Origin of the sequence: Mesorhizobium alhagi CCNWXJ12-2 (assembly GCF_000236565.1) — a bacterium.
GTDB classification, from domain to species: Bacteria; Pseudomonadota; Alphaproteobacteria; order Rhizobiales; family Rhizobiaceae; genus Allomesorhizobium; species Allomesorhizobium alhagi.
Genome location: NZ_AHAM01000181.1, coordinates 1 through 47,084 on the forward strand (window position 1 = coordinate 1; position 47,084 = coordinate 47,084).

At 63.1% G+C, this 47,084-nt stretch carries 54 protein-coding genes and 1 pseudogene; 43 read left to right on the forward strand and 12 right to left on the reverse strand.

What is annotated here, in order from left to right; translation table 11 throughout:
• A partial coding sequence (locus MAXJ12_RS20550) for a helicase-related protein (RefSeq protein WP_008837900.1) occupies nucleotides 1-633 on the forward strand: 633 nt, incomplete at its 5' end.
• Nucleotides 634-743: 110 nt separating this feature from the next.
• Nucleotides 744-1,940, forward strand: coding sequence for an MFS transporter (locus MAXJ12_RS20555; protein ID WP_008837901.1), 1,197 nt, complete (start codon nucleotides 744-746; stop codon nucleotides 1,938-1,940).
• A 13-nt stretch (nucleotides 1,941-1,953) separates the two neighbouring features.
• Here MAXJ12_RS20555 and MAXJ12_RS20560 read toward each other — a convergent pair whose 3' ends face one another.
• Entirely contained in the window at nucleotides 1,954-2,931 is a 978-nt protein-coding gene (locus MAXJ12_RS20560) for an alpha/beta hydrolase (RefSeq protein ID WP_008837902.1), read from the reverse strand.
• 208 nt (nucleotides 2,932-3,139) lie between these two features.
• On the opposite strand from MAXJ12_RS20560, the gene MAXJ12_RS20565 reads away from it, so the two are divergent.
• The 6 genes from MAXJ12_RS20565 to MAXJ12_RS20590 all read left to right on the forward strand — a co-directional run bounded on the left by MAXJ12_RS20565 (nucleotide 3,140) and on the right by MAXJ12_RS20590 (nucleotide 7,559).
• Nucleotides 3,140-3,490, forward strand: coding sequence for an ArsR/SmtB family transcription factor (locus MAXJ12_RS20565; protein WP_040587136.1), 351 nt, complete (start codon nucleotides 3,140-3,142; stop codon nucleotides 3,488-3,490).
• A complete protein-coding gene (locus MAXJ12_RS20570; RefSeq protein WP_008837904.1) occupies nucleotides 3,474-3,935 on the forward strand; it encodes an SRPBCC domain-containing protein in 462 nt (153 codons plus the stop codon). The genes MAXJ12_RS20565 and MAXJ12_RS20570 overlap by 17 nt, the downstream gene beginning before the upstream one ends.
• A 23-nt stretch (nucleotides 3,936-3,958) precedes the next feature.
• Nucleotides 3,959-4,885 carry a transglutaminase-like domain-containing protein gene (locus tag MAXJ12_RS20575; RefSeq protein WP_008837905.1) on the forward strand — a complete coding sequence of 309 codons (927 nt, stop codon included), beginning with the start codon at nucleotides 3,959-3,961 and terminating at the stop codon, nucleotides 4,883-4,885.
• Between the two features lie 28 nt (nucleotides 4,886-4,913).
• Nucleotides 4,914-5,363: a GFA family protein gene (locus MAXJ12_RS20580; protein WP_008837906.1), complete on the forward strand. Its 450-nt coding sequence runs from the start codon at nucleotides 4,914-4,916 to the stop codon at nucleotides 5,361-5,363.
• 29 nt (nucleotides 5,364-5,392) lie between these two features.
• Complete coding sequence (locus MAXJ12_RS20585) at nucleotides 5,393-5,803, forward strand: DoxX family protein (RefSeq protein WP_008837907.1); 411 nt, start codon at nucleotides 5,393-5,395, stop codon at nucleotides 5,801-5,803.
• 130 nt (nucleotides 5,804-5,933) lie between these two features.
• Nucleotides 5,934-7,559 (forward strand): acyl-CoA dehydrogenase family protein, encoded by a 1,626-nt coding sequence (locus MAXJ12_RS20590; protein WP_008837908.1) that lies wholly within the window; start codon nucleotides 5,934-5,936, stop codon nucleotides 7,557-7,559.
• On the opposite strand, the gene MAXJ12_RS20595 is transcribed toward MAXJ12_RS20590, so the two are convergent.
• The gene (locus MAXJ12_RS20595; RefSeq protein ID WP_008837909.1) at nucleotides 7,544-8,479 is read right to left on the reverse strand and encodes an AEC family transporter; all 936 of its coding nucleotides are present in this window, start codon (nucleotides 8,477-8,479) and stop codon (nucleotides 7,544-7,546) included. The genes MAXJ12_RS20590 and MAXJ12_RS20595 overlap by 16 nt on opposite strands.
• A 167-nt stretch (nucleotides 8,480-8,646) precedes the next feature.
• On the opposite strand from MAXJ12_RS20595, the gene MAXJ12_RS20600 reads away from it, so the two are divergent.
• Both MAXJ12_RS20600 and MAXJ12_RS20605 read left to right on the forward strand, forming a co-directional pair.
• On the forward strand, nucleotides 8,647-9,201 hold the full coding sequence (locus tag MAXJ12_RS20600) for a hypothetical protein (protein ID WP_008837910.1): 555 nt from the start codon (nucleotides 8,647-8,649) through the stop codon (nucleotides 9,199-9,201).
• The gene (locus tag MAXJ12_RS20605) at nucleotides 9,201-9,512 is read left to right on the forward strand and encodes a DUF6105 family protein (protein ID WP_008837911.1); all 312 of its coding nucleotides are present in this window, start codon (nucleotides 9,201-9,203) and stop codon (nucleotides 9,510-9,512) included. The genes MAXJ12_RS20600 and MAXJ12_RS20605 overlap by 1 nt, the downstream gene beginning before the upstream one ends.
• Here the strand turns inward: MAXJ12_RS20605 and ruvX are convergent.
• On the reverse strand, nucleotides 9,479-9,964 hold the full coding sequence (ruvX, locus tag MAXJ12_RS20610; protein WP_008837912.1) for a Holliday junction resolvase RuvX: 486 nt from the start codon (nucleotides 9,962-9,964) through the stop codon (nucleotides 9,479-9,481). The genes MAXJ12_RS20605 and ruvX overlap by 34 nt on opposite strands.
• A gap of 78 nt (nucleotides 9,965-10,042) precedes the next feature.
• On the opposite strand from ruvX, the gene MAXJ12_RS20615 reads away from it, so the two are divergent.
• The 5 genes from MAXJ12_RS20615 to MAXJ12_RS20635 all read left to right on the forward strand — a co-directional run bounded on the left by MAXJ12_RS20615 (nucleotide 10,043) and on the right by MAXJ12_RS20635 (nucleotide 13,997).
• Nucleotides 10,043-10,750, forward strand: coding sequence for a metal-dependent hydrolase (locus MAXJ12_RS20615; RefSeq protein ID WP_008837913.1), 708 nt, complete (start codon nucleotides 10,043-10,045; stop codon nucleotides 10,748-10,750).
• A gap of 92 nt (nucleotides 10,751-10,842) precedes the next feature.
• Nucleotides 10,843-11,130 carry an Asp-tRNA(Asn)/Glu-tRNA(Gln) amidotransferase subunit GatC gene (gene gatC / locus MAXJ12_RS20620; protein WP_008837914.1) on the forward strand — a complete coding sequence of 96 codons (288 nt, stop codon included), beginning with the start codon at nucleotides 10,843-10,845 and terminating at the stop codon, nucleotides 11,128-11,130.
• A gap of 4 nt (nucleotides 11,131-11,134) precedes the next feature.
• Nucleotides 11,135-11,602, forward strand: a complete 468-nt coding sequence (locus tag MAXJ12_RS20625) for a GNAT family N-acetyltransferase (protein ID WP_008837915.1) — start codon at nucleotides 11,135-11,137, stop codon at nucleotides 11,600-11,602.
• Nucleotides 11,602-13,167: an amidase gene (locus tag MAXJ12_RS20630; RefSeq protein WP_008837916.1), complete on the forward strand. Its 1,566-nt coding sequence runs from the start codon at nucleotides 11,602-11,604 to the stop codon at nucleotides 13,165-13,167. The genes MAXJ12_RS20625 and MAXJ12_RS20630 overlap by 1 nt, the downstream gene beginning before the upstream one ends.
• 32 nt (nucleotides 13,168-13,199) lie before the next feature.
• On the forward strand, nucleotides 13,200-13,997 hold the full coding sequence (locus MAXJ12_RS20635; RefSeq protein WP_008837917.1) for a YdcF family protein: 798 nt from the start codon (nucleotides 13,200-13,202) through the stop codon (nucleotides 13,995-13,997).
• Here MAXJ12_RS20635 and MAXJ12_RS20640 read toward each other — a convergent pair.
• A complete protein-coding gene (locus tag MAXJ12_RS20640; RefSeq protein ID WP_040587148.1) occupies nucleotides 13,949-14,698 on the reverse strand; it encodes a DUF599 domain-containing protein in 750 nt (249 codons plus the stop codon). The two genes, MAXJ12_RS20635 and MAXJ12_RS20640, sit on opposite strands and share 49 nt — an antisense overlap.
• A gap of 290 nt (nucleotides 14,699-14,988) precedes the next feature.
• Here MAXJ12_RS20640 and MAXJ12_RS39680 point away from each other — a divergent pair, with 290 nt between their 5' ends.
• Entirely contained in the window at nucleotides 14,989-15,117 is a 129-nt protein-coding gene (locus tag MAXJ12_RS39680) for a hypothetical protein (protein WP_008837919.1), read from the forward strand.
• A gap of 187 nt (nucleotides 15,118-15,304) precedes the next feature.
• Nucleotides 15,305-16,705: an L-serine ammonia-lyase gene (locus MAXJ12_RS20645; protein ID WP_008837920.1), complete on the forward strand. Its 1,401-nt coding sequence runs from the start codon at nucleotides 15,305-15,307 to the stop codon at nucleotides 16,703-16,705.
• Nucleotides 16,706-16,709: 4 nt separating this feature from the next.
• Here MAXJ12_RS20645 and MAXJ12_RS38955 read toward each other — a convergent pair whose 3' ends face one another.
• The gene (locus MAXJ12_RS38955; protein WP_244421533.1) at nucleotides 16,710-17,135 is read right to left on the reverse strand and encodes a dodecin family protein; all 426 of its coding nucleotides are present in this window, start codon (nucleotides 17,133-17,135) and stop codon (nucleotides 16,710-16,712) included.
• Here MAXJ12_RS38955 and MAXJ12_RS20655 point away from each other — a divergent pair.
• The 3 genes from MAXJ12_RS20655 (at nucleotide 17,016) to MAXJ12_RS20665 (ending at nucleotide 18,946) form a co-directional block, all read left to right on the forward strand.
• Nucleotides 17,016-17,453 carry a DUF1489 family protein gene (locus MAXJ12_RS20655; RefSeq protein WP_008837922.1) on the forward strand — a complete coding sequence of 146 codons (438 nt, stop codon included), beginning with the start codon at nucleotides 17,016-17,018 and terminating at the stop codon, nucleotides 17,451-17,453. The two genes, MAXJ12_RS38955 and MAXJ12_RS20655, sit on opposite strands and share 120 nt — an antisense overlap.
• A 75-nt stretch (nucleotides 17,454-17,528) precedes the next feature.
• Nucleotides 17,529-18,254 (forward strand): vWA domain-containing protein, encoded by a 726-nt coding sequence (locus tag MAXJ12_RS20660; RefSeq protein WP_008837923.1) that lies wholly within the window; start codon nucleotides 17,529-17,531, stop codon nucleotides 18,252-18,254.
• Complete coding sequence (locus MAXJ12_RS20665; RefSeq protein ID WP_008837924.1) at nucleotides 18,251-18,946, forward strand: DnaJ domain-containing protein; 696 nt, start codon at nucleotides 18,251-18,253, stop codon at nucleotides 18,944-18,946. The genes MAXJ12_RS20660 and MAXJ12_RS20665 overlap by 4 nt, the downstream gene beginning before the upstream one ends.
• Nucleotides 18,947-18,993: 47 nt before the next feature.
• Here the strand turns inward: MAXJ12_RS20665 and MAXJ12_RS20670 are convergent, their stop codons facing one another.
• Nucleotides 18,994-20,412 carry a D-alanyl-D-alanine carboxypeptidase gene (locus tag MAXJ12_RS20670; protein ID WP_008837925.1) on the reverse strand — a complete coding sequence of 473 codons (1,419 nt, stop codon included), beginning with the start codon at nucleotides 20,410-20,412 and terminating at the stop codon, nucleotides 18,994-18,996.
• 255 nt (nucleotides 20,413-20,667) lie between these two features.
• Here MAXJ12_RS20670 and MAXJ12_RS20675 point away from each other — a divergent pair, with 255 nt between their 5' ends.
• The 3 genes from MAXJ12_RS20675 to clpA all read left to right on the forward strand — a co-directional run bounded on the left by MAXJ12_RS20675 (nucleotide 20,668) and on the right by clpA (nucleotide 24,067).
• The gene (locus tag MAXJ12_RS20675) at nucleotides 20,668-20,997 is read left to right on the forward strand and encodes a phasin family protein (protein WP_008837926.1); all 330 of its coding nucleotides are present in this window, start codon (nucleotides 20,668-20,670) and stop codon (nucleotides 20,995-20,997) included.
• A gap of 269 nt (nucleotides 20,998-21,266) precedes the next feature.
• A complete protein-coding gene (gene clpS / locus MAXJ12_RS20680; protein WP_008837927.1) occupies nucleotides 21,267-21,596 on the forward strand; it encodes an ATP-dependent Clp protease adapter ClpS in 330 nt (109 codons plus the stop codon).
• Between the two features lie 8 nt (nucleotides 21,597-21,604).
• Nucleotides 21,605-24,067 carry an ATP-dependent Clp protease ATP-binding subunit ClpA gene (gene clpA, locus MAXJ12_RS20685; RefSeq protein ID WP_008837928.1) on the forward strand — a complete coding sequence of 821 codons (2,463 nt, stop codon included), beginning with the start codon at nucleotides 21,605-21,607 and terminating at the stop codon, nucleotides 24,065-24,067.
• Nucleotides 24,068-24,131: 64 nt separating this feature from the next.
• On the opposite strand, the gene MAXJ12_RS20690 is transcribed toward clpA, so the two are convergent.
• Entirely contained in the window at nucleotides 24,132-24,608 is a 477-nt protein-coding gene (locus MAXJ12_RS20690) for an Lrp/AsnC family transcriptional regulator (protein WP_008837929.1), read from the reverse strand.
• Nucleotides 24,609-24,712: 104 nt separating this feature from the next.
• Here MAXJ12_RS20690 and MAXJ12_RS20695 point away from each other — a divergent pair, with 104 nt between their 5' ends.
• Genes MAXJ12_RS20695 through MAXJ12_RS20710 form a run of 4 tightly spaced genes read left to right on the forward strand, consistent with a single transcriptional unit; the run spans nucleotide 24,713 to nucleotide 27,225 of the window.
• Entirely contained in the window at nucleotides 24,713-25,648 is a 936-nt protein-coding gene (locus MAXJ12_RS20695) for an EamA family transporter (protein WP_050898866.1), read from the forward strand.
• Between the two features lie 45 nt (nucleotides 25,649-25,693).
• Nucleotides 25,694-26,440, forward strand: a complete 747-nt coding sequence (locus MAXJ12_RS20700) for an AzlC family ABC transporter permease (protein WP_040587155.1) — start codon at nucleotides 25,694-25,696, stop codon at nucleotides 26,438-26,440.
• Complete coding sequence (locus tag MAXJ12_RS20705; protein ID WP_008837932.1) at nucleotides 26,437-26,787, forward strand: AzlD domain-containing protein; 351 nt, start codon at nucleotides 26,437-26,439, stop codon at nucleotides 26,785-26,787. Before MAXJ12_RS20700 ends, MAXJ12_RS20705 begins: the two co-directional genes overlap by 4 nt.
• A 15-nt stretch (nucleotides 26,788-26,802) precedes the next feature.
• Nucleotides 26,803-27,225 (forward strand): ACT domain-containing protein, encoded by a 423-nt coding sequence (locus tag MAXJ12_RS20710; protein ID WP_008837933.1) that lies wholly within the window; start codon nucleotides 26,803-26,805, stop codon nucleotides 27,223-27,225.
• A gap of 9 nt (nucleotides 27,226-27,234) precedes the next feature.
• On the opposite strand, the gene MAXJ12_RS20715 is transcribed toward MAXJ12_RS20710, so the two are convergent.
• The 4 genes from MAXJ12_RS20715 to MAXJ12_RS20730 all read right to left on the reverse strand — a co-directional run bounded on the left by MAXJ12_RS20715 (nucleotide 27,235) and on the right by MAXJ12_RS20730 (nucleotide 30,186).
• A complete protein-coding gene (locus MAXJ12_RS20715) occupies nucleotides 27,235-27,663 on the reverse strand; it encodes an HIT family protein (protein ID WP_008837934.1) in 429 nt (142 codons plus the stop codon).
• A 61-nt stretch (nucleotides 27,664-27,724) separates the two neighbouring features.
• Nucleotides 27,725-28,948 carry a GNAT family N-acetyltransferase gene (locus MAXJ12_RS20720; RefSeq protein WP_008837935.1) on the reverse strand — a complete coding sequence of 408 codons (1,224 nt, stop codon included), beginning with the start codon at nucleotides 28,946-28,948 and terminating at the stop codon, nucleotides 27,725-27,727.
• 37 nt (nucleotides 28,949-28,985) lie between these two features.
• Complete coding sequence (locus MAXJ12_RS20725) at nucleotides 28,986-29,714, reverse strand: glycerophosphodiester phosphodiesterase (protein WP_008837936.1); 729 nt, start codon at nucleotides 29,712-29,714, stop codon at nucleotides 28,986-28,988.
• A 7-nt stretch (nucleotides 29,715-29,721) separates the two neighbouring features.
• Nucleotides 29,722-30,186 carry a RidA family protein gene (locus MAXJ12_RS20730; protein ID WP_008837937.1) on the reverse strand — a complete coding sequence of 155 codons (465 nt, stop codon included), beginning with the start codon at nucleotides 30,184-30,186 and terminating at the stop codon, nucleotides 29,722-29,724.
• Nucleotides 30,187-30,321: 135 nt separating this feature from the next.
• On the opposite strand from MAXJ12_RS20730, the gene MAXJ12_RS20735 reads away from it, so the two are divergent.
• The 16 genes and pseudogenes from MAXJ12_RS20735 to lpxB all read left to right on the forward strand — a co-directional run bounded on the left by MAXJ12_RS20735 (nucleotide 30,322) and on the right by lpxB (nucleotide 46,253).
• Nucleotides 30,322-31,149 (forward strand): cell envelope integrity EipB family protein, encoded by an 828-nt coding sequence (locus MAXJ12_RS20735; RefSeq protein ID WP_008837938.1) that lies wholly within the window; start codon nucleotides 30,322-30,324, stop codon nucleotides 31,147-31,149.
• Nucleotides 31,150-31,161: 12 nt separating this feature from the next.
• Nucleotides 31,162-31,428, forward strand: a pseudogene (locus tag MAXJ12_RS20740) (DUF4031 domain-containing protein); the annotation flags it as partial.
• A 147-nt stretch (nucleotides 31,429-31,575) separates the two neighbouring features.
• Nucleotides 31,576-32,877, forward strand: coding sequence for a hypothetical protein (locus MAXJ12_RS20745; RefSeq protein ID WP_008837940.1), 1,302 nt, complete (start codon nucleotides 31,576-31,578; stop codon nucleotides 32,875-32,877).
• A 222-nt stretch (nucleotides 32,878-33,099) separates the two neighbouring features.
• Nucleotides 33,100-33,906, forward strand: a complete 807-nt coding sequence (rpsB, locus tag MAXJ12_RS20750) for a 30S ribosomal protein S2 (RefSeq protein WP_008837941.1) — start codon at nucleotides 33,100-33,102, stop codon at nucleotides 33,904-33,906.
• Nucleotides 33,907-34,021: 115 nt separating this feature from the next.
• Nucleotides 34,022-34,945 (forward strand): translation elongation factor Ts, encoded by a 924-nt coding sequence (gene tsf / locus MAXJ12_RS20755; RefSeq protein ID WP_040587159.1) that lies wholly within the window; start codon nucleotides 34,022-34,024, stop codon nucleotides 34,943-34,945.
• 103 nt (nucleotides 34,946-35,048) lie between these two features.
• Nucleotides 35,049-35,771 carry a UMP kinase gene (gene pyrH, locus MAXJ12_RS20760; RefSeq protein ID WP_008837943.1) on the forward strand — a complete coding sequence of 241 codons (723 nt, stop codon included), beginning with the start codon at nucleotides 35,049-35,051 and terminating at the stop codon, nucleotides 35,769-35,771.
• A 40-nt stretch (nucleotides 35,772-35,811) separates the two neighbouring features.
• A complete protein-coding gene (frr, locus tag MAXJ12_RS20765) occupies nucleotides 35,812-36,372 on the forward strand; it encodes a ribosome recycling factor (RefSeq protein ID WP_008837944.1) in 561 nt (186 codons plus the stop codon).
• A 32-nt stretch (nucleotides 36,373-36,404) separates the two neighbouring features.
• Nucleotides 36,405-37,124: an isoprenyl transferase gene (locus MAXJ12_RS20770; RefSeq protein ID WP_244421534.1), complete on the forward strand. Its 720-nt coding sequence runs from the start codon at nucleotides 36,405-36,407 to the stop codon at nucleotides 37,122-37,124.
• An 11-nt stretch (nucleotides 37,125-37,135) separates the two neighbouring features.
• Nucleotides 37,136-37,951, forward strand: coding sequence for a phosphatidate cytidylyltransferase (locus MAXJ12_RS20775; protein ID WP_040587165.1), 816 nt, complete (start codon nucleotides 37,136-37,138; stop codon nucleotides 37,949-37,951).
• 109 nt (nucleotides 37,952-38,060) lie between these two features.
• On the forward strand, nucleotides 38,061-39,200 hold the full coding sequence (gene rseP, locus MAXJ12_RS20780; RefSeq protein ID WP_008837947.1) for an RIP metalloprotease RseP: 1,140 nt from the start codon (nucleotides 38,061-38,063) through the stop codon (nucleotides 39,198-39,200).
• Nucleotides 39,201-39,418: 218 nt separating this feature from the next.
• Entirely contained in the window at nucleotides 39,419-41,794 is a 2,376-nt protein-coding gene (gene bamA, locus MAXJ12_RS20785) for an outer membrane protein assembly factor BamA (protein WP_008837948.1), read from the forward strand.
• Between the two features lie 51 nt (nucleotides 41,795-41,845).
• Nucleotides 41,846-42,904, forward strand: a complete 1,059-nt coding sequence (gene lpxD, locus MAXJ12_RS20790; RefSeq protein WP_008837949.1) for a UDP-3-O-(3-hydroxymyristoyl)glucosamine N-acyltransferase — start codon at nucleotides 41,846-41,848, stop codon at nucleotides 42,902-42,904.
• Nucleotides 42,897-43,364: a 3-hydroxyacyl-ACP dehydratase FabZ gene (gene fabZ / locus MAXJ12_RS20795; RefSeq protein ID WP_008837950.1), complete on the forward strand. Its 468-nt coding sequence runs from the start codon at nucleotides 42,897-42,899 to the stop codon at nucleotides 43,362-43,364. Before lpxD ends, fabZ begins: the two co-directional genes overlap by 8 nt.
• Nucleotides 43,365-43,379: 15 nt before the next feature.
• Complete coding sequence (gene lpxA / locus MAXJ12_RS20800; protein ID WP_008837951.1) at nucleotides 43,380-44,210, forward strand: acyl-ACP--UDP-N-acetylglucosamine O-acyltransferase; 831 nt, start codon at nucleotides 43,380-43,382, stop codon at nucleotides 44,208-44,210.
• Nucleotides 44,197-45,087 (forward strand): LpxI family protein, encoded by an 891-nt coding sequence (locus tag MAXJ12_RS20805; protein WP_139043967.1) that lies wholly within the window; start codon nucleotides 44,197-44,199, stop codon nucleotides 45,085-45,087. Before lpxA ends, MAXJ12_RS20805 begins: the two co-directional genes overlap by 14 nt.
• The gene (gene lpxB / locus MAXJ12_RS20810; protein ID WP_008837953.1) at nucleotides 45,084-46,253 is read left to right on the forward strand and encodes a lipid-A-disaccharide synthase; all 1,170 of its coding nucleotides are present in this window, start codon (nucleotides 45,084-45,086) and stop codon (nucleotides 46,251-46,253) included. Before MAXJ12_RS20805 ends, lpxB begins: the two co-directional genes overlap by 4 nt.
• A 100-nt stretch (nucleotides 46,254-46,353) precedes the next feature.
• Here the strand turns inward: lpxB and MAXJ12_RS20815 are convergent, their stop codons facing one another.
• The gene (locus MAXJ12_RS20815; RefSeq protein WP_040587143.1) at nucleotides 46,354-47,064 is read right to left on the reverse strand and encodes a DNA alkylation repair protein; all 711 of its coding nucleotides are present in this window, start codon (nucleotides 47,062-47,064) and stop codon (nucleotides 46,354-46,356) included.
• Nucleotides 47,065-47,084: the final 20 nt, after the last annotated feature.

The window sequence follows — 47,084 nt, forward strand, 5'->3', positions numbered from 1 at the left end:
GCGATGCTCGCCGACGAGACGATGCGTTCGGTAATCGTGTTCACCCGCACCAAGCACGGCGCCGACCGCGTGACCCGCGATCTCGAGCGCGACGGCTTCGATGCGGCGGTCATTCACGGCAACAAATCGCAGAACGCCCGCCAGAAGGCGCTCAACGGCTTCCGCGACGGCTCGGTGCGCATTCTGGTAGCGACCGACATTGCGGCGCGCGGCATCGACGTGCCGGGCATTAGCCACGTCGTGAACTACGAACTGCCGGACGAGGCCGAGAGCTATGTCCACCGCATCGGCCGCACCGGCCGCAACGGCGCCGACGGCATCGCCGTCACGCTGTGCGATCCGGGTGAGAACGCCAAGCTCCGGCAGGTCGAAAGGATCATCCGGATGAAGCTCCCGGTGACGGCCGACCATCTCGGCCAGCCCGATCCGAAGGCCGAGCCGCGCAGCAACGACCGCGCGCCTCGGGAAGCAGCCAACGACCGCAACAGCAACAACCGGCCGCGCGGCGAGCAGAAGCCGCGCAACGGTTTTGGCAAGAAGCCGTTCCAGGGCAAGCCCGGCGACGAGCGCAAGCCGTTCCGCGGCAAGCGCCGTTCCTTCGGCTCCGGCAAGCCGGCGTCGCGCGCTGCGTAAAGGTCTGTCCCGCAATTGGCCGGTTTTGGTCCAATTGCGTGAACCCATGTGATGCGATAGGGCGGCCGAGGCGATTGCTTCGGCCGCCCTTTGTATTTGGATGGAACGTCATGGCCGGCATCGCAGCGCTCGCAATCGCCTATGTGCTCTCGCAATTCTACCGCTCCTTCATGGCGGTGCTGACGCCGGTTCTCACCGTCGAACTCGGCGCCACCAAGGCCGAGCTTTCGCTGGCCTCCGGCGCTTTCTTCATCAGTTTCGCGCTGTCGCAATTCGCCATCGGCGTATCGCTCGACCGGATCGGTCCGCGCCGCACGGCGGCGGCCCTGCTTGCGTTTGGCGGAGGGGGCGGGGCGTTCCTGTTCGCAGCGGCGACCCAGCCTTGGATGATCACCGCCGCCATGACGCTGATCGGCATCGGCTGCGCCCCGGTGCTGATGGCGTCGCTGTTCATCTTCGCGCGTATCTATTCGACGGCACGCTTCGCGGTGCTGACCTCATGGCTGGTGGCGTTCGGCACCGCCGGCAACGTCATTGGCGCTTCGCCGCTCGCCAATGCGGCGGAGGCTTTCGGCTGGCGGCCTGTCATGGCCGCGCTCGGAGTGGTCACGCTGCTGACTGCTGCGGCGATGATGGTCTTGGTGCGAGATCCCGAAAAGCCGAAAGGCATGCACATCTCAGGCACGGGCTTCGCCGGCTACGGCGAATTGATGCGCATGCGCGTTTTGTGGCCGATAATTCCCCTGACCGCGATCAATTATGCCGCGACCGCCGGCATACGCGGCCTCTGGGCCGGGCCTTATCTCGCGGACGTCTATGGCGCCGACACGCCGGTGATAGGCGAGGTCACCCTGTTCATGGCGCTGGCGATGGTCGCCGGCTCGTTTATTTACGGGCCGCTGGACACGATCTTCCGGACGCGGAAATGGGTGGCTGTCGGCGGCAATTTCATCAGCCTGCTGGCGATCGTCTACCTTGCGGTAAATACCGTCACCGGCATCCCTTCGACCACGCTTGTTCTTGTCGTGATCGGCGTCTGCGGCATGGGCTACGGCCTGCTGATGGCTCACGCGCGCGCTTTCCTGCCGCCCCATCTAGTCGGTCGCGGCGTGACGTTGATGAACTTCTTCTCGATCGGCGGCGTCGGCCTGATGCAATTCGCGACGGGCGGAGTGGTCACCGCTTCGATCGTGCCTGCCGAGCCGGCAGCCGCCTATACCGCGCTGTTCACCTTCTACGCAGTGGTGCTCGGCCTCGCGCTCGCAATCTATCTGCTGGCGCGCGACGCCAAGCCGGAAAAGCACTGACAAATTTTCGCGATCAGACGCCCGAAACGGCCCTTATCCAGACGACGATCCGGTCTGCGAGAAAACGTGTCGTCGCCGGCGACAGCGCGTCACCCGCGATTACGTGATGGTCGATATCGCCGCTGTCGTCGACCGGAACGATTTCGTGCTGGGCGCCCCATCGCGCGGCGATTTCGCGGGTGAGATCCTGCCTCACGATCCGATCCGAATCGGAAAATATGAACAGAGCCGGGATTTTTGCCTCTTCGACCGGCGCTTGACGAGCCAGCTTTGTGAGAGCCGCCATCGGCAGGATCGCGCTTGTCGGGTATTTTGTTGTCCAGAGTTTTCCGTGCATTTCATTGCGCGCTTGAAAACTCCGTTCCTTGCCGATCAGCAGTTCCGCGATCTGCTTGCCCCACGGCATGGTCAGCAGTTCCGCCCCCGACCCGCGCACGCCGAAATTCGGCGAGATCAGCGCCATGGCGGCGACGCCCTCCGAGGCGCCCGCTTCGGTCGCCGCATGGACCGCCAGTGCTGCTCCGGTCGAGGTGGCGATGACGACGACCTTCTCACCGATCTCCCGTCCGATCGCCAGCGCTTCGGCATAGTCGTTGAGCCAGTCGTGGACGGTCGCGGTTCCCATCGCCGCGCCGCCCTGGCCATGGCCTTTCAGGCGAGTGTAGAAAAGGTTGGCGCCGAGTTCTTCCGCCACCTGGTCGGGGAGGGGGCGGACCTCGCCCTTCGATGCCGAAAAGCCGTGAATATAGACGATGGAGACGGGCGTTTTCGCGTGGAGCATCGGGTCGGCCCAGACGATCTCCTTCTCCAGTCCATCGCGTATGCCGGGGACTAGGCTTTCGGAACGGTCGAGGTAGGCGGCCGGGTCATCGCCGATCAACGAAGCATCGAACGTGACGCGTGTGTCGACGGGAACGCGCGGCCCGACGGCGTAGAGCACTGCGAGCGAAACGGCCAATACGACAAGAGCGGTCAAGATCCGGCGCCTCACGTAATTCTCCAGCGGTGACGATATCGGCACTGCGGAATTCTTGCAGCACCAGTTCAATATGCCGAAGGACCTACAGGCTTCGGCATTTCCCGCCAAGCGTGCTGCGGATTTTTCTCCCGTTCTACGTGTGGCCAGTTCCAGGCTTGACGTGCAGTTCAAGGCGATGTATTTAACCGAAAGGATAATTAACCACTCGGTATATGGCACCATGCCTCCCGATCAGCTTGACACCACCTTTGCCGCTTTGGCCGACCCGACGAGGCGGGCGATCCTTGCGCGGCTCGCTTCAGGTGAGGCCTCCGTCAACGAACTCGCCCAGCCTTTCGCCATGAGCCTGCCGGCGGTTTCCAAGCATCTCAAGGTCTTGGAGCGCGCCGGTCTGATCTCGCGCGGCCGCGAAGCGCAGTGGCGGCCCTGCCGGCTCGAGGCCGGTCCGCTCAAGGAAGTTTCCGATTGGGTCGAGAATTACCGCCGCTTTTGGGACGACAGCTTCGATCGTCTCGGCGACTATCTGCATGAACTGCAAACCAGGGAGAAACCTGATGGCCCAAGCAACTGAAAAGGCCGGGCAAGCCGAATTCGAGCTTGCCATCACCCGCATCTTTGATGCTCCACGCAGCCTGGTATTCAGGGTCTGGAGCGCGCCGGAGCACCTGATGCGCTGGTGGGGTCCGAAGGATTTTACCTGCACCTTGGCAAAGACCGATTTCCGGGAAGGCGGCGCATGGCGCACCTCCATCCGTTCGCCCGAGGGAACCGATCACGGTGCGCGGGGCATCTATCGCGAAATCGTCGAGCCGGAACGCCTTGTCTTCACCTTCGCCTGGGACGACGGCGACGAGACGCTGGTCACGGTCACGTTCGAGGACCACGACGGCCGGACCAAGCTGACTTTCCGTCAGGCGCCGTTCGACACGATCGAAAGCCGCGATTCGCATCAGGAAGGCTGGAGCGAATGCCTCGACCGGCTGGAGGCGTACCTAGCATCCGCGCCCGCCACATGACCCAACCCGTGGGAGCAACCGTAATGTCGCAACCGCTTCGTTCAACTCCTGTCCCGGAACTGCCGCGCCGGATCTCTGTTTACTATTCGCGCTCGGAAGGCATCTCGGACGCCGGCAGGCATGCCGGGCTGCTCCAAAACCTGCCGAGCGATGTCGCTGCGGTCACCGAAATCGTCCAGGGATTGGCAATCCATCAATACGCCGCCTCCTACTATGGGGTGACCGTGCCCGAGGCTCGGAAGCGCGAATCCCACCTTCGCCCGGTCGAGGCGATCCTGGATGAAATCCTCGCTCTGGACGGCCGGCCGCTCGCCGAGGCACGGCCGCCTCAAAAGCGCATCGTCGGCGTTTGCCATCACTTCGCGCTGCTGCTCGTCGCCATGCTGCGCGCTCACGGAATTCCCGCGCGCTACCGTTCCGGCTTCGGCTCCTATTTCAATGCGCCTTATTTTGAGGACCACGTGGTTTGCGAATACTGGAGTGCCAAAAAGAGGCGCTGGGCATTGGCCGACCCGCAATTCGACGAGAAATGGCGTGCAGGCGCGAAGATCGATCACGACGTGCTTGACGTGCCGCGCGACCGCTACCTGATCGCCGCCGACGCCTGGTCGCAATGCCGATCCGGCAAGGCCGATCCGTCGAAATTCGGCATCTTCGCCGGCGAGCAGCGCGGCTTCTGGTTCATCGCCGGAGATCTAGTGCGTGACATTGCCGGGCTGAACAAGGCCGAGATGCTGCCCTGGGATTGCTGGGGCGCGATGCCTCAACCAAATGAGCAACTGTCCAAAGATCAGTTCGCCTTCTTCGACCGGATCGCCGAACTGACGCGGGATCCGGATGCGGCGTTCGATGATCTGCTTCGCGCCTACGAAGGTGACGAGCGCCTACGCGTGCCGAAAACCGTGTTCAACGCCGTGCTGCAACGACCGGAAGCCGTGGAAGCTGCATGAATGAGACGACAGGCAAGGACAAAGCGAGATGAAGAAGACTTATCACGGCAGTTGCCACTGTGGCGCTGTCCGTTTCGAATGCGAACTCGACCTGGCGCCGGCCGGCCGCCGTTCCGAACCCGAATTGCCTGGCGTGTGGTGGACATCGACCTTCCGCTGCAACTGCTCTTCCTGCATGAAGACCCGGCTGTGGAAGGGTTTTGTCCGGGCGGGCGACTTCCGCCTGATCGAGGGGCAGGATGCGCTTGCCGACTACCGGTATGCCAGCAAGGAAATCCACCACTTCTTCTGCCGGCACTGCGGGGTTCATCCGTTCGGCAACGCCAGCTTCGAGCAGATGGGCGGCGAGTTCTACGCGGTGAACATCTATTGCCTCGACGACGCTAGCGACACCGAGCTTGCCGAAGCGCCGATCATTTATGAGAATGGCCGCGACGACGACTGGGAGCATCCGCCCGCCGAAACGCGATATTTCTAGGCCGGCCGGCTCCAGAACGCGGAGGCGTAATGAACGACGAAGCGCTTGCCAGAAGCTTGCCCCGCGCGCTGCTGGTTCTCCGGATCACGCTCGGCCTCTTCCTGCTGCAATGGGGCATCGAAAAGTTCGTCGTGCCGGAAAACACGGTCGGCATCTGGGGCTTCTTCTACGGCATTAGCGTGCCGCAGATGTCGGCCTATGTCTTCGGCGTCATCGAGATCGCCATCGCGATCTGCCTGTTCTTCGGCCTCTTCCGCACCGTCGCCTATGGCGCGGCGATGGTGCTGCATGCGGTCAGCGTCGCCGTTTCCTGGCCGTTCCTGATCAATCCATGGGCGGATCCTGCCGGCCATTTGTTCATCGCCGGAGTGCCGGTGCTGGGCGGCTTCGTCGCGCTGTTCCTCTTGCGCCATTGGGATCGCGGCCTGTTCGACCGCTGAGCGCCGCCCGCAGTACCAAGCGTTCGTTCGGGGATTTTCATCGCGCGCCCTGCGCCGGTTCGGCTATAAGCCTTGCACGGCGCATCCGGATTCGGGCGTGAGCGCCCGGAAAACTGTTGAAGGACGTTGCGTGACGCACGAGGTGACGAACCAGCCCCCGCCGCTGACGGGAAGCAACGCTTGGCGTGGCGATCCGCTGCTGGTGCAACTGGCCGAGGATTTTTCCGAACCGGTGCGCAAGGAACTCGACCAGATCGGCCGCTTCGTTCTCACACACGAAGCGCAGGAATTGGCCCGGCTCGCCAACACCGAGACGCCCAAGCTCCGAACGCACGACCGGCAGGGCAGGCGCGCCGACATCGTTGAAGCCCATCCGGCCTATCATGCGCTGCTCCGCCGTTCCGTGGCCAACGGGCTGCATTCCTCGATCTGGGAGAACGGAAGCGCCGAGACCGGCAAGCGCCACCAGGTGCGCGCGGCGCGCTTCTATCTGACGGCCGAGCTGGAGACAGGCCATCTCTGCCCGATCACCATGACCAGCGCCTCGCTGGCCGCGCTGATGGCCAGCCCGAAACTGTTTCGCGAGTGGGCGCCGCGCGTCACCACCCGAAAATACGACCAGAGCCAGAAACCGCCGGTCGAAAAGACCGGGCTGACGCTCGGCATGGGCATGACCGAGAAACAGGGCGGCACAGATGTGCGCGCCAACACCACGCGCGCCGAACGCGCCGGCAGCGGCTTCTATCGCCTGACCGGGCATAAATGGTTCATGTCGGCGCCGATGTCGGACGCGTTTCTGGTGCTGGCGCAGGTCGGTGAGGGGCTTTCCTGCTTCCTGGTGCCGCGCCTGCTGGGCGACGGTTCCGGTAACGGCTTCCGTTTCCAGCGCCTGAAGGACAAGCTCGGCAACCGTTCGAATGCCTCATCGGAAGTGGAGTTTGTCAACGCCATCGGCGAAATGGTCGGCGAACCCGGGGCAGGGGTGAAGACGATCATGGACATGGTCACCCTGACCCGGCTCGATTGCGCCGTAGCCTCGTCGGCGATCATGCGCGCCGGCCTTGCCGAAGCGGTACACCACACGCGCCACCGCCAGGTTTTCGGCGCGGTCCTGATCGATCAGCCGCTGATGCAGCGCGTTTTGGCCGACATGGCGCTCGACGTCGCCGGCGCGACCGCGTTGTCGCTGCGCCTCGCCCGCTCTTTCGACGAAGCTGCCAACGATCGCGGCGAGGCGGCTTTCGCCCGCGCCATGACGCCCGTGGTCAAATACTGGGTGTGCAAGACCGCGCCGGCGCTGCTCTACGAGGCAATGGAGTGCCTCGGCGGCAATGGCTATGTCGAGGAAGCTCCGCTCGCCCGCTATTATCGCGAAGCCCCGGTCAACGCCATCTGGGAAGGCTCGGGCAATGTCATGGCGCTCGACGTGCTGCGCGTACTCGGCCGCGCGCCGGGTCTTTTCGACGATGTGCTTTCAGGCATAGAGCGTGACCTTGGAGCGAGCGGGCACGGTACGATCGGCGTGCTGCGCGCAGCCATGCAGGTCGCATCCTCCGATGAAGGCTCAGCCCGCATCCTGACGGAGCAGCTGGCGCTGTCGGCCGCTGCGGCCGAACTCAGGCGGCTGGGGGCAGGGCGCATCGCCGACGCCTTCATCGAAACGCGGCTGGCCGGCCAGTGGCGCGGCACGTACGGCATGATCGATGCGCGTCACGATGCGCGCATGATCATCGATACGCTCTATCCCGCCAACTGAGCCGTAACCGCCAAAACCATCGGTATCGTGAAGAAGGCGATGATGGTCTGCAGGGTGGTAGCTGCGGCGTAGAGTTCGGCATCGCCGCCGAGTTGGCGCGCCAGGAGATAGCCGTTCATCGCGGTCGGCACCGCCGCGCAGAGCGCTAGATACAAGAGCTCCTGGCCTTCCACGCCGAATGCGGTCGCAATCGCGATCAGCAGCGCCGGGAAAAATGCAAGTTTCAGCATTACCGGAACGATGATCGGCGAACGCGGCCGCACCAGGTCGTGAACCTTGAGCCCGGCGCCGATCGTCACCAGTCCCATGCCGAGTGCTGCGCGGCCGAGCAGGTCGAGCGTCTCGTTGAGCGGCCCATAGAGTCCGAGAGGCGATGCGCGCATCAATATCGCCGAGAGCGACGCGAGGATGAGTGGGTTCGTCGCCATGCTGCGGCCGATCTTCGCCCAGTTCGCCGAGCGGTCGGCGAAGCGCGTCACCACGAACACCGAGGCCAGATTGATCGGAATGATGATCACCGCCATCACCAGCGCGACGACCGCCATACCGGCCGGCGGAAATATCTTCTGGGCAATCGCCAGAGCGATGAAGCCGTTCCAGCGCACCGAGGTCTGGAAGATCGAGGAAAACTCGCTGGCCTTGGCCAGGCCGACGCGTTCGAGCAGCGGCCACAGGCAGAACGTGAAGGCGCACATGGCAAGCACGGCCACGAGCAGCGCCGCGATCATCGCGTCAAGGCCGAGGCCGGAAAAATCCGCGTTCAGGATCGTGATGAACAGCAGCGCGGGATAGAGCACCCAGTAGCCGAGTTGTTCGAGGCCGGTCCATGCAGCTGGATCGACCAGCGGCAACCGCCGCACGATGTTTCCCGCCAGGATGAGCAGGAAGACCGGCAGGATGCTCTCGAAGATCGCCAGCATTCGGGAATGTTCCGATGGGAGAGGGAAGGAGGGGTGACGGAACGCCTATAGGATGGATGTGTACGGCTTATCAACAGAGCGGCCCGCGTGCGTTAACCCTAATGAATGGTTTCCATTGCGGGCGACGGCGGCAAGTCCCACTGTCTTTTGGACCAAGCAGGATTCCCATGCCGCGTGTTTTGACATCCTTTCTGACCTTCCATTGGGCCGCGGCCTTCGCCCTCTTTGCGATGGCATTCGTGATGGGCGGTGACGGTGGCGCAGAACGGGCGCTGGCGATGCTGGGGCTGGAGCAGAGCGGTCTGTTCGATCCCGCCTATGGCTCCGCCTCGATGCTTCTCCCGCTGGCCTCGGCCATCTGCGCGGTGCTTTTCTTCTGGGCTTTCGCCACATGCATGTTCAGCGACCCGGACGCTGAAGGCGACGGCGATGTCCTGCGCATGGCCTTCGCGTCGGCAGCCTTGCTGATCTCGCTGCTGATGGTCTATGGCTCGGTGAATTTCGCTGCCGGGCTCTACCCGGCCGTCGCGGTTCATCTGGCGGCGCTGCTCGCTTCGTACCTGGCCATACAGGCGGAGCGCCTTGCGGCGATGATGTCGGCGTCTCCAAGCCAGGGCGACATCCGCGCTGCCGCCCGCCTCATGGCGCTCGGCGCCGCGCATATTTCCACGCTGTCGCGCTTCTCCGGGCGAGCCGACGCAAATTTCGGCGGAGGCCGCTGATGCGCTACGTGCTCGCGCTCTGGGCCCTGCCGCTGGTCATATTCTGGGGCTGGTACGGCCTTTCCTACAACAATATCCATTTCGGCTACGTGATGCTGACCCGCGAGGCGCATGATCTGATTTTTCAGCTCTACGGCGACACGCTGGGCATCGACCCCGAAATCATTCCGGGAATGGTGGCGAAAGCCTGTGTCGTCGACACGCTGTTCCTGCTCGCCATCTACGCGTTTCGCCGTCGCCGCCAACTCGCCGCCTGGGCAAAGGTCCGCCGTGCGCGTTATCTTGGCGTGATTTCCTCACCCAGCACGTGAAGCCGATCCAGCACGCCTTGCAGGATGAAGGCGGCCGCCGCCGAATCGATCTTCGTCTTCCGCTTGGCGCGCGACATGTCCATCTCGATCAGCGTACGTTCGGCCGCGACCGTCGACAGGCGCTCGTCCCAGAAGGCGAAGGGCAGGTCTGTCATTCTTGCGATGTTGCGGACGAAAGCGCGCGACGCCTGAGCGCGCGGTCCCTCGCTGCCGTCCATGTTGACCGGCAGGCCAATTACCACCGCGCCTGTATTCTCCCGCCTAAGCAGGTCGAGCAGGGCCGCCGCGTCGGCTGAAAACTTCTTTCGGACGATGACCGGACGCGGATGCGCGAAGGAGAGGCCGCGGTCCGACACCGCCACGCCGATGGTTTTGTCGCCGAGGTCGAGCCCGGCCAGCGTCTTGCCGCCGGCCAGGTGGGCGGGTAGTTCCTCGATTGTCGAGATGCTCAAGGCGCGGTGGCTTTCCTTTGACTTGGACCGCCCGCGTTCTATCCTTTCGGCGAGGAAAAATCGAGGAGACGCCCTGCCATGAAACTCACCTGGTTCGGACATTCGGCCTTTCGTGTGGAGGCCGGCGACGCCAAGATCCTGATCGATCCTTTCCTCACCGAGAATCCATCGTGGAAAAAGCCGTGGCAAGGTCCGGCAGAGGGCATCACCCACGTCCTGCTCACCCATGGCCACAGCGACCATATCGGCGACGCCGCGGAGATACTGAAGGCGACCGGCGCAATGCTCGTCGCCAATTTCGAGATCTGCATGTATCTCGTCGGCAAGGGTGTCAGCAGCGACAAAATCAATCCGGGCAACCATGGCGGCACCGTCGATTGCGGCGGCTTCACGACCACTTTCGTCCAGGCGCTGCATTCCTCGTCATTTCCGGGCGAAGGCGGCCAGAACACCTATCTCGGCAATCCCGGTGGCCTCGTCCTGCATTTCCCCGATGAGCGCACGCTATACCATATGGGCGATACCGACATTTTCTCCGACATGGCGCTAATCAACGAGTTGCACGAGCCGAAGATCGGCATCGTGCCGATCGGCGACCGCTTCACCATGGGCGGCGCGGTGGCGGCGCTCGCCTGCCGCCGCTTTTTCAAATTTGAGACCGTTATTCCGTGCCACTACGCCTCCTTCGGCATGATCGACCAGACCGCCGAAAAATTCACGGCCGGCATGGAAGGCTCGGGCGTGGAGATCGAGTTGCCGAAGGTGGGCGAAGCGAGGGACATTTAGCCCGAGTGGCCTGAAACCCGGACATCATTGTTGCGCTCCCTTTGCCGCGCCGGTATAGCGCGGCGACCGATCCCCTTGTTGCCGAGGCACGAATGTCCGTTGATCTTCAGACAGTGAAGCGCGTAGCGCATCTCGCCCGCATCGCCGTGACCGATGAAGACGCCGAGCGCATGACCGGCGAACTCAACGCGATATTGGGTTTCGTCGAACAACTGAACGAAGTCGACGTGACGGGCGTCGAGCCGATGACCTCCGTTACGCCAATGGAGATGAAGAAGCGCCCCGATGTAGTCACCGATGGCGGCAAGGCCGGTGACATCGTCGCCAACGCGCCTGCCACCGACGAGAACTTTTTCCTCGTGCCGAAGGTCGTGGAGTAGCGCCGTGGCGATCGAGATCGCTGTCGAGACCCCGCTGCAGGACGACGTGCGTATGCTCGTCGCCGAACTCAACGCTTATCTGATCCCGCTGACGCCGCGCGAGTTTCAGTTCCAACTGACCGTCGAGCAGATGGCCGATCCAACCGTGACGCTGTTCGTCGCGCGCGACGAGAACGGTCGCCCGGTCGGCATGGGCGCTCTCAAGGAGCATGGCGATGGGCTGGGCGAGGTCAAGCGCATGTTCACGTTGCCTTCGGTGCGCGGTCAGCGCGTGGGGTCGGAACTCTTGCAGCGCATCGAGCAGCTTGCGCGTGAAGAGGGAATAACCCGGCTTCTTCTCGAAACCGGCGAAGCCGAAGGTTTTGAGCCGGCCTACCGGGTCTATGAGCGCGGCGGATTTACAGTTTGCGGCGCGGTTTTGGACTATCCAGACTCCGGCTTTTCCCGCTTTTACGAAAAGAAGATTGCCTGATGACCGACCTGACCAGACTGACGATTGCCGAAGCGCGCGAGAAGCTGCGCGGCAAGGAGATCTCGGCTTCCGAGTTGACCGACGCCTATCTCGGCGCGATCGACGCGTCCAACCAAGCCTTCAACGCCTATGTCGCCGTCACCCACGACAAGGCGAGGGAGATGGCGAAGGCGTCCGACGCAAAGCTTGGCCGAGGCGAGGGCGGGGCGCTCGAAGGCATCCCGCTCGGGATCAAGGACCTGTTCGGCACCGAAGGCGTGCACACTCAGGCCTGCAGCCACGTGCTGGACGGCTTCAAACCGCACTATGAATCGACCGTCACCGCCAATCTATGGGCCGACGGCGCGGTCATGTTGGGCAAGCTCAACATGGATGAGTTCGCCATGGGCTCGTCCAACGAGACTTCCTACTACGGACCTGTCGTGAATCCCTGGCGCCGCTCGCGCGTCGACACCGCGGTCATACCGACGACCCATCAGGGAGACGGCGGCTTCGTCTCCCCGGGCGGTGCGTCGAAGACCCGTACGCTCGACAATGCCCAACTCGTGCCCGGCGGCTCGTCGGGCGGTTCGGCGACCGCCGTCTCGGCATGGCTCTGCGCAGGCGCCACCGCGACCGACACCGGCGGCTCGATCCGCCAGCCGGCGGCCTTTACCGGAACGGTCGGCATCAAGCCCACCTACGGCCGCGTCTCGCGCTGGGGCGTCGTCGCCTTCGCTTCTTCGCTCGACCAGGCGGGACCGATCGCGCGCGACGTGCGCGACTCCGCCATCATGCTCAAATCGATGGCGTCCGCCGACCCTAAGGATACGACTTCGGCCGACCTGCCAGTGCCCGACTACGAGGCCGCTATCGGCCGGCCGGTCAGGGGCATGAAGATCGGAATCCCGAAGGAATACCGCGTCGACGGCATGCCGGAAGAGATCGAGGCGCTCTGGCAGAAGGGCATTGCCTGGCTGAAGGATGCGGGCGCGGAGATCGTCGATATTTCATTGCCGCACACCAAATACGCATTGCCGGCATACTACATCGTCGCGCCCGCCGAAGCCTCGTCCAACCTCGCCCGCTATGACGGCGTCCGCTACGGCTTGCGCGTTCCCGGCAAGGACATCACGGACATGTACGAGCAGACCCGCGCCGCCGGCTTCGGCCGCGAGGTCAAGCGCCGCGTCATGATCGGAACCTATGTGCTGTCGGCCGGCTATTACGACGCCTACTATCTGCGGGCGCAGAAGGTACGCACGCTGATCAAGCGCGACTTCGAAAACGCCTTCGCCGCCGGCATCGACGTCATCCTGACGCCGGCCACCCCGTCAGCCGCCTTCGGCATCGCCGACCAGGACATGAATGCCGATCCGGTGAAGATGTACCTGAACGACATCTTCACCGTGACCGTCAATATGGCCGGGCTGCCGGGCATCGCCGTGCCGGCAGGCCTCGACGCGCGCGGCCTGCCGCTCGGTCTGCAACTGATCGGCCGGCCTTTCGACGAGGAAACGCTGTTCCAGACCGCTTATGTCATCGAGCAGGCGGCGGGGCGGTTCGAGCCGGAAAAGTGGTGGTAGAAATCGCCCGCCGCCATCAATGAGGTGACGGGATGTTCTTCTATCTCTCGAAAATCTTCGGCTTTTTTGTCCAGCCGCTGAATTTTTCGATCCTGCTTCTGGCCGTCGGCCTGCTCGCCATCTTTCTGGGCTGGCGGCGCACCGGTTTTACGCTGGACATTGCCGCGGCCGCGATTCTCATATTGTCGGCCTGGACGTCCTTCGGAGCCGTTCTGCTCAACCCGCTCGAAGAGCGGTTCGCCCGCCCGGCCGGTCTTCCCGAATCCGTCGACGGCATCGTCGTGCTCGGCGGCGGCTTCGAAGGCGCTATCAATAAGGCGCGTGGCGGCTATGAGATGAACAGCGGCGGCGACCGCTTTGTCGAGGCAGCCATTCTTGGCCGCCGCTACCCCGGGGCGAAAATCGTCGTCACCGGCGGAACCGGGGCGTTGATTCTGAAGGGCGAGGGTGATGCCGATACAGCGCCGCGACTGCTGACGGCCCTCGGCGTCGCGCCGGAACGTCTGATCCTCGAGAACAGGTCGCGCAATACCCATGAAAATGCGGTGTTCACGAAGGAACTGGTGACGCCGAAGGCGGGCGAAACCTGGCTGCTGGTCACGTCGGCCTTTCACATGCCGCGCTCCATGGCGCTGTTCAGGAAGGCCGGTTTCGAGGTGCGGCCCTGGCCCGTCGACTATCGCACTTCGGGCGTGGAGGGCTTCGGCGTGTTTCGCGACAATGCGGCCGATGCCCTCCAGAACACCACGGTCGCCATACGCGAATGGATCGGTCTGCTGGCCTACTGGCTTTCGGGCCGGATCGATGAGCCGTTCCCCGGACCGGCCTGAGCACTCTCGTCGATGACTGCGAGCCTTGCCGCCGAAAAGAACTGCCGGCGCAGGAGCACGGCGAAGAGAAGTGTTGTTGTCAGCGCAAACGCCTCAGGGCCGACGAACCAGCCGAGATAGCCGAGCGAGAAGAAAACGCCCCGCAGGCCGGCGTTGAAATGCCGGCCGGCCAACACGTTCATGCGTGTCGCCCGGCCAATGGCCGCCTCCATGGCCACGGGGTCGGCCGAGCCCTCCTTGTGCATGGGCACGGCGCCGATCAGGATCGAGCAATAGTTGAATAGCCGGTACGACCAGCCGAATTTGAAGAAGGCGTAGGCCAGCAGGGCCATCAAGCCGAGCACCTTGATCTCGAACACCTGGCGCGGCGGCGCATCCGCCAGCGGCAGGTCCGAAAGCACAGACAGCACGTCGTTTGAGGCGCCGAGCAGGGCAAAGCAGCCGCCGAGCGCCAGCAGCGAACTCGACGCGAAGAAGGCCGTACCCTGCTGCAGGCCGACCATGATGCTGGTGTCGATCATGCGCAGTTCGCGCTGCGCCATGGTGCGCATCCAGGCTTCGCGCTGCGCGTTCATGGCCGTCGTCAACGACATCCGGCCGACCAGCTTGCCGTTGGCGGCCAGGCCATGCACCAGCCAGACCGCCAGAAAAAACGCCAGCGCCGCAAGGTCGGCGCCAGTCAGGAACAGAGAATCGCCCATGGCGAATCCGTAGCACGAAAGATGCTGAAAATCCGCTTCGCCCATGCCATCCACCGCGTCGCAATCCGGTCACAGGCATTGCCAATGCGTTTACGGCAAATAGCACCTAAGCCTCTGATTTGATTAAAATGCCCGGCATGGATGCATGGCAGCCATGCGGAATCTGCCCTGCTTTCGCCATTTTTCCCGTTGCGTAACGCCTGGTGAAGGCTTATCTACACGCTCCAGAAATGGGCCGGGAACAAGACGGCGAAAGCGCTGCCCCCGGGGCGATAGTAAACAGGAAAATCATGGACGACGGCATTCAGAAGTCCTGCTGGGGCGTAACCGCCAAAGCAGTAGTCGGCTTTGCAGGCATTCTTCTCTTGGCTTGGCTCATCGGCGGTTCGGAAACCGCGGCGGTCCTGGCGGCAAGCTGATCCCGGCATCGACGGAATTTTTTGAAGGCGCGGGCTGGTTCCCGCGTCTTTTTCTTTGTCCGGAGCACAGGCCGCGTCGTAGGCGGAGCAGGCGGGGTCGGCTGTCGAGAAGCCCAGCCGCCCGAAACAGCGGAAAGATCGCGATGAATGCGATACGCTGAGTAAATTCGCTGCAGGAGCGCCAGCCTTGTTCCTTTCGGTTTTCGACCTGTTCAAGATCGGCATCGGCCCGTCGAGTTCGCACACGATGGGGCCTATGACGGCCGTCGCGCGCTTTCTGTCCGAAATCCTCGGCGACGACTGGCCGCGGCCGGCGGGCGCGAAGGTCGACCGCATCGCCGTCAGCCTGCACGGCTCCCTTGCCTATACCGGGATCGGCCACGGCACCGACCGGGCGGTGATTCTCGGACTCGCCGGCGAGACGCCGGTAACGGTTGATCCCGACCTCGCCGACGGCATCGTCGAGGCGATCAAGGCCGAGCGCCGGATCTCGCCGCCTGGGCACCCGTCCTATCGCTTCGATCCTTCGTCCGATCTTGTGCTCGACAAGAAGACGCCGCTGCCCGGCCACGCCAACGGCATGGCGTTCCATGCGTATGATGCCGATGACCACCTGCTCCTGAAGCGCATTTACTACTCGATTGGCGGCGGTTTCGTCGTATCGGAGGAAGAGCTTCAGCGTTTGAAATCGCGCGGCGCGGCGGCCGATGCCAAGCCGGTGCCATATCCCTTCAGGAACGCAGTCGAAATGCTGGACATGGCCAGGCGAAGCGGTTTGTCGATCGCTGAGATGAAGCGCGTCAACGAGGAAGTCCACATGCCGCGCGAAAAGCTGGATGAGGGGCTCGACCGCATCTGGGAGGCGATGCGCGGCTGCATCGAGCGCGGCCTGTCGCAGGACGGCATCATGCCCGGGGGGCTAAAAGTCCGCCGCCGAGCGCGGATGCTGCATGATAAGCTGCAGGAGCAATGGAGCCAGAACCGGCCAAATCCGCTGCTCGCCAATGACTGGCTGTCCATCTACGCCATGGCGGTCAATGAGGAGAACGCCGCCGGCGGCCGTGTCGTCACCGCGCCGACCAACGGCGCCGCTGGCGTCGTGCCGGCCATCATACGCTATTGGCTGCATTTCCATCCCGAGGCGGACCAGGCCAGCATACGCGATTTCCTGCTCACCGCGGCTGCCGTCGGCGGCATCATCAAGACCAACGCCTCGATCTCGGGCGCCGAAGTCGGCTGTCAGGGCGAAGTGGGCTCGGCCTCGGCGATGGCGGCTGCCGGCCTGTGCGCTGTGATGGGCGGCACCCCCGAGCAGGTCGAGAACGCCGCCGAGATCGCGCTCGAACATCATCTCGGCATGACCTGCGACCCGGTCGGAGGGCTGGTTCAGGTTCCCTGCATCGAGCGTAATGCGCTCGGCGCGGTCAAGGCGGTTACCGCCGCCTCGCTCGCCATCAAAGGCGACGGCACGCATTTCGTTCCGCTCGACGCTGCGATCGAGACCATGCGCCAGACCGGCATGGACATGAACGAGCGCTACAAGGAAACCAGCCTCGGCGGCTTGGCCGTGAATGTGGTGGAGTGCTGAGGCCTCAAGCGTCGTCGAGCACGAAGGTAATTTTCATATCTACTCGGTATTCGGAGATCTTGCCGCCGTCTACCTTGGCCACGATCTCCTTGACCCAGACCTGCTTGATGTTTTTCAGCGTGGCGGTTGCGCGGTCGACACCATGGCCGATCGCCGCCTCGATGGTCGAGCCGGATGCGGTAATCTCGGTGTTTTTCGCTACTGACATGAGATCCTCCTGTTTGCCGGCGCCCCAGCGCCCCGGCGCAAAGATGTGGACCCAACGCATCCAGGCCTTTTTCGTTTCCAATTTGCGGCGTAGTAACGCGCAATGGCCCTGAACCTGATAAAGCTCTGTGTCGGCTGCGACAGTGTCGAGGATCTGGAAGAGTGGATCGCCTTCCGGCTCGACGAACGCCGCCGCGCCGGCGACCCCGTCGAGCATTTCCATACGACCCGCATGATGCCAACGCGGGGCAGCGAGCTTTTGGACGGCGGCTCGCTCTATTGGGTCATCAAGGCACAGGTCCAGTGCCGGCAGAAATTGCTCGAAATCCGGCCCTTCGTCGATCAGGAAGGCATATCGCGCTGTCATCTGGTTCTCGACCCCACTGTCGTGCGGACAGAATGGCAGCCGCGCCGCGCCTTCCAGGGCTGGCGCTATCTGAAGCAGGCCGACGCTCCCGTCGATATCGGAACCTCGCATGCCGAGCTGATGGCAATGCCGCCCAAGCTGCGCCGCGAACTGGCCGAACTCGGCCTGCTCTAGACATCGCAGCGTCTCGCGGCCTTACCACGGCCTCCGGACTTGCAAGCAGGCCGGGTTCGCCACATCTTGATCACTATGAGCGATAAGAAAACGCCCGCCAGGATCGATGATCCCGCGCCGCGCTCGGCGTCAGGAGACATAGAAGCGTTTGTCCGCCAGGCGCGGGCCGTTGGCGCTGTTACAGGAAAAGGGCAGGGCCGCCTCGTACTGGCGCTCGACGCCACGATGAGCCGGCAACCGACCTGGGATCTCGCCTGCTCGCTGCAGGCCGAGATGTTCGACGCGGTTGGCAAGGCAGGCGGGCTCAAGGTTCAGCTGATCTATTTCCGCGGCCTCGACGAATGCCGCGCTTCCGGTTTCGTGACCGATACGGGCGGCCTGAAGCGCCTGATGACCAGCATCGAGTGTCGTGGCGGGCATACTCAGATCGGCAAGGTGCTGTCGCACGCGCTGAAGGAAACCGCGCGCGAAAAGGTCAATGCGCTGATCTATATCGGCGACGCGATGGAGGAGAAGATCGACGACCTTTCGGTCAAGGCCGGCAATCTCGGCCTGCACGGCGTGCCCGTCTTCGTCTTCCAGGAGGGGTACGACCCCGCCGCCGAATCCGCTTTCAAGGAGATCGCCCGGCTGTCGAAGGGCGCCTGGTTCCGTTTCGACCGCAACGCCGCCGCCACGCTGGCGAAACTGCTTTCCGCGGTGGCGGTGTTCGCCACCGGCGGGCTCAAAGCGCTCGAGGCGCGCGGGCGGCCCGAGGACCGCCTGATGATCGAGCATTTGCGAGGCGGCAGGTCGCAATGAGCATCTTTCTCGGCATAGTGACCGGCCTGCTGGTCCTGGTGCTTATCGCCGCCGCATTCATCAGGCTCGACCCCGCTTCGCTCGCCAGAACCCTGCGCGCTGCCGGACCGGTGGTGCTCGCTATCCTAGGCATTGCAGCGCTGCTCACCGGTCGGGCCGGTATAGGCGGAATGATGCTTTCCGGGGCGCTCGCCTGGTTCATGTCCAATCGGGTGCGGACCGGCCGCAAGAAGACGCCGGGCAAGCGTTCGACAGTTCGAACGGCGGCGCTCGAGATGGAACTCGACCACGACAGCGGTTCCCTGGAGGGAGTGGTTCTGGCGGGGCGCCATGAGGCCCGGACGCTTGGCGAGATGTCCTTGAACGAATTGAAGCAACTCTACGCCGAACTTCCAGGCGACCCGGAAAGTCGGCAGTTGCTAGAGACTTATCTTGACAGCCGGTTTCCCGTCTGGCGCGAAGACCCGGATACGCATGCTAGCGAAGGGCTGGGTGTTCCGCCAGGTACGGGCGCCATGACTAAGCAGGAGGCTTACAAGATCCTTGGTCTTGAAGCGGGGGCCACCGCGGCGGATATCCGCAAGGCGCACCGCCGCCTGATGCAGCGCCTGCACCCCGACCTCGGCGGAACGTCTTTCCTGGCGGCGCGGATCAACGAAGCCAAGGACGTCTTGCTCACCAATCACCACTAGTCTCCTTCGACACGATACATTTCTGGGAGATGCCGTTCCGCCGTCCGTCAGTTCTCGACTGCGTAGCAGTCGATCTTCTTGCTCTTGAGTGCGGTGCAGGCCTTCCATGCCGCCGCCTTGGAGCCGAACCCGCCGAAGCGGGCGCGGTGGTAAGTCACGCCGCCCTTGTCGAATGTGACGGTATAGCCGGACGCATGGGCAAGGACCGCCGGCGCAGCCTTGGTGGTTTTGGCCAGGAATGCGTCGGCTTCGGACTTGTTCGGCAACGAGGCGACCTGGATCGCCCAGCCGGACGGGTCAACCGAAGCCGTCTCTACCGGATCGACGTCGCCGCCAAAACGATCGGCCGATGGTTGCGCGTAAGCCTGCTCTACCGGGGCGGATTCGAGGGTTTCCACAAGGACGGACTTTGGCGTGGGGGTGGGCGCAACATCTTCGTCGATGGCCGCGGCCTCTGCTTCTTCTTCCGTGATATCGCCCTCTGCTTCCGCCTCTACCACGATCTCTTCATCGGGCCGGGCTTCCGGCGTCGGCGCATCGTGCTTGGGCAAGAAAACCTTTGCGAGAGCGCTGAACGGTGAGCCACCAGCGCTGGCGATAAGCGGCGCGCTTTTGCCCTTGGTCGACGCCTTGGGCATGTATTTCTGGATCAATTCGGCCATGTGATTGTCGCGGGACGCGCCGCTGGTTCCGCCCATCACCACTGCGACGATGCGGCGATTGCCTTGCGAAACGGAGGAAACCAGGTTGAAGCCAGAGGCGCGGGTGTAGCCGGTCTTGATGCCGTCGACGCCTTTGACGCGGCCGAGCAGGCGGTTGTGATTGGCCATGCGCGTCCGGCCATAGGTGAAGGAGCGCGTGGAGAAATAGGGGTAGTACTGCGGATAATGCTCCTTCAGCGCGATGCCGAGAATCGCCATGTCGCGCGCCGTCGAGAACTGGGCCGTATCAGGCAGGCCGTGGGCGTTGCGGAATACGGTGCTTTTCATGCCGAGCTTGCGCGCCTTGGCCGTCATCATCCGCGCGAACTCCGCCTCCGAGCCGCCCAAATACTCTGCCAGCGCCGTCGATGCGTCGTTCGCAGACTTGGTCACCAGGGAATAGATCGCCGTTTCCGCGGTGATGGATTTTCCGGCTTTGACGCCGAGCTTGGTCGGCGGCTCGGCGGCGGCATTGCGGGAAAACGGGATGGAGGTCTTCTTGGTGATTTTGCCGGCGGCCATCGCCTCGAACACCAGATAGAGCGTCATCATCTTGGTCAATGAGGCCGGATAGCGCCTTGAATCGGCGCTCGACGAAAACAGTGTCTTGCCGGTGTTGGCATCGATGACGATCGCCGCGTATTTGGAATTCGCAGCAGACGGGTTCGTCGCGGCAAGCCCTAGCGCGACAGCCAGCAGCCCGACGATAGCGGATTTCAACGGAAACGTGATGGAAGAGGCAATGGCCGCAAACGCCTGACGCACTGTTACACCCTTTGAATTTTCATTTGCACCGGAGGCGGCAAAGGCTCCTGCCTCGCATCCGATGAACCTAAGGGCGACAGCGTTACCAATCCGTTTATGGTAACCAGGACGTTCATCTTTTTTGTCGGAATTGAGCCGATTTTGGAACAAATGCCGCCGGCGGTTCAAATTGACTCTTTTTGCGCTGCACAATAAATTGAAGTGCGTCGCACAAGGGGGAGTGTTCCGCGTCAACTCACCCGAAGGGATGATCGAATGACACAAACATTTGAAGACGCCGGCAATTTCGGCAAGGAGTTCGTCGACACCGGGCTGAAGAGCCTCGCCGCGCTCTCCAAGGGCGCTCAGGCGATCGCGGTTGAATCCGCCGAGTACGCCAAGAAGTCGTTCGAGACCGGCAACGCCGCGCTCGAAAAGCTCCTGTCGGCGAAGTCGCTGGAGAATGCGTTCGAAATCCAGGCCGACTACGCCAAGCAAGCTTATGAAGGCTTCCTTGCCGAGGCCACCACGCTCAGCGGCCTTTATGCCGACATGGCGAAGGACAGCTACAAGCCGTTCGAATCGGTCGTGGCGAAAGCCCGCTGAGCCTTATCGGCAGTCTTCTTCAGACTCCAAAAGCCCACGGGAGAACCCGGCCGCGCCGCGCGGCCGGGTTTTTTCATGACCTTTGCGTTCCTATATCGCGAATTCCTGAAAAACGCGGACGTTCACGCGTTCGTCCATATTGTCAGCAAAAAAGAAGGGCTTAAAATTGCGATGAGGCTACCTACATTCGACAGTCGGGTGAGGAACCCGCGAAAGGCAAGGCACTGGTGAAGAACGGCGGGGATGCCACGACAAAATTCGTGGCGCGCATGCAGAACGGCGAAGACGGGGGCAACAGCCCCGGTCGCGGCACGGCTGTCATCACGCGAACCAAGACCAAGACCAAGAAGCCGAGCCTTTATCGCGTTCTGATCCTCAATGACGACTACACGCCGATGGAGTTCGTCATCCACATTCTGGAACGCTTTTTCCAGAAGGACCGCGAATCCGCCACCCGCATAATGCTCCATGTTCACAATCACGGAGTGGGCGAATGCGGGGTCTATACATTTGAAGTGGCCGAGACCAAAGTGTCCCAGGTCATGGACTTCGCCCGTCAGAATCAACATCCGCTGCAATGCGTGATGGAGAAGAAATGAGGTTTTGAATGCCGGCTTTCTCCCAAGGCCTTGAAAAGGCGCTGCACCAGGCGCTGACTTTCGCCAATGAGCGGCATCACGAATATGCCACGCTCGAACATCTCCTGCTCGCCCTGATCGATGACAGCGAGGCGGGCGCTGTCATGCGCGCGTGCAATGTCGATCTCGACGAGCTCAAGCAGACCGTCCTCACCTATATCGACACCGAGCTCGATAATCTGGTCACCGGCTACGACGAGGATTCCAAGCCGACCGCCGGTTTCCAGCGCGTCATCCAGCGCGCGGTGATCCACGTCCAGTCTTCCGGGCGCGACGAGGTTTCGGGCGCAAACGTGCTGGTGGCGATCTTCGCTGAACGCGAGAGCCACGCAGCATACTTCCTGCAGGAACAGCAGATGACCCGCTACGACGCGGTCAACTACATCTCGCATGGGATCGCCAAGCGGCCGGGAGCCACCGAAACCCGTACTCCGCGCGGCGCCGAAGAGGAACAGCAGAATTCGTCCGGCGGCGAGCCGGAGGAGAGCGGCTCCAAGAAGAAGCAGCAGCAGGACGCGCTGACCGCGTATTGCATCGATCTCAACAAGAAGGCGAAGTCGGGCAAGATCGACCCGCTGATCGGTCGCGAAAGCGAGATCAACCGCACGATCCAGATCCTCTGCCGCCGCTCCAAGAACAACCCGCTTTATGTGGGCGATCCGGGGGTCGGCAAGACCGCTATCGCCGAAGGGCTGGCCAAGCGCATCGTCGAGGGAGATGTGCCGACCGTTCTCGCCAACGCCACGATCTTCGCGCTCGACATGGGCACGCTGCTCGCCGGCACCCGCTACCGCGGCGATTTCGAAGAGCGTCTGAAGCAGGTCGTCAAGGAACTCGAGGATTATCCCGGCGCGGTTCTGTTCATCGACGAGATCCATACGGTCATCGGCGCCGGCGCCACCTCCGGCGGCGCGATGGATGCGTCGAACCTGTTGAAGCCGGCGCTGTCCTCCGGCGCGATTCGCTGCATTGGTTCGACCACTTACAAGGAATTCCGCCAGTTCTTCGAGAAGGATCGCGCGCTGGTGCGGCGCTTCCAGAAGATCGATGTGAACGAGCCATCGGTGGAAGACACGATCGCCATCATGAAGGGCCTGAAGCCCTATTATGAGGACTTCCACAAAGTGAAGTTCACCAACGACGCCATCAAGGCGGCGGTGGAGCTCTCCGCGCGCTACATCAACGACCGCAAGCTGCCCGACAAGGCGATCGACGTGATCGACGAGACCGGCGCATCGCAGATGCTGGTGCCCGAGGCTCGGCGCAAGAAGACCATCAGCGTCAAGGAAATCGAGGCGACGATCGCCACCATGGCGCGCATCCCGCCGAAGACGGTTTCGGCCGACGACGAGCAGGTGCTGGCCGGTCTCGACACCGAACTGCGCCGTGTCGTCTACGGTCAGGATACCGCAATCTCGGCGCTCTCCTCGGCGATCAAGCTGGCGCGGGCGGGGCTGCGTGAACCGGAAAAGCCGATCGGCTCGTATCTGTTCTCGGGCCCGACGGGCGTCGGCAAAACCGAAGTGGCAAAGCAGCTCGCCGCCTCGCTCGGCGTCGAGCTCCTGCGTTTCGACATGTCGGAATACATGGAGCGCCACACCGTCTCGCGGCTGATCGGCGCGCCTCCCGGCTATGTCGGTTTCGACCAGGGAGGCCTGCTGACCGACGGCGTCGACCAGCATCCGCACTGCGTGCTGCTGCTCGACGAGGTCGAGAAGGCCCATCCCGACCTGTTCAACATCCTGTTGCAGGTCATGGATCACGGCAAGCTGACCGACCACAACGGCAAGTCGATCGATTTCCGCAACGTTATCCTGATCATGACGACCAATGCGGGCGCGTCCGACATGGCCAGGGCGGCGATCGGCTTCGGCTCGTCCAAGCGGGAAGGCGACGACATGGAGGCGATCAACCGGCTGTTCTCGCCGGAGTTCCGCAACCGTCTCGACGCGATCATCCCGTTCGGCTCGCTGCCGATCCCGGTTGTTCATCAGGTGGTGCAGAAGTTCGTCATGCAGCTCGAGGCGCAGCTTTCCGAGCGCGGCGTCACCTTCGACCTGTCGCCGGAAGCCATCTCCTGGCTTGCCGACAAGGGCTATGACGAGCGCATGGGCGCGCGGCCGCTCGGCCGCGTCATCCAGGAGCACATCAAGAAGCCGCTCGCCGAGGAAGTTCTGTTCGGCAAGCTGAAGAAGGGTGGCACGGTGCGCGTGACCGTCGAGACGAAGGAGTCCGGCGAAACCGGCCTGAAGCTCGAATCGCTTGCCGACGAGCTTCCGGTGAAGCCGAAGAAGGAAGAGCCGAAGAAGGTGCCGGCAAAGAAGCCGCCCAGGAAGGCTGCCAAGCCGGCTGCGCAGAAATCCAGACCGGCCGCCAACGGTAAGGACGGCGGCAAGCGCAGCCTGGTGCCGCAACTGCCCAGGAAGGGCTGAGTGCTTCGGCCAAAATCATAATCTCCTCCCCGGACCCCGGGGAGGAGATTTTCTTTTGAGAAAGCTATGTTTCGCCGACCAAAATCGGCGGCAGCCTCCGCTCCACCGGTGACGACTGGATGATCGACGTGTTGGTCATCGCATAGGGGATGATCTGGTCGATAAGCCGCTCCAGATCGGCCACCGATCGGAGGTGGGCGCGAGCGATGAAGCAATCCTCGCCGGTTATCCTGTCGCATTCGGCGATCTCCGGCAGTCCCTGCAGTATCTCGGCGACCTTTTGAAGCTGACCGGGGATCGGCCGGATGCGAAGCCATGCAGCGAGCGGGAGCCCAAGCGCCGCCGCGTTGATCTTGACTGAATAGCCTTCGATGACGCCGCTCTCCTCCAAGCGCTTCACCCGCTCCGAAACGCTGGGCGCCGAAAGGCCGACCGTGCGCGAAAGCTCGGCGGTGCTCGTCCGCGCATCCTTGGCGAGCGCACGCAGGATCTTCGCATCGACCGGGTCGATATCGCCGTTTTCATATCGAAGGCGTTTCATCGAATTTCACCGTTGATTGGATTTTAACCTCGAACAACAGCCTATTCTTCCGCATATAGAAGACCACATTTGCCTTGTATAATAGCGGCATACGGAGCCGCCACATGTCAACGTCCAGTCCAGCCCTCGACAGGGCAGCGCAAATTGTGCCGCCGCACGCCTGGTTCGGCGTCAGCGCCATATTCCACTATCTCGGCCCGTCCTTCGCCGTGCTTCTGTTTCCCGCCATCGGCGTGCTCGGCGTCGCGTGGATGCGGATCGCGTCCGCCGCCTTGATCTTCGCGCCTTTCACAAATCCCTGGCTGACGATCGCCAAGGCGGACGCCAGAACCCGCCTGCTGCTGGTCGGCCTAGGGGCCTGCCTCGCAATCATGAACGTCGCCTTCTACCTCGCGCTCGAGCGACTGCCGATGAGCCTGGTCGCCGCCATGGAGTTTGTCGGCACGATCGCCGTCGCGCTCTACGGCCTCCGGACCGGGCGCAATCTTGCCGCGCTGGCGCTCGCCGTTGCGGGCGTCTTCGTCCTGATCGACGTGAGATGGTCCGCCGACCTGATCGGGCTTGGCTGGGCGGCGCTCAACGGCGCGCTGTTCGTCGCCTATATCGTACTTGGCCACAAGGCGGCCGAGGGCGGTGCCAGCGGCGGCGTCGAGCGCCTGGGAGCGGCCATGGCGATCGCCTTCGTCTTTGTCATGCCCATCGGCCTGCTGGAGGCGGTCAAGGCATTCGGTTCGGTCAATCTCGTTCTGGCCGGCATAGGCGTCGGCCTGTGCTCCTCGGTCATTCCCTACATTTCCGACCAGCTCGCAATGTCGCGGCTGCCGCGCGCCAGCTTCGCGCTGATGCTGGCGCTTCTGCCGGCCACCGCCGCGATCATTGCAGCCCTCGTGCTCGCGCAGATCCCGACCGGCCGTGATATTCTCGGCATCGCTCTGGTGATGCTGGGCGTCGCTGCGCACAAGCCTGCACCGTCCGTGACAGGGTCGGCATCGCCGCCGGCTGTCTGTCCTGGCCCACGGGAACAGATCGAACTGCCCTGATTTTCGCATCGCCTCAATGCGGAGCCTATGTTATCCGGCAAGCCGATGCCTGATGACGCAACTCCCCATGCGCCGACCATCGCCAGCCGCCGCCACTGGTATCTGCGCGGCGTCCGAGCGGCGGTATCTATTCCCGGGCTGATCCTTGCCAGCGCCTTTGTCGGCTTCGCCGGCCTCGCCAAGGAGGCCGGACTGACGCTGGCCGAGACAGTGTTCATGACCGGTGTGGTATGGGCCTTGCCCGGAAAGGTCGTGCTGATCGGCGCGATCCTGTCGGGCGCTTCGCTGCCGGCCGCCGCCTTCGCGGTCGCGCTCTCTTCGGTCCGGCTGATGCCGATGGTGGTGGCGCTGGTGCCTGAACTTAAAGCCGGGCGCACGCCGAAATGGGTGCTCTACGTGCTTTCCCATTTTGTCGCCGTCACCTCATGGGTGATCGCCATGGAACGCATCGGTGGCATACCGCGCGACATGCGAACCTCCTGGTATGCCGGCATCGGTTCGACGCTGGTGCTGGCCAACATGGCCGTCGTTGCTATCGTCTTCCTCGTCGCCGACAGGCTGCCGCCGGCGGTTTCGGCGGCGTTGTTCCTTCTGACGCCGATGTATTTCCTGACCTCGCTCTGGGGCTCGGCGCGCGAGCGGGCAGGGCATGTCGCGATGGTTCTCGGATTGGGCCTGGGGCCGCTTTTCCATATGTTTGCGCCGCAATACGATCTGCTCGCGGCGGGCCTGATCGGCGGCTTTGCCGCTTACGCTTTCCATCGGCTGTCGCGGCGGAGGCACGCCCCATGACGTTCACATCGATTGACGCATGGTGGTGGCCGTTCCTGTTTATCCTCGTCGCGGGCTGGCTCGCTACGGACGCCTGGCGCTTTCTCGGCGTCTATTTCGGCGGACGTATTTCCGAGGATTCGGATCTGCTGGTGCTGGTCCGGGCCGTGGCGACGGCGCTGGTCGCAGCCGTTATCGGTAACCTCATCATCTTTCCCAGCGGCGCTCTGGGGGCGACGCCACTCGGCTTGCGCATAGGTGCGGCGGCTCTCGGTTTCGCCGCCTACTTTTTCCTGGGCAAGCGGGTTCTGGTCGGCATCATCGTTGCCGAGGCGGTCCTTGCCGCGGGCTTATTCTACTATGGCTAGTTTGAGATAAAGCGGATGACCGGCATCGACGACCTGCAACAGCTTCTAGCCGGCATGGCACCGGAACTGCACGACGGCGAGTTCGTCTTCTGCACGCTCCCCAACATGGAACTCGCAGACCTGGCGCGTCTCGATCCGCTTGGCATGTTTCGCGAGATGGAAGGCCTGACGCTGATCCTTCGCCGCGAGGCCGCCGAGCAGGAGGGGCTAGCCGGCGCCGCACCTATGCGCATGATCACGCTGACCGTGCATTCGAGCCTGGAGGCGGTTGGCCTGACCGCGGCGTTCTCGGCCAGGCTGGCTCGTGAAGGCATTGGGGCCAATGTCGTCGCAGCATTCCACCACGACCACATTTTCGTGCCTGCAGCCGACGCCGATAGAGCCCTCGCGGCGCTCAAGGCCCTGCAGAGGGAAAGCGCGGAAACCCCTCGCGAATAACTGTTTTCCTTACGTGGCGCTAAGCGCCGCGCGGATCTTTTCCGCATTCGCCGCCAGCACTTCCGGCTTCTCCATCGGTCCGCCAGGCTGTCCCAGCATTACGCCCTCGAAGCGTGGAATGATGTGGACATGCAGGTGGAACACTACCTGTCCGCCGGCCGGCTCGTTGAATTGCTGCACCGTCACGCCGTCAGCCGAAAACGCCTTCATCAAGGCGCGCGCCAGCTTCTGCGTCGTGCGCATAACGGCTGCCAGCCTGTCCGGATCGACGTCTAGAATATTGCGCGCCGGCTTTTTCGGGAGCACGAGGCAGTGGCCGTCGCCGCGCGGCATGATGTCCATCATCGCGAATGTATCGGCGTCCTCGTAAAGCTTGTGCGCCGGGAGTTCGCCGCGCAGGATCTTTGCGAAGATGTTGTTGTCGTCATAAGTCGCCATTCGTGCCTCTCGGTCTGTCGGTTCCGGCCATATTTGCCGCTGGCCGGAATTGATTCAATGGTCAAACATTGAGATCCGGCGACTTGCGGAAAGGGCCGTGCTCCTCGAGATATTCGCTCATCCGCGCCACTTCGGCCCGTTCGCGCTCGAGATAATCGTCGATCGCCCGCCGGAGGCCGGTGTGGGCGATGTAGTGCGCCGAATGCGTCGTCACCGGCCGGTAGCCGCGCGCCAGCTTGTGCTCGCCCTGCGCTCCGGCCTCCACCACCCGCAGACCCTTCTGGATCGCGAAGTCGATGGCCTGGTGGTAACAGACTTCGAAATGCAGGAAGGGATGATCCTCGATGCAGCCCCAGTTGCGGCCGTAGAGTGTATCCGATCCGATGAAGTTGATTGCGCCGGCGATATAGCGTCCGCCGCGCTTGGCCATCACCAGCAGGACGTCGTCGCGCATTCGTTCCCCGACCAGCGAGAAAAATGTGCGGTTGAGGTACGGCCGGCCCCATTTGCGGCTGCCCGTGTCCATATAGAAGGCGAAGAAGTCGTCCCAGACCGCCTCGGTCAGGTCGTTGCCGGTCAGCCAGTCTATCGATATGCCGCTGGTGAGCGCCTCGCGGCGTTCCTTCTTCAGCGCCTTGCGTTTCCGCGAGGCGAGCGTGGCGAGAAAATTGTCGTAGCTCGAATAGCCCTCGTTGAAGAAATGGAACTGCTGGTCGGTCCGCGCCAGGAATCCGGCATTTTCCAGCGCTGTCATATCGGCCGCCTCGGCGAAGGTGACATGCGCGGAGGAAACCCCAAGGCGATCTGTCACCAGCTTCAGGCCGGCGGCCAGCGCGGCCTTGACCGCGGCTCCGTTCGCGCCGCGCCTGACCAGCAGGCGAGGGCCGGTTGCCGGGGTGAATGGCACCGACGCCTGCAATTTGGGATAGTAGCGCCCGCCGGCGCGCTCGAAGGCGTCGGCCCAGCCATGGTCGAACACATATTCGCCCTGGCTGTGCGACTTCGCATAGCAGGGCAGGGCGCCGAGAACCGTGCCGTCCGGAGCTTCGAGCCGCAGGTGGTGCCCCTGCCAGCCGGAGCGACGCGCGGCGCAGCCGGATTCTTCCAGGATGCTCAGAAAATCATACGAAACGAACGGGTTGTATGCGGTTCCGGTACAATCGCGCGAGGCGCCGGCAAAGCCGTCCCATTCCTCGCGCGTGAAAGCGTCGATGCTGGCCGCTATGCGGATCGCATATTCGCCATCCGCAGCTTTCATTCCGGCTTCGTCTTCGCTGGTGGTCATCCGCCCTTATCTACGATCGAAATGTGGCTGCGCAAGGTTATGCGGCCAGCACGGCCTGAGGCATGAAGCCTTCGAACGTCATCTGGTCGGCATGCGCGAATGTCCGTTCCACCGCCGGTTCGTCGCGAACCGTCCATGTGATGACGGGCATGCCGAGCCTCTCCCGCACGAAGCCGGCGAAACGGTTGGGCAAGCAGTCGACGGCGTAGGAAACGAAGGAGATGCCGTGCGCCAGCATGGAGAAATGCGCCTCCAACTCGTGATCGACCTCACCCCAGGCGGTCAGTCCAGTCGGGATGTCCTGGGCGTGCGCGGCAAACTGCCGGATCAGCCAGTGGTCGAATGACATGATCGCGGTCTTGCCGCCATAATCGTGAAGCAGCGCGCAGACCCGCTCGACCAGGCCGGCATCCCTGCCGGGAACGCCCTTGAGTTCGACGACCAGCGGCACGCGCCCATGCACCAGATCGAGCATCTCCTTCAGCGAAGGCGGATGGTCGCCGGTGCCGCCGACGCGTAGCGCCGCCATCTCGCGCGCCGTCCTTTGCCAGACATGGCCGTCGGTTCCCGTCAGCCGGAACAGGCCCTCATCGTGGAAAATGACCGGCACACCGTCGCTGGTCAGGCGCACGTCGCACTCGATGGCATAACCTCTCGCCGCCGCCGCCTCGAAGGCAGGAAGCGTGTTTTCCCAGACCAGATTGTTGCAATCGTGCAGGCCGCGATGAGCGATCGGCTGCGCGGTCAGCCAAGACAGATTTTTCATGCTCGCCTCACGCAACTTCGATCACAGCTTCAATCTCGACAGCCGCATTGAGCGGCAGCGAGGCGGTTCCCACCGCGGAACGCGCATGCTTTCCCGGCTCGCCCAGCACCGCGACCAGGAAGTCGGACGCGCCGTTGGCGACAAGATGCTGCTCGGTAAAATCGGGCGCAGAGGCGACGAAGACGGTGATCTTCACCAGCCGCCTGATCTTCTCCAGGTCGCCGATCGCGGCCTTCGCCTGCGCCAATATGTTGATTGCGCAGAGTTTTGCCGCTTCCTTGCCGGCGGCAGTGTCCACGTCCCGGCCGAGCAGGCCGGTGACCTGCAGCTTGCCCTCCTTGAGCGGCAGCTGCCCCGCGGTGAAGACGAGATTGCCCGTCCGCATGAAAGGCACGTAGTTGGCGGCGGGCGCCGCAGCCGCCGGCAGTGTGACACCGAGATCGCTCAGCCGCTTTTCGATTGTTTCGCCCATTGTCTTTCCCTATGTCTTGGTATGATGCGGTTGTCTGGTCGAACGTGCTATTTTTGCCTCGCTTCCGCCACGACTTTTTTTAGACTGCACAGCGTGACGCGGCCAAGCCGCCGTAATGCGGACCGGAGTGATTACATGCGCGCAATGCGCCTTGCCCTGCTAGCCCTTGTTTCGCCTTCGGCGCTCATTGCCGCGCCGGCTTTTGCCGCCGCGCCGCTTGTGCCGCATCGCGCGGTCTACGACCTGGTGCTCGACGAAGCCTCTGACCGCTCCGGCATAACCGGTCTATCCGGACGCATGGTCTATGAATTCAACGGCTCTGCCTGCGAAGGCTATACAGTCAAGTTCCGCTTCGTCACCCAGATCGACACCAGCGAGAGCTCGCGACTGACCGACCAGCAGACGACGACCTTCGAGGATGCGGAAGGCAAGACCTTTTCCTTCGTGACCAAATCCTTCACCGACCAGACGCTGGAGCGCGAGCTCAAGGGCACTGCGCGGCGCGAGGCGGACGGGTTGAAGGTCGACATCGAGAAGCCGGAAAAGAACAGCGTCGAACTGGAGCGCACGCAGTTTCCCACACAGCATCTCGTCGAACTGATCGGCAAGGCCAACACCGGCGAGAATTTCTATGAAACCAGCATCTTCGACGGTTCCGAAGACGGTGACGAAGTGATGACCACCACTGTCGTGGTTGGCAAGAAGGAACCGGTCGAGAAGAGCGATCCGGAAGCCCCGGCGCTAGCCGGCCTCGCCAAGGAAAAGTTCTGGCCGGTCGATATCGCCTATTTCGACGAGTCGACCGAAGGCGGCGAGGAAGTGCCGGAATACCGCATCAGCTTCAAGCTGCACGAAAACGGCCTGACGCGCGATCTGGTGATGGACTACGGCGACTTCTCCATGACCGGCAAGTTGGTCAACCTCGCGCTTTTCGATCCAGCCCCTCAAAACTGCAACCAGTAGCGATCTTCCCGCGTGGCCGTCTATGTCGACGAAGCGATATGGCGCTTTGCGGGCCGGCGCTGGTGCCATCTGATGGCCGACGATCTGGCGGAACTCCACGCTTTCGCGGCAAAGCTCGGCCTGCATCGATCATCCTACCAGGGCCCGCCCAAAACTGCCGCGCCGCACTATGACATCACCGCATTCGAGCGCGACCGGGCGGTGCGGCTCGGCGCAGTCGCTTGCAGCCGCAGCGAGATTGTCGCCGTCTGCCGCAGGGTGCGCGTAAAGAATGGCAAGGTCTCCGCGGCAGTCCCGGCCCCAAGCGCGTTTCCAGCGGTCATAAACCAATCCCAGAAATTTCTTGAACATCGTTCAAATTTGACTTGAACCCGCCTCAATTCCGCGACAGCTTGCATCTGAGCTACTTGTTCGCGGGAGGCAGATTTGAGCAGGCTGGACACTTTCGTGGCGCCCGAACCCAGCGTGCCGCTGATCAAGGCGATGACGGTAGTGAACCGCGTCCTCATGCTGCGTGGCGTCCTCGGCTTCCGCGACATTCCTCCGTTCAACAGGATCGCGGGCCTGCGCGGCATCGCAAATATCCGCCACATCGATTTTCCCGAAGCCGACCGCGCCCGGCTTGCCGCTGCGTGCGGGCAGGGGAAGGCGACCTTCATCACGCCCAATCATCCCGAATTCTTCACCGACTGGATGATCGACAAGGAGATCGCCTCGCATGTCTGTCCGCTGGCCGCGTTCTGGGCGACCAACGGCGTCGTCAACGGCCTCGGCAAAGCGGCGCAGAAATTCTGGCTCGCCAACAATCTGATCGCGCAGATTCCGGGCAACAGCCAGGCCGCGCGCGAGCATTCGGTTTCTTGGGCGCTGACAGGTCACGGCGTGCTGCTTCATCCGGAAGGCAGCGTCGGCTGGCACGGCGATTATGTCGCGCCGTTGATGCCGGGCGCCGCCGAGATGGCGCTGGAGGCGCTGAAACGCGGCCGCGAGGCCGGACGCGATCCCGATGCCTGGATTGCGCCTATCGTCTGGAAACTGGCTTTCACCCGCGACGTCGAAGCGGATTTGATGAGGGAATGCGCCTATGTCGAGCGTAGCCTGAAGATCGAGCCGACGCCGCGGTCGATCGCACTTCCCGACCGGGTCTACCGCATCTACGAGACCTTGCTGTCCCGGGATGAGGAAAAGAACGGCGTTCAGGCGGATCGCGCGGCTCCATTCAGGTCGCGCCAGAAGCGCCTGATCGAAGCCATGCACGACCGGCTATGCGAACTCCTGCCCGAGGCTACTCCGTCGGGCCGCGGCGATACTATGCGGAGCGCGCGGCGCTTCCTTCGTGAAAACAGCTCCGCCGATCCGGAATTGCGCAAGCAGGTGAAGTCGCTGTCGGAAACCATTATGCGCGTCCAGCGCGTCGGCGATTTCGCCTTCACCAGCAAAGCCGTGACGCAGGAGGGGATCGCCGAGCATATCAAGCGCATCCGCAACGACTACTGCAAGGGCACGCTGCGCGACACGCTGAACCGCTTCATGCCGCAGCCGGCCGGACCCCGCCGCGCCCATATCCGGGTGCCGGAACCGCTCGCGATGAACGATTATCGAGGCACGCCCACCGAAGCCATGGCTGAGATCCGCCGCCGCATGCAGGCGGCGCTGGATGAGATCAATGACGGCCTGCACGCCGGCGGGTTCTCGAAAACCTTTTCAAATCCGTTCTACCGCCGATAAAGTCCAGGTTGCGGGGTGCATCCTGTTCACCTGCGGTAAGCCGGATGATCGCATTCCTGCGCCGGGTTGCATTGTAGCGCCGTTCCCTCTATATGCGCGCTCATTCCACACACGGACTTTGGTGTCTGCCCGGGAGAAATCCGGCTGAAACCTCCGGTGGCGTCAAGGGAACATTCCCAGAAACGTCAAGTGTCCGTGGAGGCTAACCGGAAAGGACAAAGAATGGCTCTGCCTGATTTCAGCATGCGCCAGCTATTGGAAGCTGGCATTCACTTCGGCCACCAGACCCACCGCTGGAATCCGAAAATGGCCCCGTACATCTACGGCGCCCGTAACAACATCCACGTCATCGACCTCTCGCAGACGGTGCCTATGCTGCATCAGGCTCTGAAGCAGGTTTCCGATGTCGTCGCCAAGGGCGGCCGCGTGCTGTTCGTCGGCACCAAGCGCCAGGCTTCGGACATCATCGCCGATGCGGCCCAGCGTTCGGCCCAGTACTACGTCAATTCGCGTTGGCTCGGCGGCATGCTGACCAACTGGAAGACGATCTCGAATTCGATCCAGCGCCTGCGCAAGCTCGACGAGATCCTGGCCGGCGAAGGCAGCGGCGGCCTCACCAAGAAGGAGCTTCTGAACCTTCAGCGTGAGCGCGAGAAACTCGACAAGGCGCTCGGCGGCATCAAGGACATGGGCTCGACGCCCGACCTGATGTTTGTGATCGACACCAACAAGGAAGCGATCGCCATTCTCGAGGCCAAGCGTCTCGGCATCCCGGTCGTCGCCGTCATCGATTCCAACTGCGACCCGGACAAGATCGACTTCCCGATCCCCGGCAATGACGACGCCGCGCGCGCGATCCAGCTTTATTGCGATCTGATCGCCAAGGCTGCGATCGACGGCATTGCGCGCCAGCAGGGCGCCCTTGGCGTCGATGTCGGCGCCGCCGCTGAAGCGCCGGTCGAGCCGACACTCGACGAGACGCCGGCGGCCAGCGCTCCCGAAGCGGCAGCCGGCGCTCCCGAAGCGTAAATCGACGGGGCCGGTTCCGGCCCTAATTCCTTGCGACGCGGATTGCCGCGTCGCCGGCAGGCGCATCATCGAGCACTCGGTGGTGCGCTCGCGCATTTCGATCCAAGAGGCAAAAATGAGCATTACGGCAGCACAGGTCAAACAACTCCGCGACATGACCGGCGCGGGCATGATGGATTGCAAGGCGGCGCTCGCCGAAACCAATGGCGACATGGAAGCGGCCGTCGACTGGCTGCGCGCCAAGGGCATCGCCAAGGCCGACAAGAAGGCCGGCCGCACCGCGGCTGAAGGCCTGGTCGGCGTCGCCGGCGACGCGACTTCGGCCGTCGTCGTCGAGGTCAACTCGGAGACCGACTTCGTCGCTCGCGCCGAATCCTTCCAGGAAATCGTGCGCAACGTGGCGCAGGTGGCGCTGGCTGTTGGCGGCGAAACCGAAGCCGTCGCCAACGCCAAGTATCCGGGCACCGACAAGACTGTCACGCAGGCCATCAAGGATGCAGTAGGCACCATCGGCGAGAACCTGTCGTTCCGCCGCTCGGCGAAGCTGTCGGTCGGCGCAGGCGCTGTCGCGACCTATGTCCACAACGCGGTCGCTGAAAACCTCGGCAAGCTCGGCGTGCTGGTCGCGATCGAGACCGCGGGCAATGCGGACGCCGCCCGCGCCTTTGCCCGCCAGGTTGCGATGCATGTCGCGGCCACCAACCCGCTGGCGCTGACCGCCGAGCAGATCGATCCGGCCGCCGTCGCGCGCGAGCGGGCGATCTTCACGGAGCAGGCCCGCGAATCGGGCAAGCCGGACAACATCATCGAAAAGATGGTCGAGGGCCGCCTGCGCAAGTTCTACGAGGAAGTCGTGCTCCTGAAGCAGTCCTTCGTGCTCAACCCCGACATCACGGTCGAGGCTGCGCTCAAGGAAGCCGAGAAGGAAATTGGCGCGCCGGCCAAGATCACCGGCTTTATCCGCTTTGCGCTCGGCGAAGGCATCGAGCGTGAAGAAAGCGACTTCGCGGCGGAAGTTGCGGCGGCAGTGAAAAAGTAACGCTGCATCAAGCCTTTCATGGCGGCTTATGAGGAGGGCATCGCGTGACAACGCGGTGCCCTTCGTGTATCGCGCGCATGAACACGATACCGACGAGGAAGCGATGACGAGCAAACCCCTGTACCGGCGCGTGGTTTTGAAGGCGTCGGGCGAGGCGCTGATGGGCGAACAGCATTTCGGCATCGACGTCTCGGTCGTCGACCGCATCGCCTCCGACATCGCCGAGGCGAGGGCGCTCGGGGTCGAAGTGGGCGTCGTCATCGGCGGCGGCAATATCTTTCGCGGTGTGGCCGTCGCTTCCAAGGGCGGCGACCGCGTCACCGGCGACCACATGGGCATGCTCGCAACCGTCATCAATTCGTTGGCGCTGCGCACCTCGCTGGTCAAGCTCGGCGTCGATGCGGTCGTATTGTCGGCGATCGCCATGCCCGAACTCTGCGAAAGCTTTTCGCAGCGCCAGGCGACCGCCTACATGAACCAGGGCAAGGTGGTCATCTTCGCCGGCGGCACCGGCAATCCCTTCTTCACCACGGATTCTGCCGCCGCATTGCGCGCCGCCGAGATCGGCGCCGACGCCCTGTTCAAGGGCACGCAAGTCGACGGCGTCTACTCCGCCGACCCGAAAGTGGATCCTTCAGCGGTGCGTTACAGCCGCATCAGCCATGCCGATGTCATCAATCAGGGCCTGTCGATCATGGACACGGCCGCAATTGCGCTTGCGCGCGAAAACAACATCCCGATAATCGTCTATTCGATCCACGAGAAGGGTGGTTTCGGCGAAATCCTAACCGGTGGCGGTCGCTGCACGATCGTCGCCGACACCTGAAGACGAATTGGTCCGATTGTAGGGGCCGAGGAGAGTGAAAATGACCAGCGGGGCAGACTTCAACGACATTCATCGCCGCATGGATGGAGCGATCAACGCGTTCAAGCACGATCTGGCTTCGCTCAGGACCGGCCGGGCGTCCAGCAACCTGCTCGATCCGATCATGGTCCAGGCCTATGGCTCCGCCATGCCGATCACCCAGGTCGCGACGGTTTCGGTGCCGGAGCCGCGGATGATCTCGGTCTCGGTCTGGGACAAGTCGATGGTCGGAGCCGTCGATCGCGCCATTCGCGAATCCAATCTTGGCTTCAATCCGATCATGGACGGCACTACGCTGCGCATTCCGCTGCCCGAACTCAACGAGCAGCGCCGCAAGGAACTGGTCAAGATCGCCCACACCTATGCCGAGAACGCGCGCATCGCCGCCCGGCATGTTCGCCGCGACGGCATGGATCACCTTAAAAAGGCTGAAAAGGACGGCGATATTAGCGAGGACGAGCATCGCAAGCAGGCCGACCGCATCCAGAAGCTGACGGACGAGACGATCAGTTCGATCGACGGCCTGCTGGCGGCGAAAGAAGCCGAGATCATGCACGTCTGATGCGCGGCATTGCCGCGGCCGAAAGCGAAGAAATGACAACGCCCGCGCATGTCGCGATCATCATGGATGGAAACGGCCGCTGGGCGAAGGCTCGCGGCCTTCCACGCCTCGCCGGGCATCGCGCGGGCGTCGAGGCGCTGCGGCAGGCCGTGCGGGCAGCCGGCGAATTCGGCGTCTCCTGGCTTACCGTATATGCGTTCTCGTCGGAAAACTGGTCGCGGCCGAAATCCGAAGTCAGCGACCTGATGGGGCTCCTGAAGCTGTTCATCCGGCGCGATCTCGCCGAGCTTCACCAGAACGGCGTGCGGGTAAAAATCATCGGCGAACGCGCCGGCTTGCAGGGCGACATTAAGATATTGCTCGAAGAGGCCGAGGCTCTGACCGCCGGCAACGATGCGCTGAACCTCGTCATCGCCTTCAACTATGGCGGCCGCGACGAGATCGCGCGGGCCGCGCAAAAGCTGGCCGCCGCTGCGGTCTCGGGGAGCATCGCTCCCGGCGATATCACGGCAGAGATCGTGGCCGAGGCGCTCGACACGCGCGACGTTCCGGATCCCGACCTCGTCATCCGCACCAGCGGCGAGATGCGGCTGTCGAATTTCCTGCTCTGGCAGGCAGCTTATAGCGAACTTGTCTTCCTTCCCTGCTATTGGCCCGATTTCACCCGCGAGCATTTCGCCGATTCGCTCAGGGAGTTCGCCGCGCGCGAGCGGCGTTTCGGCGGCGTGTCGGCCCGGGATGTGGCGCTGTGAGCGCCGCCCAGTTGAGCAACCTGCAGCTTCGCTTTCTCTCGGCGGTCGTGCTGGCGATCGTCGTACTGGGGCTGACCTGGCTCGGTGGGCTGCCGTTCCGGTTGTTTGCCGCCCTGATCGGCGCTGCGATCTTCTACGAATGGTGCGCAATGTCCCGCACCGTAGCCAACGCCTCCTACCAGATGCTCACGGCGCTGTTCCTGGCGGCCGTTCTTTTGGCGTTGCTGGCTGGCCTGCCGGCCGCAACGGTGCTGCTCGTCTTGGCCGGCGCCGTGGTCGCTTCAATCGCGGTTGGCCTCGTTCGCGGGCAGGGATCATGGCCGACGATCGGCCTCGCCTATGCTGGTTTTTCAGCCGTTTCACTGGCTTTTCTTCGCGGCGGCGACCATTCCGGGCTCGTCGCCATCCTGTTCCTGTTCGCGACTGTTTGGGCGACCGACATCCTCGCCTACTTCGCCGGGCGCACAATCGGCGGTCCAAAACTCGCGCCGGCGATCTCTCCGGGCAAGACATGGAGCGGCGCGATCGGCGGCGCAGTCGGCGGGCTTGCCGCGGGCCTCATCGCCGCAGCTCTTGCTGGCGTCGCCAATCTTTCCGTCCTTGGCCTTGTCGCCCTGCTGCTGTCCGTCGTCTCGCAGATGGGCGATTTGTTCGAATCCTGGGTCAAGCGGCGTTGCGGCGTGAAGGATTCAGGCGCCATCATTCCCGGCCATGGCGGCGTCATGGATCGCGTCGACGGGCTTGTCGCGGCGGCGTTTGCCCTATACGTCATCGGCTGGATGGCGGGCGGCGCCGATCATCCGGCGCGTGGCCTGTTTCCGCTCTGAGCGGAACACCACCCGGGTTTCCAGTATACCGACGCCACGGATTCGCCGGGATTGAGGTCACAGTCCGCGGCGCGATCGTCGCAATGGCGGTTTTGATCGAGGGCACGATTTGAACGAGTTGTTTTCAACGCTGTTCGGCTTAGACAGCCTGCTTGTCGGCACCATCGTGCCGTTCCTGTTCGTGCTGACCGTTGTCGTGTTCGTGCATGAGATGGGCCACTATCTCGTCGGCCGCTGGTGCGGCATTGGCGTCAAGGCCTTCTCCATCGGCTTCGGTCCCGAGATATTCGGCTTCAACGATCGCCATGGCACGCGCTGGAAGCTCTCGGCCATCCCGCTCGGCGGCTACGTCAAATTCGTCGGCGACATGAACGTCACCAGTACGCCCGATGCCGAGGAAGCCGAGAAGCTGACGCCGGCCGAACGCCATGTGGCTTTCCACACCCAGCCGGTCTGGAAACGCGCGGCGACGGTCGTCGCCGGGCCGCTGTTCAATTTCCTGCTGACCATCGCCGTGCTTGCGACGTTCTTCATGACCTATGGCCGCGTGGTGTCGGAACCGATGATCGCGGAAGTTCAGGCCGGCAGTCCCGCCGAAATCGCCGGCTTTATGCCCGGCGACCGTTTCGTCAGTGTCAACGGCAGTCCGGTGCGGACCTTCGCCGACGTCCAGTACCACGTCTCAGGCCGTGCCGGCGATCCGCTCGTCTTCGTGCTGCTGCGCGACGGCAAGGAGGTCGAACTGACGGCGACACCCAAAGTCACCGAGCAGAAGGACGCCGCCGGCAACACTTTCCGCATCGGCGTCATCGGAGTGGTCAACAACAACGAAGTCGGCCAGTTCCGCGTCATCGAATATAGCGTGCCTGGCGCGGTGGCGGAGGCCGTGAACGAGACGGGCCGCATCATCGCGCGCACCGGCCAGTTCCTGAAGCGCTTCGCGGTCGGGCGCGAGGACAAATGCCAGCTCGGTGGCCCGATCAAGATCGCCGACATGGCCGGCAAGGCAGCCAAGCTCGGCTTCGAACGGCTGGTCGAGCTGATCGCGCTGCTCTCCGTCGGCATAGGATTCTTGAACCTTCTGCCGATTCCCCCACTGGACGGGGGCCATCTGGTTTTCTACGGCATAGAGGCTGTCATCAGGCGTCCCGTATCGGAGCGCATGATGGAAGCGGTGTATCGAACGGGGATGATTCTTGTTCTCGCCTTCATGGCGTTCGTTTTCTGGAACGACCTGTTTGGGTGCTGAAAACATGAAGAAATTCGGGCTGACGACAGCCGTTGTTACGACGGCGTTTACCATCGCGGGGAATATGCGTGACGCGAAAGCCACGCGGAATGGCGAAGTAAACGCAAATTAACCAGAAGCCTTGCGTGTAGGGAAAATCCGGTTAATACGGTATGGGAAATTTACCGCACGTCCGGTTTTCTCGCCGTGGGGACTTCGAGAAAAGGTTTTTAAGCCCGATGAAGGCAGTTACGAAGTTTTTGAGCGCCGCTTCCGCGGTGGCTGTGTCTGCTGCTCTGGCAGTTCCTGGCGCAGCCGTTTTGCAGTTTGCATCAGTTTCGATGGCCGAGGCGGCGGTTGTCAGCAGCATTGACGTGCGTGGTAGTCAGCGTGTCGACGCCGAAACCATCCGCAATTATCTCTCCATCAGCCCCGGCAGGTCGTTTTCCAACGCCGACATCGACGAGGCCGTGAAGCGCCTGTTCGGCACGGGCCTGTTCTCCGACGTTCGCATCAACCAGGTCGGCTCGACGCTGGTGGTGCAGGTTTCCGAGTATCAGGTCGTCAATCAGGTCCTTTTCCAGGGCAACAAGAAGATCAAGGACGCGCAGCTCGCAGGCACTGTCCAGCTCAAGCCGCGCGGCACGTTCTCGCCCGCCTCGCTGGAATCGGATGCGGAGGCGATTCGCGCAGCCTACCAGCGCATTGGCCGCAACGACGCCACCGTCACCCCGAAGACGATCGACCTCGGCGATAACCGCGTCAACGTCGTCTTCGAGATCAATGAAGGCGACCGCACCAAGATCGCCTCGATCAATTTCACCGGCAACAACGCCTTCAGCGACCGCCGGCTCTCCGACGTCATCGCCACCAAGCGCTCGACCATTCTGTCGTTCCTGCTGCGCGACGACATCTATGACGAGGAGCGCCTGCGCGCGGACGAGGAAGCGCTGCGCCGCTTCTACTACAACCGCGGCTATGCCGATTTCCAGGTCGTCTCGGCCTTCGGTGAGCTCAACGAAGCAACCAACGAATACACCGTCTCGATCACGGTGGATGAAGGCGAGCGCTACACCTTCGGCGACGTGAGCGTCGAGAGCTCGATTGCGGGCGTCAATGGCGAATCGCTGCGTTCGCTGGTCGAAACCAGCCCCGGTTCGGTCTACAGCGCCAAGGATGTCGAAGATTCCATCATCGCCCTTACCGAGCATGTTGCCGGTCTCGGTTATGCTTTCGCGCAGGTCACGCCGCGCGGCGACCGTAATTTCGAGAACCGCACCATTTCGGTGGTCTATACGGTTGATCAGGGTCCGAGAACCTATGTCGAACGCATCGAGATTCGCGGCAACACCCGCACGCGCGACTATGTCATTCGCCGCGAGTTCGACGTCAGCGAAGGCGATGCATTCAACCAGGTGCTGATCCAGCGCGCGAAGAGGCGGCTCGAAGCCCTTAATTACTTTGAGCGAGTCGAGATCGCGACCGCCCCCGGCTCGGAGCCGGACCAGGTTGTGCTGGTCGTCGACGTTCTTGAGAAATCGACCGGCGAATTCTCGATCGGCGCCGGCTATACGACGGGCGGCTCGACGCCCGGACCCTCGATCGAAGGCGCGATCACCGAGCGCAACTTCCTCGGCCGCGGCCAGTTCATCCGGCTTTCGGCTGGCGGCGGCAAGGATTCGCGCGATTTCATGCTGTCCTTCACCGAGCCCTACTTCCTCGGCCGGCGCATCGCGGCGGGCTTCGATGTCTTCCGCCAGACCCGCCGCTACGACGATTATGAAAGCGAACTGACCGGCGCGACCGTGCGCTTCGGCCTTCCCATCACCGAGAACATCAGCACGCAACTGGCGTACAACTTCACGCAGGAAGAGTACGAGTACCGGGAAAGCTGCGACGAGGACGGCAACGGCGTTCCTGATGCTGATTGCGATGTCTCGGAAGCCATTATCGATGGCATCGAGAACAGCCCATGGAACAAATCTTCAGTTTCGGGCACGCTTCTCTACAACACCATCGATGACGTAAAGAACCCGCATGCGGGTATCTATGCGACCTTTACCACTGAGGTAGCCGGCCTTGGCGGCGATGCAGAATACGTAAAACTGACGGGGCGTGGCAGTTATTATCATACTCTCTCGGAAGAGATGGACGTTGTCGGCCTAGTTAGCGTCGGCGGCGGCCATATCACCGGCTTCGGCTCGGAAAGCGACCTTCGAATTTTCGATCACTTCAAGAGCAACGACCGCATGATCCGGGGTTTCGAGTTCGACGGTATCGGACCTTACGACGCCGACACGAAGGATCACCTCGGCGGCACGACCTACTTCAACGCTTCAGTCGAGGCGCAATTCCCGGTCCCGGTCGTCCCGGAAAGCTTCGGCCTTCGCGGTGCGGTATTCGCTGACGCCGCGACGCTGTACGGCAACGACATCCGGGAGGAGGCTGGTCTGACGATCACCGGCACCGGTATGGAGTGGCGCGCTTCGGTTGGCGCCGGCCTGATCTGGGCGTCGCCCTTCGGTCCGTTGCGCATCGATTACGCGGTTCCGGTCGTCAAGGAAGACAACGACGAGGAACAGAACTTCAATTTCGGTATTTCGACCCGCTTCTGATTGGTTGGAACCATGCTTCCGGGCCTGGATGGCCCGGAAGAAAAGGCTTGCATGTCAGACCCGGTCTTCTTCGTGCCGTCACGACGCTATTCGGCGGGCGAGATCGCAAGCCTTACCGGCGCCGAACTTGTTGACGGCGCCCATTCCGCAACCGTCATTTCGACCATCGCGTCGGCCGCCACCGGCGGCGAGGGCGCGCTTGTCTTCGTCGAAGGCAAGCGCAATGCTTCGCTGCTCGACAAGTTGAACGCTGCGGCGGTTTTGGTCACGCCTGACATAGCCGGGCGCGCGCCTTCCGGCGTCGCCGTGCTGGTCACGCCTACACCGCAGCGGGCCTTCGCCATGGTCGGCCGCCTTCTTTATCCCGATGCGGCAACACCCGGCGCGATAACCGGCGAAACCGGCATCTCGCCCGCCGCGCATGTCGACCCGACGGCGCATCTCGAAGCCGGCGTCGTCGTGGAAGCCGGCGCGGTGATCGGGGCAGGGGTCGCGATCGGAGCCGGCACCATTATCGCGCCGAATGCCGTGATAGGCCGCAATTCGCAGATCGGCCGCAACGCCTATGTCGGGCCCAACGCCACCGTCCAGTATGCGCTGATCGGCAACCACGTCATCATCCATGCCGGCGCAAAGATCGGCCAGGACGGCTTCGGCTTCGTCGCGGGCCGCGGCGGACCTGAGCGCATTCCGCAGATCGGCCGCGTGATCATCCAGGACAATGTTGAGGTCGGAGCAAACTCCACCATCGACCGCGGCGCGATGGCCGATACCGTCATCGGCGAGAACACCAAGATCGACAACCTTGTCCAGATCGCCCACAACGTCCGCATCGGCCGCGGTTGCATCATTGCCGGCCTGACGGGCATTTCCGGCTCAGTCACCATCGGCGACAACGTCCTGATGGGCGGCGGCGTCGGACTGGCCGACCATGTGGTGATCGGCGACAGGGCGCAGCTTGCGGCGCGCAGCGGGTTCATGCATGACGTGCCGGCCGGCGAAGTCTGGGCCGGCTATCCGGCGAAGCCGATGAAGGAAGCCATGCGCGAGTTCGCCATGATACGCAGACTGGCCCAGGCCAGGCCGAAAAAAGGTGATGATAATGGCTGATACGATGCCGGCGACGCTCGATACCGTCGATATTCTCGGCCTGATGAAACTTCTGCCGCATCGTTACCCGTTCCTGCTGGTCGACAAGATCATCGAGATCGATGAAGACAATTCGGCGATCGGCATCAAGAACGTCACCATCAACGAGCCACATTTCCAGGGCCATTTTCCCGAGCAGCCGGTCATGCCCGGCGTCCTCATCGTCGAGGCGATGGCGCAGACCGCCGGCGCCATCTGCATCCGCAGCCAGAATACCGACAAGCCGTCGCTGGTCTATTTCATGACCATCGACAACGCCAAGTTCCGCCGTCCGGTCGTGCCGGGCGACCGCCTTGAAATCCACGTAAAGAAGCTCAAGAAACGCGGCAATATCTGGCGCTTCGCCTGCGAGGCCATGGTCGACGGGGCGAAAGCCGCTGAAGCCGAAATCTCGGCGATGATGTCGCCGCCGGTAGCCTGACGCGGAAAAGACTTGATGACAGACGTTTCCATCCATCCCTCGGCCGTGGTCGAGCCGGGCGCCAAGATTGCGGCAGGCGCCGCCGTCGGACCGCTTTGCCATGTCGGCGAGGATGCTGTGATCGGCGCGGGCACGCGCCTCGTCAGCCATGTCACGGTGATCGGCGCGACAACGATCGGCGAAAACTGCGTCGTCTATCCCCAAGCGGTGCTTGGCGGCCCGCCGCAGAATACCGGTCACAAGGGCGGGCGCACGACGCTGACCATCGGCGACAATTGCACCATCCGCGAATTCGTCACCATGCACACCGGCACCGACAATGCGCGCGGCGCGACCATTGTTGGGAACAATGGCAATTTCCTCGCCTATTCGCATGTCGCGCATGACTGCACCGTCGGCAATAACGTCACGCTGACCAACGGCGCGACGCTAGGCGGCCACTGCGAGATCGGCGACAACGTCGCGATAGGCGGCTTGAGCGCCGTCCACCAGTTCGTCCGCATCGGTCACAACGCCTTCCTGGCCGGCGGCTCGATGCTGGTCGGCGACCTGATCCCCTACGCCATCGCCATGGGCAATCGCGCCAAACTGCGCGGATTGAACGTCGTCGGGCTGAAGCGCTCCGGCATGTCGCGGGCCGAAATCCTGGCGCTGCGGCGCGCCTACCGCACCATCTTCGACCCGGCGCGTCCGGTCGCCGAAAATGTCGAGATCGCCCGCGTCGAATTCGCCGATTCCCCCGCAGCGATGAAGATCGTCGACTTTATCGGCGCGCGCGGCAAGCGCCACTACGCCGTGCCGCCGCTGAAGGCCGGGGCCGATGACGCCGACGATGACGAGAGCTGACGCGGAACGCCGCATCAAACTTGGAGCCGGCGACAGGGTCGCCGTAGTCGCCGGCAGCGGCAGGTTGCCCGTCAACGTCGCCGAGGGCCTCGCCGAGGCCGGCCACTCGCCTTTCATCGTGATGCTGGCCGGCGAGGCGGACGACGATCCGAAACTGGCGTCCTTCGAGCATGACAGGCTGGCGCTGGAAGAGATCGGCTCTCTAGTGCCGCTCCTGAAGCGCCACAAAATCACCCACGTCGTGCTCGCGGGCGGGGTAGGCCGCCGCCCGCACTGGCGGCAAATCCGGCCGACCTTCGCCTTGTTTCGCATCTTGCCGAAGATCCTGATGGCGCTGGCGCGCGGCGATGACGGGTTGCTCAGGGTCATTATCGGCGAGATCGAAGCTGAAGGCTTCAAGGTGGTCGGCGCTCACGAAATCGTTCCGGACCTGCTCGCGTCCGAAGGGCCGATGACTCACGCCAGGCCGCAAAAAGGTGATCTGGCCGACCTTGACGCTGCACTCGCTGCCGCCCGCGCCATCGGTGCGCTCGATATCGGCCAGGCGGCGGTGGCGATCGGCGGCCGGGTGGTGGCGCTGGAGGGCGTGGAAGGAACGGACGGGCTGCTCCAGCGGGTGAAGGAACTGCGCCATCACGGCCGCGTCGGCGGCAGGAAGCGCGGCGTTCTCGTCAAATGCGCCAAGCCCGGCCAGGAATTGCGCGCCGACCTTCCGGGGATCGGCCCGGCCACAGTCGATGCCGCCCACGCCGCAGGCCTTGCCGGCATTGGCGTCGAAGCCGGCCACTCGCTGGTGCTGGATTTTGGCGAGACGGTCAAACGCGCCGATGCGCTCGGCTTGTTCGTGGTCGGCCTGCAGGCGGGCGGCGCACAATGAGCGAGACCAGCCCACTCAAGATCGCCATCATAGCCGGCGAGGAATCCGGCGATCTATTGGGCGCAGACATCGTGCGCGCGCTGCAGCGCCTCACCGGCCGCGAAGTCCGGCTTGTCGGGACAGGCGGCCGGCATCTTCAGGAACTCGGCCTTTCGCCGCTGTTCGATGCGAGCGAAATCGCGCTGATGGGCGTCAGCGCCATCCTGCGCGACCTGCCGCGGCTGATCCGCCGCATCGGCCAGACAGCAAGCGCTGTCGTTTCCGAAAAACCCGACTGCCTGATCACCATAGACAGCCCGGATTTCACGCTGCGCGTCGCCAGGAAAGTGCGAGCGCAGGATCCCTCCATCCCGATTGTTCATTACGTCTGCCCGAGCGTCTGGGCCTGGCGGCCGGGCAGGGCGCCGGCAATGCGGCCGCACGTCGATCATATTCTTTGCCTTCTGCCTTTCGAGGCGGCGGAACTGCAGCGTCTCGGCGGCCCGCCCGGAACCTATGTCGGCCATCGCCTGACCCAGGACGAGGGCGTGAAGCTGGCAAGCTCGATGCAGGGTGCGCAGCGCGACTTGTCCGGTGATCGTGAGAAGACGCTGCTCCTACTTCCCGGCTCTCGCAAGGGCGAGGTCAGGAGCCACATCGGCGTTTTCGGCGAAACCGTTTCAGTGCTGCGTTCACGCGGCCACAGCATGCGCCTGCTTTTGCCGACAGTGCCGCACGTCGCCGGCACTATCGAAGCCGCGGTCTCCGGTTGGGCCGAGAAGCCCGAGATCATTCTCGACCAGGCGCGCAAATGGCAGGCATTCGGCGAGGCCGACGCGGCGCTGATCGCCTCGGGAACGGTCTCGCTGGAACTGGCGCTGGCCGGTGTCCCCTCCGTGTCGAGCTACCGGCTCGACCCGGTCGCGCGGCTCATCCAGGGGCTCGTCACCGTCTGGTCCGCGCTCCTGCCCAATCTCATAGCCGACCGGCCGATCGTCCCGGAATTCTACAACCAGTATGTCCGGCCCGAGAACTTGGCACGCCACATCGAGGCGCTGTGGGCCGACACCGCGCTCAGGGCCTGGCAGAAGGACGGCTTCGCCGAAGTCGCATCGCGCATGCGCACCGACCGCCCATCAGGCGAAATCGCAGCGGAAGTCGTGCTCCGCCACATCGAGAAACATTAGGCCGGCCGCATGGTACGCGGCTACTTTTCCAGCCGCGCCAGTAGCGACGATATATCCCGGCGCCTGCCGCCCATCGCCTGCCTCGAGGCGCCGTTTGTACTCAATCGCTGCGCTTCTTGCTTTCCAGCCGCGCCAAAGTCTTTGCGTCGGTCAATTCCTTGACGGCGCCCCTGCCAATCCAGCGCGCCGTCTTGTCCGGCGAGGCGGCGAGCTTTTCTGCCAGCGCAACGGCTGGCGCGTGAAGCGCGAGCGAGCGCTTGCCGATGCAACGCAGCGCCCAATTGACGGCTTTCTTCACGAAGTTGCGTTCGTCCGCGGCGTGAACCTCAATCAATCGCAGGAAATGGAGAAAGGTGGCGTCGGGCTCTTTTTTCCGGTGAACGACTGACCAGGCAATCATGGCAAAGGCCGTGCGCCGAACGAATTCGCGCTCGTCGGCAGCGAACTCATCGATCAGTTCCCGCCAGTGATCCGTGTCCACGAACAGGTCCGACACGCCGTCGACGATGTCCCAGGAATCGAACGAGGCCGCCCAAGCCCTTGCATCGTCTACGGTAAGCCGCTTGGGGTCGGCGGTGACGGAAGCGATGAACTGCGCCTCCGTGATGCCGCTCGCCCAAAGCTCGAAGGCGCGTTCGTGGTTGCGCCTGATCTTTCTGGCGATCTGCCGTTGCACGCCATGCGGGATGCCGAGCGCGCGATCGATCCTGATGCCGTACCGCAGCATGCCACGACGGTTCTCCTCCGAACCGATCGAGCGCAGGTGAGCAAGGACTTCCTCAGCGCTGGAACCGGGCGAAAGTTCAGCCATCGGCGGGCGCCTATTTTTCC

Bases quoted from the DNA above. Each gene is read 5' to 3' on its own strand.
- MAXJ12_RS20630 (WP_008837916.1), top strand. From the start codon at position 11,602: ATGACCGACCTGACCAGACTGACGATTGCCGAAGCGCGCGAGAAGCTG.
- MAXJ12_RS20580 (WP_008837906.1), top strand. From the start codon at position 4,914: ATGAAGAAGACTTATCACGGCAGTTGCCACTGTGGCGCTGTCCGTTTC.
- MAXJ12_RS20705 (WP_008837932.1), top strand. From the start codon at position 26,437: ATGACGTTCACATCGATTGACGCATGGTGGTGGCCGTTCCTGTTTATC.
- MAXJ12_RS20640 (WP_040587148.1), bottom strand. From the start codon at position 14,698: ATGGGCGATTCTCTGTTCCTGACTGGCGCCGACCTTGCGGCGCTGGCG.
- tsf (WP_040587159.1), top strand. From the start codon at position 34,022: ATGAGCATTACGGCAGCACAGGTCAAACAACTCCGCGACATGACCGGC.
- MAXJ12_RS20665 (WP_008837924.1), top strand. From the start codon at position 18,251: ATGAGCATCTTTCTCGGCATAGTGACCGGCCTGCTGGTCCTGGTGCTT.
- fabZ (WP_008837950.1), top strand. From the start codon at position 42,897: ATGGCTGATACGATGCCGGCGACGCTCGATACCGTCGATATTCTCGGC.
- bamA (WP_008837948.1), top strand. From the start codon at position 39,419: ATGAAGGCAGTTACGAAGTTTTTGAGCGCCGCTTCCGCGGTGGCTGTG.
- lpxD (WP_008837949.1), top strand. From the start codon at position 41,846: ATGTCAGACCCGGTCTTCTTCGTGCCGTCACGACGCTATTCGGCGGGC.
- MAXJ12_RS20585 (WP_008837907.1), top strand. From the start codon at position 5,393: ATGAACGACGAAGCGCTTGCCAGAAGCTTGCCCCGCGCGCTGCTGGTT.
- lpxA (WP_008837951.1), top strand. From the start codon at position 43,380: ATGACAGACGTTTCCATCCATCCCTCGGCCGTGGTCGAGCCGGGCGCC.
- MAXJ12_RS20735 (WP_008837938.1), top strand. From the start codon at position 30,322: ATGCGCGCAATGCGCCTTGCCCTGCTAGCCCTTGTTTCGCCTTCGGCG.
- MAXJ12_RS20770 (WP_244421534.1), top strand. From the start codon at position 36,405: ATGACAACGCCCGCGCATGTCGCGATCATCATGGATGGAAACGGCCGC.
- MAXJ12_RS20675 (WP_008837926.1), top strand. From the start codon at position 20,668: ATGACACAAACATTTGAAGACGCCGGCAATTTCGGCAAGGAGTTCGTC.
- MAXJ12_RS20635 (WP_008837917.1), top strand. From the start codon at position 13,200: ATGTTCTTCTATCTCTCGAAAATCTTCGGCTTTTTTGTCCAGCCGCTG.
- MAXJ12_RS20690 (WP_008837929.1), bottom strand. From the start codon at position 24,608: ATGAAACGCCTTCGATATGAAAACGGCGATATCGACCCGGTCGATGCG.
- MAXJ12_RS38955 (WP_244421533.1), bottom strand. From the start codon at position 17,135: ATGGAAATGCTCGACGGGGTCGCCGGCGCGGCGGCGTTCGTCGAGCCG.
- MAXJ12_RS20815 (WP_040587143.1), bottom strand. From the start codon at position 47,064: ATGGCTGAACTTTCGCCCGGTTCCAGCGCTGAGGAAGTCCTTGCTCAC.
- MAXJ12_RS20605 (WP_008837911.1), top strand. From the start codon at position 9,201: ATGCGCTACGTGCTCGCGCTCTGGGCCCTGCCGCTGGTCATATTCTGG.
- MAXJ12_RS20715 (WP_008837934.1), bottom strand. From the start codon at position 27,663: ATGGCGACTTATGACGACAACAACATCTTCGCAAAGATCCTGCGCGGC.
- MAXJ12_RS20730 (WP_008837937.1), bottom strand. From the start codon at position 30,186: ATGGGCGAAACAATCGAAAAGCGGCTGAGCGATCTCGGTGTCACACTG.
- clpA (WP_008837928.1), top strand. From the start codon at position 21,605: ATGCCGGCTTTCTCCCAAGGCCTTGAAAAGGCGCTGCACCAGGCGCTG.
- MAXJ12_RS20660 (WP_008837923.1), top strand. From the start codon at position 17,529: ATGAGCGATAAGAAAACGCCCGCCAGGATCGATGATCCCGCGCCGCGC.
- MAXJ12_RS20725 (WP_008837936.1), bottom strand. From the start codon at position 29,714: ATGAAAAATCTGTCTTGGCTGACCGCGCAGCCGATCGCTCATCGCGGC.
- MAXJ12_RS20575 (WP_008837905.1), top strand. From the start codon at position 3,959: ATGTCGCAACCGCTTCGTTCAACTCCTGTCCCGGAACTGCCGCGCCGG.
- gatC (WP_008837914.1), top strand. From the start codon at position 10,843: ATGTCCGTTGATCTTCAGACAGTGAAGCGCGTAGCGCATCTCGCCCGC.
- MAXJ12_RS20615 (WP_008837913.1), top strand. From the start codon at position 10,043: ATGAAACTCACCTGGTTCGGACATTCGGCCTTTCGTGTGGAGGCCGGC.
- lpxB (WP_008837953.1), top strand. From the start codon at position 45,084: ATGAGCGAGACCAGCCCACTCAAGATCGCCATCATAGCCGGCGAGGAA.
- MAXJ12_RS20710 (WP_008837933.1), top strand. From the start codon at position 26,803: ATGACCGGCATCGACGACCTGCAACAGCTTCTAGCCGGCATGGCACCG.
- MAXJ12_RS20655 (WP_008837922.1), top strand. From the start codon at position 17,016: ATGGCCCTGAACCTGATAAAGCTCTGTGTCGGCTGCGACAGTGTCGAG.
- MAXJ12_RS20700 (WP_040587155.1), top strand. From the start codon at position 25,694: ATGCCTGATGACGCAACTCCCCATGCGCCGACCATCGCCAGCCGCCGC.
- pyrH (WP_008837943.1), top strand. From the start codon at position 35,049: ATGACGAGCAAACCCCTGTACCGGCGCGTGGTTTTGAAGGCGTCGGGC.
- frr (WP_008837944.1), top strand. From the start codon at position 35,812: ATGACCAGCGGGGCAGACTTCAACGACATTCATCGCCGCATGGATGGA.
- MAXJ12_RS20695 (WP_050898866.1), top strand. From the start codon at position 24,713: ATGTCAACGTCCAGTCCAGCCCTCGACAGGGCAGCGCAAATTGTGCCG.
- MAXJ12_RS20565 (WP_040587136.1), top strand. From the start codon at position 3,140: ATGCCTCCCGATCAGCTTGACACCACCTTTGCCGCTTTGGCCGACCCG.
- MAXJ12_RS20720 (WP_008837935.1), bottom strand. From the start codon at position 28,948: ATGACCACCAGCGAAGACGAAGCCGGAATGAAAGCTGCGGATGGCGAA.
- MAXJ12_RS20805 (WP_139043967.1), top strand. From the start codon at position 44,197: ATGACGAGAGCTGACGCGGAACGCCGCATCAAACTTGGAGCCGGCGAC.
- MAXJ12_RS20555 (WP_008837901.1), top strand. From the start codon at position 744: ATGGCCGGCATCGCAGCGCTCGCAATCGCCTATGTGCTCTCGCAATTC.
- clpS (WP_008837927.1), top strand. From the start codon at position 21,267: ATGCAGAACGGCGAAGACGGGGGCAACAGCCCCGGTCGCGGCACGGCT.
- MAXJ12_RS20600 (WP_008837910.1), top strand. From the start codon at position 8,647: ATGCCGCGTGTTTTGACATCCTTTCTGACCTTCCATTGGGCCGCGGCC.
- rpsB (WP_008837941.1), top strand. From the start codon at position 33,100: ATGGCTCTGCCTGATTTCAGCATGCGCCAGCTATTGGAAGCTGGCATT.
- MAXJ12_RS39680 (WP_008837919.1), top strand. From the start codon at position 14,989: ATGGACGACGGCATTCAGAAGTCCTGCTGGGGCGTAACCGCCAAAGCA.
- MAXJ12_RS20570 (WP_008837904.1), top strand. From the start codon at position 3,474: ATGGCCCAAGCAACTGAAAAGGCCGGGCAAGCCGAATTCGAGCTTGCC.
- MAXJ12_RS20595 (WP_008837909.1), bottom strand. From the start codon at position 8,479: ATGCTGGCGATCTTCGAGAGCATCCTGCCGGTCTTCCTGCTCATCCTG.